Origin of the sequence: Roseibium sp. FZY0029, assembly GCF_036350355.1 — a bacterium.
Classification (GTDB): Bacteria; Pseudomonadota; Alphaproteobacteria; order Rhizobiales; family Stappiaceae; genus Roseibium.
Genome location: NZ_JAZDVZ010000001.1, coordinates 686173 through 743843 on the forward strand (window position 1 = coordinate 686173; position 57671 = coordinate 743843).

The 57671-nt window shown below is 60.2% G+C and carries 49 protein-coding genes and 1 tRNA gene (2 of these 50 only partly in view); 19 read left to right on the forward strand and 31 right to left on the reverse strand.

Annotated elements, in window-relative coordinates; translation table 11 throughout:
* Nucleotides 1-108, reverse strand: partial view of a caspase family protein gene (locus tag V1T76_RS03150; RefSeq protein WP_330559151.1) — the beginning only. 1515 nt of this gene lie to the left of the window's left edge; 108 of the gene's 1623 nt are visible here — the first part of the coding sequence; the start codon lies at nt 106-108; its stop codon lies off the left edge, out of view.
* A 113-nt stretch (nt 109-221) separates the two neighbouring features.
* Nucleotides 222-575, reverse strand: coding sequence for a hydroxyisourate hydrolase (gene uraH / locus V1T76_RS03155; protein WP_330559152.1), 354 nt, complete (start codon nt 573-575; stop codon nt 222-224).
* A 226-nt stretch (nt 576-801) separates the two neighbouring features.
* Between uraH and puuE the strand changes: the two genes are divergently transcribed.
* The 3 genes from puuE to V1T76_RS03170 all read left to right on the forward strand — a co-directional run bounded on the left by puuE (nt 802) and on the right by V1T76_RS03170 (nt 4199).
* Nucleotides 802-2196, forward strand: a complete 1395-nt coding sequence (puuE, locus tag V1T76_RS03160) for an allantoinase PuuE (RefSeq protein ID WP_330559416.1) — start codon at nt 802-804, stop codon at nt 2194-2196.
* The gene (locus V1T76_RS03165) at nt 2193-2690 is read left to right on the forward strand and encodes an ureidoglycolate lyase (protein ID WP_330559153.1); all 498 of its coding nucleotides are present in this window, start codon (nt 2193-2195) and stop codon (nt 2688-2690) included. The genes puuE and V1T76_RS03165 overlap by 4 nt, the downstream gene beginning before the upstream one ends.
* 72 nt (nt 2691-2762) lie before the next feature.
* The gene (locus tag V1T76_RS03170; protein WP_330559154.1) at nt 2763-4199 is read left to right on the forward strand and encodes a uracil-xanthine permease family protein; all 1437 of its coding nucleotides are present in this window, start codon (nt 2763-2765) and stop codon (nt 4197-4199) included.
* Nucleotides 4200-4603: 404 nt separating this feature from the next.
* Here the strand turns inward: V1T76_RS03170 and V1T76_RS03175 are convergent, their stop codons facing one another.
* The 5 genes from V1T76_RS03175 to bhcA all read right to left on the reverse strand — a co-directional run bounded on the left by V1T76_RS03175 (nt 4604) and on the right by bhcA (nt 10335).
* Entirely contained in the window at nt 4604-5587 is a 984-nt protein-coding gene (locus V1T76_RS03175) for a type I glyceraldehyde-3-phosphate dehydrogenase (protein WP_330559155.1), read from the reverse strand.
* 14 nt (nt 5588-5601) lie between these two features.
* The gene (gene bhcD / locus V1T76_RS03180; RefSeq protein ID WP_330559156.1) at nt 5602-6567 is read right to left on the reverse strand and encodes an iminosuccinate reductase BhcD; all 966 of its coding nucleotides are present in this window, start codon (nt 6565-6567) and stop codon (nt 5602-5604) included.
* A 326-nt stretch (nt 6568-6893) separates the two neighbouring features.
* The gene (gene bhcC, locus V1T76_RS03185) at nt 6894-8057 is read right to left on the reverse strand and encodes a 3-hydroxy-D-aspartate aldolase BhcC (protein WP_330559157.1); all 1164 of its coding nucleotides are present in this window, start codon (nt 8055-8057) and stop codon (nt 6894-6896) included.
* A gap of 80 nt (nt 8058-8137) precedes the next feature.
* Complete coding sequence (gene bhcB / locus V1T76_RS03190; RefSeq protein ID WP_330559159.1) at nt 8138-9148, reverse strand: beta-hydroxyaspartate dehydratase BhcB; 1011 nt, start codon at nt 9146-9148, stop codon at nt 8138-8140.
* Entirely contained in the window at nt 9145-10335 is a 1191-nt protein-coding gene (gene bhcA / locus V1T76_RS03195) for an L-aspartate--glyoxylate aminotransferase BhcA (RefSeq protein ID WP_330559160.1), read from the reverse strand. The genes bhcB and bhcA overlap by 4 nt, the downstream gene beginning before the upstream one ends.
* A gap of 170 nt (nt 10336-10505) precedes the next feature.
* On the opposite strand from bhcA, the gene bhcR reads away from it, so the two are divergent.
* The gene (bhcR, locus tag V1T76_RS03200; protein ID WP_330559161.1) at nt 10506-11366 is read left to right on the forward strand and encodes an HTH-type transcriptional regulator BhcR; all 861 of its coding nucleotides are present in this window, start codon (nt 10506-10508) and stop codon (nt 11364-11366) included.
* Between the two features lie 224 nt (nt 11367-11590).
* Here the strand turns inward: bhcR and V1T76_RS03205 are convergent, their stop codons facing one another.
* The 3 genes from V1T76_RS03205 to V1T76_RS03215 all read right to left on the reverse strand — a co-directional run bounded on the left by V1T76_RS03205 (nt 11591) and on the right by V1T76_RS03215 (nt 15138).
* A complete protein-coding gene (locus V1T76_RS03205; protein WP_442970077.1) occupies nt 11591-12439 on the reverse strand; it encodes a bifunctional allantoicase/(S)-ureidoglycine aminohydrolase in 849 nt (282 codons plus the stop codon).
* A gap of 270 nt (nt 12440-12709) precedes the next feature.
* Entirely contained in the window at nt 12710-14374 is a 1665-nt protein-coding gene (locus tag V1T76_RS03210; RefSeq protein WP_330559163.1) for a thiamine pyrophosphate-binding protein, read from the reverse strand.
* Nucleotides 14375-14757: 383 nt separating this feature from the next.
* Entirely contained in the window at nt 14758-15138 is a 381-nt protein-coding gene (locus V1T76_RS03215) for a hypothetical protein (protein WP_330559164.1), read from the reverse strand.
* 128 nt (nt 15139-15266) lie between these two features.
* Here V1T76_RS03215 and V1T76_RS03220 point away from each other — a divergent pair, with 128 nt between their 5' ends.
* A complete protein-coding gene (locus V1T76_RS03220) occupies nt 15267-16814 on the forward strand; it encodes a bifunctional aminoglycoside phosphotransferase/ATP-binding protein (RefSeq protein ID WP_330559165.1) in 1548 nt (515 codons plus the stop codon).
* A 5-nt stretch (nt 16815-16819) separates the two neighbouring features.
* Here V1T76_RS03220 and V1T76_RS03225 read toward each other — a convergent pair whose 3' ends face one another.
* The 3 genes from V1T76_RS03225 to V1T76_RS03235 all read right to left on the reverse strand — a co-directional run bounded on the left by V1T76_RS03225 (nt 16820) and on the right by V1T76_RS03235 (nt 18769).
* Nucleotides 16820-17140 (reverse strand): AzlD family protein, encoded by a 321-nt coding sequence (locus V1T76_RS03225; protein WP_330559166.1) that lies wholly within the window; start codon nt 17138-17140, stop codon nt 16820-16822.
* Nucleotides 17133-17834 carry an AzlC family ABC transporter permease gene (locus V1T76_RS03230; protein WP_330559167.1) on the reverse strand — a complete coding sequence of 234 codons (702 nt, stop codon included), beginning with the start codon at nt 17832-17834 and terminating at the stop codon, nt 17133-17135. The genes V1T76_RS03225 and V1T76_RS03230 overlap by 8 nt, the downstream gene beginning before the upstream one ends.
* Nucleotides 17835-17941: 107 nt before the next feature.
* The gene (locus tag V1T76_RS03235; protein ID WP_330559168.1) at nt 17942-18769 is read right to left on the reverse strand and encodes a sulfite exporter TauE/SafE family protein; all 828 of its coding nucleotides are present in this window, start codon (nt 18767-18769) and stop codon (nt 17942-17944) included.
* Nucleotides 18770-19000: 231 nt separating this feature from the next.
* On the opposite strand from V1T76_RS03235, the gene V1T76_RS03240 reads away from it, so the two are divergent.
* The 3 genes from V1T76_RS03240 to V1T76_RS03250 all read left to right on the forward strand — a co-directional run bounded on the left by V1T76_RS03240 (nt 19001) and on the right by V1T76_RS03250 (nt 20875).
* The gene (locus V1T76_RS03240; RefSeq protein WP_330559169.1) at nt 19001-19567 is read left to right on the forward strand and encodes a DUF3291 domain-containing protein; all 567 of its coding nucleotides are present in this window, start codon (nt 19001-19003) and stop codon (nt 19565-19567) included.
* 128 nt (nt 19568-19695) lie between these two features.
* Entirely contained in the window at nt 19696-20400 is a 705-nt protein-coding gene (locus tag V1T76_RS03245; RefSeq protein WP_330559170.1) for a pirin family protein, read from the forward strand.
* A 169-nt stretch (nt 20401-20569) separates the two neighbouring features.
* Nucleotides 20570-20875, forward strand: a complete 306-nt coding sequence (locus V1T76_RS03250) for a GNAT family N-acetyltransferase (protein WP_330559171.1) — start codon at nt 20570-20572, stop codon at nt 20873-20875.
* A 118-nt stretch (nt 20876-20993) separates the two neighbouring features.
* On the opposite strand, the gene V1T76_RS03255 is transcribed toward V1T76_RS03250, so the two are convergent.
* The 4 genes from V1T76_RS03255 to V1T76_RS03270 all read right to left on the reverse strand — a co-directional run bounded on the left by V1T76_RS03255 (nt 20994) and on the right by V1T76_RS03270 (nt 25497).
* A complete protein-coding gene (locus V1T76_RS03255; RefSeq protein WP_330559172.1) occupies nt 20994-22523 on the reverse strand; it encodes a tripartite tricarboxylate transporter permease in 1530 nt (509 codons plus the stop codon).
* 129 nt (nt 22524-22652) lie between these two features.
* Complete coding sequence (locus V1T76_RS03260; protein WP_330559173.1) at nt 22653-23159, reverse strand: tripartite tricarboxylate transporter TctB family protein; 507 nt, start codon at nt 23157-23159, stop codon at nt 22653-22655.
* Between the two features lie 72 nt (nt 23160-23231).
* Complete coding sequence (locus V1T76_RS03265; RefSeq protein ID WP_330559174.1) at nt 23232-24197, reverse strand: Bug family tripartite tricarboxylate transporter substrate binding protein; 966 nt, start codon at nt 24195-24197, stop codon at nt 23232-23234.
* 103 nt (nt 24198-24300) lie between these two features.
* On the reverse strand, nt 24301-25497 hold the full coding sequence (locus V1T76_RS03270) for a pyridoxal-phosphate-dependent aminotransferase family protein (protein ID WP_330559175.1): 1197 nt from the start codon (nt 25495-25497) through the stop codon (nt 24301-24303).
* An 81-nt stretch (nt 25498-25578) separates the two neighbouring features.
* Between V1T76_RS03270 and V1T76_RS03275 the strand changes: the two genes are divergently transcribed.
* Entirely contained in the window at nt 25579-28542 is a 2964-nt protein-coding gene (locus V1T76_RS03275; RefSeq protein WP_330559176.1) for an FAD-binding and (Fe-S)-binding domain-containing protein, read from the forward strand.
* Nucleotides 28539-29228 (forward strand): GntR family transcriptional regulator, encoded by a 690-nt coding sequence (locus V1T76_RS03280; RefSeq protein ID WP_330559177.1) that lies wholly within the window; start codon nt 28539-28541, stop codon nt 29226-29228. The genes V1T76_RS03275 and V1T76_RS03280 overlap by 4 nt, the downstream gene beginning before the upstream one ends.
* An 89-nt stretch (nt 29229-29317) precedes the next feature.
* Here V1T76_RS03280 and V1T76_RS03285 read toward each other — a convergent pair whose 3' ends face one another.
* The 4 genes from V1T76_RS03285 to V1T76_RS03300 all read right to left on the reverse strand — a co-directional run bounded on the left by V1T76_RS03285 (nt 29318) and on the right by V1T76_RS03300 (nt 31487).
* On the reverse strand, nt 29318-29806 hold the full coding sequence (locus V1T76_RS03285; RefSeq protein WP_330559178.1) for a hypothetical protein: 489 nt from the start codon (nt 29804-29806) through the stop codon (nt 29318-29320).
* 107 nt (nt 29807-29913) lie between these two features.
* Nucleotides 29914-29990, reverse strand: a tRNA-His gene (locus tag V1T76_RS03290).
* A 226-nt stretch (nt 29991-30216) separates the two neighbouring features.
* Nucleotides 30217-30735, reverse strand: coding sequence for a phasin (locus V1T76_RS03295; RefSeq protein ID WP_330559179.1), 519 nt, complete (start codon nt 30733-30735; stop codon nt 30217-30219).
* 365 nt (nt 30736-31100) lie between these two features.
* Nucleotides 31101-31487: a phasin gene (locus V1T76_RS03300; RefSeq protein WP_330559180.1), complete on the reverse strand. Its 387-nt coding sequence runs from the start codon at nt 31485-31487 to the stop codon at nt 31101-31103.
* A 261-nt stretch (nt 31488-31748) separates the two neighbouring features.
* Here V1T76_RS03300 and V1T76_RS03305 point away from each other — a divergent pair, with 261 nt between their 5' ends.
* The 5 genes from V1T76_RS03305 to ftsH all read left to right on the forward strand — a co-directional run bounded on the left by V1T76_RS03305 (nt 31749) and on the right by ftsH (nt 42360).
* On the forward strand, nt 31749-36464 hold the full coding sequence (locus V1T76_RS03305; protein WP_330559181.1) for an ATP-binding protein: 4716 nt from the start codon (nt 31749-31751) through the stop codon (nt 36462-36464).
* Nucleotides 36465-36489: 25 nt separating this feature from the next.
* Nucleotides 36490-37182 carry a DUF4336 domain-containing protein gene (locus V1T76_RS03310; protein WP_330559182.1) on the forward strand — a complete coding sequence of 231 codons (693 nt, stop codon included), beginning with the start codon at nt 36490-36492 and terminating at the stop codon, nt 37180-37182.
* A gap of 269 nt (nt 37183-37451) precedes the next feature.
* Nucleotides 37452-38495: a Fe(3+) ABC transporter substrate-binding protein gene (locus tag V1T76_RS03315; protein WP_330559183.1), complete on the forward strand. Its 1044-nt coding sequence runs from the start codon at nt 37452-37454 to the stop codon at nt 38493-38495.
* Nucleotides 38496-38750: 255 nt separating this feature from the next.
* Nucleotides 38751-40439, forward strand: a complete 1689-nt coding sequence (locus V1T76_RS03320) for an ABC transporter permease (protein ID WP_330559184.1) — start codon at nt 38751-38753, stop codon at nt 40437-40439.
* A 94-nt stretch (nt 40440-40533) separates the two neighbouring features.
* A complete protein-coding gene (ftsH, locus tag V1T76_RS03325) occupies nt 40534-42360 on the forward strand; it encodes an ATP-dependent zinc metalloprotease FtsH (RefSeq protein ID WP_330559185.1) in 1827 nt (608 codons plus the stop codon).
* A 26-nt stretch (nt 42361-42386) separates the two neighbouring features.
* On the opposite strand, the gene V1T76_RS03330 is transcribed toward ftsH, so the two are convergent.
* From V1T76_RS03330 to V1T76_RS03340, 3 genes are all read right to left on the reverse strand, one after another.
* Nucleotides 42387-44555, reverse strand: a complete 2169-nt coding sequence (locus V1T76_RS03330) for a putative bifunctional diguanylate cyclase/phosphodiesterase (RefSeq protein ID WP_330559186.1) — start codon at nt 44553-44555, stop codon at nt 42387-42389.
* 385 nt (nt 44556-44940) lie between these two features.
* Nucleotides 44941-45570: a CoA transferase subunit B gene (locus V1T76_RS03335; protein WP_330559187.1), complete on the reverse strand. Its 630-nt coding sequence runs from the start codon at nt 45568-45570 to the stop codon at nt 44941-44943.
* A gap of 13 nt (nt 45571-45583) precedes the next feature.
* A complete protein-coding gene (locus V1T76_RS03340) occupies nt 45584-46279 on the reverse strand; it encodes a CoA transferase subunit A (protein WP_330559188.1) in 696 nt (231 codons plus the stop codon).
* Nucleotides 46280-46577: 298 nt separating this feature from the next.
* On the opposite strand from V1T76_RS03340, the gene V1T76_RS03345 reads away from it, so the two are divergent.
* Complete coding sequence (locus V1T76_RS03345) at nt 46578-46823, forward strand: DUF6460 domain-containing protein (RefSeq protein WP_330559189.1); 246 nt, start codon at nt 46578-46580, stop codon at nt 46821-46823.
* Between the two features lie 9 nt (nt 46824-46832).
* Here V1T76_RS03345 and V1T76_RS03350 read toward each other — a convergent pair whose 3' ends face one another.
* From V1T76_RS03350 to V1T76_RS03380, 7 genes are all read right to left on the reverse strand, one after another.
* Nucleotides 46833-47987: a GNAT family N-acetyltransferase gene (locus V1T76_RS03350; protein ID WP_330559417.1), complete on the reverse strand. Its 1155-nt coding sequence runs from the start codon at nt 47985-47987 to the stop codon at nt 46833-46835.
* 5 nt (nt 47988-47992) lie between these two features.
* Nucleotides 47993-49147 (reverse strand): GNAT family N-acetyltransferase, encoded by a 1155-nt coding sequence (locus tag V1T76_RS03355; protein ID WP_330559190.1) that lies wholly within the window; start codon nt 49145-49147, stop codon nt 47993-47995.
* A 147-nt stretch (nt 49148-49294) separates the two neighbouring features.
* On the reverse strand, nt 49295-50119 hold the full coding sequence (locus V1T76_RS03360; RefSeq protein WP_330559191.1) for an ABC transporter permease: 825 nt from the start codon (nt 50117-50119) through the stop codon (nt 49295-49297).
* Nucleotides 50116-51045, reverse strand: coding sequence for an ABC transporter permease subunit (locus V1T76_RS03365; protein ID WP_330559192.1), 930 nt, complete (start codon nt 51043-51045; stop codon nt 50116-50118). The genes V1T76_RS03360 and V1T76_RS03365 overlap by 4 nt, the downstream gene beginning before the upstream one ends.
* 9 nt (nt 51046-51054) lie before the next feature.
* Entirely contained in the window at nt 51055-52212 is a 1158-nt protein-coding gene (locus V1T76_RS03370; RefSeq protein WP_330559193.1) for an ABC transporter ATP-binding protein, read from the reverse strand.
* A gap of 79 nt (nt 52213-52291) precedes the next feature.
* Complete coding sequence (locus tag V1T76_RS03375) at nt 52292-53386, reverse strand: polyamine ABC transporter substrate-binding protein (protein WP_330559194.1); 1095 nt, start codon at nt 53384-53386, stop codon at nt 52292-52294.
* Between the two features lie 149 nt (nt 53387-53535).
* Nucleotides 53536-54924: a glutamine synthetase family protein gene (locus V1T76_RS03380; RefSeq protein WP_330559195.1), complete on the reverse strand. Its 1389-nt coding sequence runs from the start codon at nt 54922-54924 to the stop codon at nt 53536-53538.
* Nucleotides 54925-55109: 185 nt separating this feature from the next.
* Here V1T76_RS03380 and V1T76_RS03385 point away from each other — a divergent pair, with 185 nt between their 5' ends.
* The 3 genes from V1T76_RS03385 to V1T76_RS03395 form a co-directional block, all read left to right on the forward strand.
* A complete protein-coding gene (locus V1T76_RS03385) occupies nt 55110-55802 on the forward strand; it encodes a GntR family transcriptional regulator (protein WP_330559196.1) in 693 nt (230 codons plus the stop codon).
* Nucleotides 55803-55887: 85 nt separating this feature from the next.
* Nucleotides 55888-57360, forward strand: coding sequence for a glutamine synthetase family protein (locus V1T76_RS03390; RefSeq protein ID WP_442970078.1), 1473 nt, complete (start codon nt 55888-55890; stop codon nt 57358-57360).
* Nucleotides 57361-57391: 31 nt separating this feature from the next.
* On the forward strand, nt 57392-57671 hold the 5' portion of the coding sequence (locus V1T76_RS03395) for an aspartate aminotransferase family protein (RefSeq protein ID WP_330559198.1). Its footprint extends 1115 nt past the window's final position; 280 of the gene's 1395 nt are visible here — the first part of the coding sequence; its start codon is at nt 57392-57394; its stop codon lies off the right edge, out of view.

Below are 57671 nucleotides of genomic sequence, written 5' to 3' on the forward strand. Positions count from 1 at the left end.
GCGATAGGAGGAATTGCCGATCACCAGCGCGACGCGCTCGGCCGCGCCGGCGGGCGCGGCGAATAATGCCAGCGCAAGGACCAGCCAGACTGAAAAGCGATGAACCATACCGACCGAACTCAAAGATCTACCTGCAATGGAGACGATCTTAACAAGGAAACACCCAACGGCGCTACGGCACGTGACGCTGCATTTCCGAATCCGGTCAGGTGGCAGGCAGGTCAGCTCCCGCGATAGGTCGAATAGCTGAACGGCGAGACCAGAAGCGGTACGTGGTAGTGGGCTTCTTCCGACATGCCGAAACGCAGCGGCACCGTGTCGAGAAACTTCGGGTCCGGCAAAGCGATCCCTGCGGCGTCGAAATAGGCACCGACATGGAACACCAGCTCGTAGGTTCCGGTCTTGAATTCGTCTTTCGGCAGGATCGGGCTATCGGTGCGGCCGTCGTCGTTTGTTTCCAGGCTACGGATCAAGGTCCGGCTGCCACCCTCGATTGCATAAAGATCGATCTTGATGCCTTTTCCAGGGCAGCCCTGGGCCGTGTCGAGCACGTGGGTTGTCAGGTATCCGGCCATCTCGGCGTCCTCCAAATGTCAGTTTGCGCGCATGATGCTGTGGGCCTTAATTGAAGGGCACCCATGGTTCACAGGAAGCACTTTCTAAAAAGACGAGAAAGTCATGTCCATTATTCTGTTTTATAAGAAGACAACATGCCAGCCCTTGAATAAGGCATAGTCTTTGCTTGGTTCAAAACCCGTTGGTATCACGAGGAGGTCCGTCTTGAATCGCTATTCCCGGAACATGCGTGGCTATGGTCAGAACCCGCCGGATCCAAAGTGGCCGGGTGGGGCCAGGGTCGCCGTCCAGTTCGTGTTGAATTACGAGGAAGGCGGCGAGAATTGCGTGTTGCACGGCGATGCGGCGTCCGAGGCGTTCCTGTCCGATATTACAGGTGCGGCTCAGTGGCAGGGCATGCGTCACTGGAACATGGAATCCATCTATGAATATGGCGCGCGCGCCGGTTTCTGGCGCCTTCACCGGCTGTTCACACGGGCCGGCATTCCGCTGACCATCTATGGTGTCGCCTCCGCATTAGCCCGCAGCCCGGAACAGGTCCAGGCCATGAAGGACGCCGGCTGGGAAATCGCCAGCCACGGCCTCAAGTGGGTCGAGCACAAGGATATGCCCGAGGCTGAAGAGCGTGCGGCCATAGCCGAGGCCATCCGCCTGCATACGGAAGTGGTCGGCAGCCGCCCGCTCGGCTGGTACACGGGCCGCTGTTCGGACAACACCGTTCGCCTCGTCGCCGAGGAAGGCGGTTTTGCCTATATTTCAGACACCTATGACGACGATCTGCCCTATTGGCTGGATGTCGACGGCCGCGATCAGCTGATCATCCCCTATACGCTGGAAGCCAACGACATGCGCTTCGCGACGTCGCCGGGATGGACCGATGGTGAGGATTTCTTCCTCTATCTGAAGAACGCGTTCGACACGCTCTATGAGGAAGGCGCAACGGACACGCCAAAGATGATGTCCATCGGTCTGCATTGCCGTCTGGTCGGTCGTCCGGGCAAGATCATGGCGCTGAAGAAATTCATCGATCATATCCAGGCCCATGAAGGCGTCTGGTGTCCGCGCCGCATCGAGATCGCGGATCATTGGGCCAAGACCCACCCGCCGAAAAAGGGCCTTCGCCCCAGCCGGATGGACAAGGCCGAATTTGTCGAAACCTTCGGCGGCATCTTCGAGCATTCCCCCTGGATTGCCGAGCGCGCCTTCGAGCTGGAACTCGGACCGGCGCATGACTGTGCCGCCGGTGTTCACAACGCGCTGTGCCGCATGTTCCGGTCCGCCAGCGAGGAAGAGCGCCTCGGCGTTCTGACCGCCCACCCGGACCTTGCTGGCAAGCTGGCCCAGGCCGGCCGCCTGACGGCGGAAAGCACCAACGAGCAGGCCAGTGCCGGTCTTAACATGCTGACCGACGAGGAACGCGAGACCTTCACCCAGCTGAACAATGCCTATGTCGAAAAGCACGGCTTCCCGTTCATCATCGCGGTACGAGATCATGACAAGGCTTCGATCATGGCCGCTTTCCAGCGCCGGATCGACAACGACCGGGCAACGGAATTCAGCGAAGCCTGCCGCCAGGTAGAGCGGATTGCCCAGTTCCGGCTCAAGGATCTTTTCCAGTGAGCCGTGTTCTTGCCCCCTCGCCGCTGACCGCAGAGGCCTTTGCCCCCTACGGCGATCTCCTCGAAGTGGCGGGCGCGCCTGACAAGATTATCAATCAGGGCATGTGCGGCCGTCATCACGACCGGGCAAAGCTCGACTTCAGCACCGGCCGGGCAGGCATCAGCCTGTTCGATGCCAAGGCCCGGACGTTTCCCTATGTCGTCGACATGGTCGAGCGCCACCCGGAAGGCAGTCAGGCTTTCATTCCGCTGGATGGCGTGCCGATGCTGGTTATCGTCGCGGACGACGACAACGGCCAGCCGGTCAACCTGAAGGCATTCATCAGCCAGCCCGGACAGGCGATTAACCTGTATCGCGGCACCTGGCACGGAGTTCTGGCACCGCTCTGGCAAGCGGGCCGCTACGCGGTCGTGGACCGCATCGGGGAAGGAGCCAACCTGGAGGAACACTGGTTTCCCGACCCTTGGACAGTGGAGGCCGATAACAAGGAATAAGCCTCCCTTTTAGAACGATCCCCGCCCGCTCAACGAGACGGTGACGTTCGCACGACCTTCAGAGGAGCAGAAATGTCTAATTCGTCGATCGGATCTCCGGCGCAGCTTCGGGATCCCAATTACACGCCGCCGCTCTACAAGGCGATCCCGCTCGGCATCCAGCATGTCCTGGCCATGTTCGTCTCCAACGTCACACCCGCCATCATCGTGGCCGGCGCAGCCGGTTTCGGCTTCGGGTCGAATTCCCCCGACTTTCCGGAACTGCTTTATCTCATCCAGATGTCCATGGTCTTCGCCGGGGTCGCGACCCTGTTGCAGACGATCACCATTGGCCCGGTCGGCGCTGCGCTGCCCATCGTGCAGGGCACGTCCTTCGCCTTCCTGCCGATCATGATCCCGCTCGTGGCCGGAAAGGGAGTCGACGGTCTTGCGGCCCTGTTCGGCGGCGTGATCATCGGCGGTTTCTTCCATGCGTGCCTTGGGCTCGTCATCGGCAAGATCCGCTTTGCCCTGCCACCGCTGGTGACAGGCCTTGTGGTGACGATGATCGGTCTCGCGCTGGTCCAGGTGGGCATCCAGTATGCCGCGGGTGGTGTCCCCGCCATCGGCACGCCGGAATACGGTTCGCTGCTCAACTGGGCTGCCGCCCTGGTGGTGATCGTGGTGACACTCGGTCTGAAGTTCTTTGGCAAGGGCATGATGTCCGTCTCCGCGGTTCTGCTTGGCCTGATCGCCGGTTACATCTTCGCGCTGGCCACCGGCATGCTGACGTTCGAAGCCGTCTCGACCTCCTGGGACCGTGCTGCGGTCTTTGCCTTGCCGCAGCCCTTCAAATACGGCTTTGAATTCTCGTTTGCGGCCGTGCTCGGCTTCTGCCTGATGGCCTTCGTCTCGGCGGTGGAAACCGTTGGCGACGTTTCAGGCATCACCAAGGGCGGCGCCGGACGCGAAGCCACCGACAAGGAAATTGCCGGGGCGACCTTTGCCGATGGTCTCGGCACGGCCATTGCCGGGTTCTTCGGCGGCTTCCCGAACACCTCCTTCAGCCAGAACGTCGGCCTCATCGCCATGACCGGCGTCATGAGCCGTCATGTGGTGACCATAGGTGCGATCTTCCTGATCGTCTGCGGTCTGATCCCGAAGGTCGGCGCTGTCATCCGCACCGTTCCGATCGAGGTTCTCGGCGGCGGTGTCATCGTGATGTTCGGCATGGTTGTTGCCGCCGGTATCTCGATGCTGTCGGACGTCAACTGGAACCGGCGCAACATGGTGATCTTCGCCATCTCGCTGTCCATCGGCCTCGGCCTGCAACTGGAGCCAGGCGCCCTGCAGCACATGCCGGACACCGCACGCATCCTGCTGACCAGCGGCCTGCTGCCGGCAGCCCTGATCGCCATCGTCCTCAACCTGGTGCTGCCGGAAGAACTCTCCGACGAATCCACCGAGGAGGTTTCCGGCGGTCTGTCCGGTCACGGCAAGGGATCCCTGCCAAAGGAAGAAGGCGCGTAAGGGCAAGTGCCTCTGCAAACGTTAGAGGGCCGCGCAAGCGGCCCTTTTTTGTGACCTCTTGCACGTCATCCCGGACGCGGCGCAACTGAAAGCCGAGGTCTGTCGATGTGCAACGTAAAATACCCCAATCCTGTGGCTCCCCGATCCCGGCTCGCACTTCGTTTGGCCGGGATGACGATGGAGGGGTTTTGTCTGTCTGAGCGACTGGCAGTGAATTGATCAGAGACCCTGCACCTAATCTCTCAACGTTATTCCGGACAAGGAAGGCGCAGCCGGTCGCAAATCCGGAACCAGACGTATTTCGCGCTGAAAGCGCGTCCAATTCGTCTTCTGAGGTGTTCGCGGCGCTCAGGATGAGGCACTGATCCGGAACCACAGCGACGTGAGAGCTTGCGGCTTCTGTCCTATCGCTCCGCCATCAGCCGTGCCATGTCGATCATGCGGGCGGAGAAGCCCCATTCGTTGTCGTACCAGCCGAAGATACGCACCTGGTGGTCATTGGCCTCGAGCGTTTCGGGCAGGTGTATGACGAGGGATTCCGGCCGCGCACGCATGTCCGTGGACACCACATGGTCCTGCACGAAGCCGATTACCGGATTGCCTGAAAAGATCTCGAGCAGCTTGTCATTGAAGGGGGCCTTGACGGGCTGTGCCAGCGTCACCGTCAGATCGACGGCGGACACGCTGATCGCAGGCACCCGGACGGCGGCACCGCTGATCTTGCCCTCAAGCTGCGGCAACACCTTGCCGACCAGCTTGGTAGCGCTCGTGGTGGTCGGCACCATGGAGACGCCGCCTGCCCGGCTGCGCTCCAGCGGACCGCGCGGAGCGTCCACCATCGGCTGGCTGCCGGTGTAGCAATGGATGGTCGTCATATGGCCGCTCTTGATGCCGATGGCATCATCCAGGCCACGCAGCAGAGGAGCAAGCGCGTTGGTGGTGCAGGAGCCGTTCGAGACGATGCGGTGATCGCCTAGCTGGTCTTCGTTCGCGCCAAGCACCAGCGTGATGTCGGCGGCCCTGGAAGGACCGGACACCAGCACATTGGCCGCGCCAGCTTTCAGGCCCCGTTCGGCGATCTCGCGTGTGTCCGCCTTGCCGGTGCATTCCAGCACCACGTCGATGTCTGAAAGATCGAGGACAGACAGATCGTGTTCGGTGGAAAACACCATCTCGTGACCGTCCACCGTCAAGGTGCCCTCGCCCGCTGTGACCTCGCCCGGCCAGGGGCCGAAGACGCTGTCATACTTGAAGAGATAGGCGCAGGTTTCCAGCGGTGCGATATCGTTGATCCGCACCACCTCGATCCGTTCCGCTTCGGGGAGTTTCATCACTTGACGCAAGAGGGTCCGACCGATCCGGCCGAACCCGTTGATCACTATCCGCATTGTCTACGGTCCGTCTAGAAATCCACTTCGATCGCGACGCCCTTCCGGATTGCCAGATCGACCGCGGCAGACGCCACGGCAAGGTCCTGAAGGCCGACGCCGGTCCCGTCGAAGAGCGTAATATCGCTCTGCGAGGTCCTGCCCGGATGATTACCATTAATGACGGCGCCGATCTCAATTATATTGTCCTCAGAGACAATTCCGCTGGCGACCGCGTGCTGGCATTCGCCGATGGTCGCTGACTGAGCGACTTCATCCGTGAAGAGCCTGGCTTTGGCAACAAGAGCAACATCGACTTCCTGTTTGCCCTTGGTATCTGTGCCCATACAGGCGATATGGGTGCCCGGCGTGACGTGCTCTTCCATCAGGATCGGATCGAAGCTAGAGGTGATCGAAATGATCACGTCGGCTTCCGCACCCAGCCTCGCCAGATCGACGGATTCGTAAGGCAGACCGAGTTCGTTTGCGGTTTCCTCCAGGCGCACCAGCATGTCCGGATGCAAGTTCCAGCCGAGTATCTTTTCGAAGTTGCGTTGTTCGACCGCCGCCCGCATCTGGAACGCCGACTGGTGGCCAGCGCCGATCATGCCAAGCACCTTCGCGTCCTTGCGTGCCAGATGCTTTATGGACACCGCAGACGCTGCCGCCGTGCGCAGAGCGGTCAGCAGGTTGCCGCCTACAACGGCCTTTGCCTTGCCGGTGTCCGCATCGAACAGGAAGACGGTCGACTGGTGGTTGGTCAGTCCCTTTGCCATGTTGCCCGGCCAGTAGCCACCGGACTTCAGGCCAAGCGCCAGCGACGACCGGTCGAAGCCCGACTTGAAGCCGTAAAGCGCATCGGCATGGCCGATGGCTTCCCGGATAACCGGAAAATTATAGGCCGCCCCGCTCGCCATGGCGGCAAAGACGCTTTCGACAGCATCAAAGGACTCCTGGCGCCCGATGAGGCCTGCGATTTCCTTTTCAGGAACGATGATCATGTGTGTCTCCAGCAAAACATCGTCTTCACCCCGACCTCATCCTGAGGAGGCGCGAAGCGCCGTCTCGAAGGATGGGCGGCTCGCTCGGAGTGTTTGGCCCATCCTTCGAGACGGACCTGCGATCCCCCTCAGGATGAGGATGTGGTTGGTTCAGGGCGCTGCAAAACGCCTCCCCTCCATCGTCATCGCGGACGCAGCGGAGCGGAGATCCGGGACCGGGGAGCCGGGGTGTATCGGGTTAATCCCGAGGACAATGGGGCTCTCCGGTCCCGGCTCGCGCTGCGCTTGGCCGGGATGACGAAGGGGAGGCTGGGAGATCGTGGTTCTCAATAAGCCTTGCCGCGCGCCGAGACCGGCCAGACCGTCTCGACCTTGCCGCCCCGCACGCCGACATACCAGTCGTGAACGTTGGCAGTCGGGTCGCAGTGACCTGGCACCAGCTTCAGCTTCTCGCCGACCTTCAGGACGCCCTCTGGGTCGGCAATGACGCCATGCTCGTCAGAGCATTTGACATATTCGACGTCACTGCGGCCGTAGATGACTGGCAGGCCGCTGTCGACGGACTGTGCCTTCAGACCCGCATCGCAGATCGCCTTGTCGGCTTTCGCGTGGCTCATGACCTGGGTCAGGATGAAGAAGGCGTTTTCCCATTCGCCCTGGTCGATGCGCTTGCCGTCCTCATCGAGAATGCGGCCATAGTCAGCATCCATGAAGGCGTAGGACCCGCATTGCAGCTCGTTGTAGACGCCGGAATTGGATTCAAAATAATAGGAACCCGTGCCACCGCCGGAAACGAGTTCAGGTTCCAGGCCTACCATCTTAAGTGCTTCGACAGCGTCCTTGACCATGGCAATGGCAATGTCGAGCTTTTCCTTGCGGGCTTCAAAGCTGTCGATGTGCTGCATGGCGCCCTGATAGGCCTGGATACCGGTGAATTTCAGGTTCTTTGCCGTATCAACGGCCTTGGCGATTTCGACGACGGCGTCACTCGTGGTCACGCCGCAGCGGCCAGCACCGCAATCAATCTCGATGAAGACTTCCAGCGTGGTGCCGTGTTTGACGGCTGCTTCCGACAGCTCGGCAACGTTGGCGAGGTCGTCGACACAGACGATCGTGCGGCACCCGAATTTGGGCAGCCGGGCCAGTCGGTCGATCTTGGCCTTGTCGCGCACCTGGTTGGACACCAGGATGTCCTTGATGCCGCCACGGGCGAAGACTTCCGCTTCCGAAACCTTCTGGCAGCACACCCCGACGGCACCGCCAAGGCGTTCCTGCAACCTGGCGACATCCACCGACTTGTGCATCTTGCCGTGGACGCGGTGACGCATGCCGTGGGCCTTGGCATAATCGCCCATCTTCTTGATGTTGCGTTCCAGCGCATCGAGATCGAGCACCAGACAAGGTGTCTGGATATCGGCCTCATCCATGCCGGGCACGGCGGGAATGTCATAGCCGACTTCGAGTTTTTCAAATCCGGTTTGTGCGTTCATTTTGTGTTTCTCCAAGTGGCTCATACGGTCCGGATCAACCAGCTTTCGGATTTCATCCGAATGCTGAAAATTGATCGTATTTAAAGCGATCTAGCATCCTGGCTGCGTTCCTCGGAACGCAGGATGCTCCAGGGCAGCTTGCCGAGATCGACATTGCCGCCGGTGATGATGACGCCGACGCGTTTGCCGGCGAAGACGTCCCTGTTCTTCAGGATGGTTGCCAGCGGCACAGCGGAAGAAGGTTCCATGACGATCTTCATCCGCGCCCAGATCAGGCGCATGGCGTCGATGATTTCGTGTTCCGACGCCGTCAGGATGTCTGTGACGTGGTTGGAGACAAAGTGCCAGGTCAGCTCCTTGAGCGGCACCTTCAGCCCGTCGGCAACGGTGTTCGGTGCGTCGTCGGCAATGATGTGACCGGCCTTGAAACTGCGGGCGGCGTCATCCGCCTGTTCAGGTTCCGCAGCAAAGATCTCCACGCCTGGTGCCAGGTTCGACAGGGTGAGGCAGGTGCCGGAGACCATGCCACCGCCACCGATCGGGGCAATTACAGCGTCAAGGCCGTCGGTCTGCTCCAGCAATTCCTTGGAACAGGTGCCCTGCCCTGCAATGACACGCGGGTCATTGTAGGGGTGAACGAATTCCGCACCCGTGCGGGCTTCAACCTCGGCAAAGACCGCTTCGCGGCTGGAAGTGGACGGCTCGCACTCGGTGATGATGCCGCCATACCCACGAACCGCGTCCTTCTTGGCCTGCGGCGCCGTTCTCGGCATGACCACATGGCAGGGAATGCCCCGGCGGCCGGCCGCATAGGACAGGCTGAGCGCGTGGTTGCCGGAGGAATGGGTGGCGACACCGGCCTTGGCGGTTTCCTCGTCCAGACCAAAGACGGCGTTGGATGCACCGCGCACCTTGAACGCGCCCGCCTTCTGGAAGTTCTCGCATTTGAAGAACAGCTCCGTGCCGGTCAGTTCGTTGAGGAATGACGAGGTCATGACCGGCGTGCGGTGAATATGCGGCTTGATGCGCTCATGGGCGACGAGCATGTCCTCAAGCGTCGGGATGTACTGGGTCAGGGCGTCGGTTTTCATGCGGCTTCCTTCGAGGCAATGGCGCTGTCGCTGCGATAGACTTCCTGGGCTGCGGCAACGCCGGATCCCAGTTTGATGTTGAGGCCGAGATCAGCCATGACCATTTCGGCAGCCGCCAACCCCGACAGCATCATGACGTCGGTCAGACTGCCCAGGTGGCCGATGCGGAAGACCTTGCCCGCAACCTCTCCAAGGCCGACACCGAAGGCGACGCCGTATTTCGCTGCGGCGTGCGTCACGATGCCGGTGGCGTTGAAACCCTCGGGCGTACGGATCGCGCTGACAGAGTCCGAATAGACGTCCGGTGACCGGGCGCAAAGCCCCAGGCCCCAGGCCTGGACAGCGGCACGCACGCCTCCGGCAATGCGGTGATGGCGGGCGAAGACGTTCTCAAGCCCTTCGGCCAGCAACATGTCACAGCTCTGTTTCAGACCGTTCATCAGCCCGACGGCTGGCGTATAGGGATAGGCGTTCGACGCGTAGGCTTTCATCATGTCGCGTACATCGAAGAAAGTCCGCGGCAGCCGGGCGCTTTCAATCGCGGCCTGCGCCTTGGGCGACAGGGCGATGATGGCGAGGCCCGGCGGCAGCATGAAGCCTTTCTGGGAGCCGGTGACCGCAGCATCGACGCCCCATTCATCCATGCGGAAATCCATCGAGGCAATCGAGCTGACGCCGTCGACAAAGAGCAGCGCCGGATGCTTCGCGGCATTCAGCGCACGGCGCACAGCGGCAATGTCGGATTTGACGCCGGTCGCGGTTTCGTTGTGGGTTGCCAGAACCGCCCTGATCTCGTGGCTGGTGTCCGCCGTGAGGATTTCCTCGTAGCGGTCCGCAGGCAATCCCGTGCCCCAGGGTGCCTCGACCACCTCAACCTTCAGGCCGTGGCGCTGGCACATGTCGATCCAGCGGTGGCTGAACATGCCGTTGCGGGCAGCCAGGATCTTGTCGCCGGGGCTCAAGCAATTGGTAATCGCGGTTTCCCAGCCGCCAGTGCCGGTCGACGGAAACAGGAATACCTCGGCTGTTTCCGTCTTCAGCACCTTTTTGACGCCCGCAAGCGCAGGCTGGAGGATCTCACCGAACAGCGGCGAGCGGTGGTCCAAGGTCGGCATGTCGCAGGCTCTGCGGAGCGCCTCCGGCATGTTGGTGGGGCCGGGAATGAAAACAGGATTTTGGAAGCTCATGGCCGTTTCCTCTTATGAATTTTGAGAAACGGTATCGCGCGGAGGCAAACCTCCGCAATTTTTTTAAAATATTTTTTCAAAAATGTATTTTACGGAAAGTGTAAGTATTGTCAGTATGTTATATTTTTCATATGGTGAATTGATTTTTCAAATTATGAAAACATGAGCTGATGACAAACCAGAAATCCGACAGTTCCGCCACACGACGGGCCCGGGGGAGACCACGCGCCTGGGACGACAAGACCGAGCAGAACACCATCAAGTCGCTCGACCGGGCCATGGCCGTGTTCGAGCATCTGAGCACCCAGTCCGGTGTCTCGCTGTCGGCCCTGTCGGATCAACTTGGAGAGTCCACGGCAACGCTCTACCGCATCCTGTTTACGTTGGAGACGCGCGGCCTGGTGGAGTTCGATCAGGCCCAGCAGCTCTGGCACATCGGCCCGGGCGCTTTCATTATCGGCGCAAGATTTTTGAGGCGCACCAGTCTGGTCGAGCGCGCCCGTCCAATCCTGCGATCCCTGATGGAGCAGACGGGGGAAACGGCCAATCTGGGTGTGGCGCAGGCAGACCAGGTGCTGTTCGTCAGTCAGGTGGAAACCCACGAAAGCATTCGCGCGTTCTTCCCGCCCGGCACCTTGTCGCCGCTGCATGCCTCCGGCATCGGCAAGGCGCTGCTGGCCTTCATGGACGAGGATCAATGCAAGCGTATCCTGAAGCAGACCGACCGGGAGCGTTTCACCGAGCACACGCTCTGTGACGCGGATTTGCTGGCTGCTGACCTGGAAGCAATCCAGGCGCGCGGGTTTTCGATCGACGGGGAGGAAAAGAACCTCGGCATGCGCTGCATCGCCGCTCCCGTGTTCAATCATTATGGAGAAGCTGTCGCCGGGCTTTCCGTCTCCGGTCCGACCAGCCGGGTTCGCCCGGACAGGATCGCCCCCTTCGCCGAGGCAGTGAAGTCGGCAGCCGCCGCACTGACCGCGGCCCTCGGCGGCGAAGTCCCTTCTGCGCAAAGGAAGACAGTCGAATGAGGCCCCTCCGCTACCTTCGACGGTAAGAAAAGACGGCCACTACCACCCGCTCCCTCATCCTGAGGAGCTGCGATAGCAGCGTCTCGAAGGATGGGCCACTTGTTCCGGAATGTGCCGCTCATGCTTCGAGACGGACCTGCCGGTCCTCCTCAGGATGAGGGAGTGGCAAGGAGAGGCTTTTCTCTATGCTCCGCAGCGCCGCTGAATGTCAGCCGGGCGCCGGCCTAGAACCGGCCGGCGGGCTGCAGTTTCATGTGGCGGTTGACGTCCTTGTAGAGCAGATAGCGGAACGGGCCCGGACCGCCGGCATAGCAGGCCTGCGGGCAGAAGGCGCGCAGCCACATGTAATCGCCGGCCTCAACCTCGACCCAGTCCTGATTGAGCCGATAGACCGCCTTGCCTTCCAGAACATAAAGCCCGTGTTCCATCACATGGGTTTCGGCGAAGGGAATGACCGCACCCGGCTGAAAGGTGACGATATTGACATGCATGTCGTGGCGAACGTCTTCCGGGTCGACAAAACGGGTCGTAGCCCACTTGCCGTCGGTGCCCGGCATTGCGCGCGGTTCGATATCGTTTTCGTGAGTGACAAAGAGCGTCGGCCGCTCAAGGCCTTCAACAGGCTCGAACGCCTTGCGGACCCAGTGGAACCGCACCGGCTCGCTGCCTGTGTTCTTCAGGCTCCAGTCGGCTTGCGGCGGCAGGAAGGCGTAGCTTCCGGGCTTCAGGTCGTATTGCTGACCTTCGGCTGTCAGAACGGCCTCGCCTTCGACAACGAACAGAACGCCTTCAGCGGAAGGGTCGGTCTCCGGCCGGTCGGACCCGCCACCCGGCGACACCTCGACGATATATTGCGAGAAGGTTTCGGCAAAACCCGACAAGGGCCGCGACAGCACCCACAGACGGGTCTTTTCCCAGAAAGGCAGATAGCTGGTGACGATGTCACGCATGGTGCCTTTCGGGATGACTGCATAGGCATCGGTAAAGACGGCCCGGTCGGTCAGAAGCGTTTCCTGACCGGGATGACCGCCGGTCGGCGCATAGTAGGATCTCGGGGGCTTGGACTGGGGCACGGCCAACCTTCTTCTTCAACAAAACCAGTTGCCGTAAACTATGACCTGCCTTGAGGGGCCGGACCACGGGGCATGTCCGAAGAGCACCTATCGGAAAAACAAGATAATCCTCTCTTGATTTTCTTAGTCTTCCGATCAATCCACCGCCGCGCCGTCGGTAGAGCGGGATGATGCGTTGCCGCCCCGGTGAAGGCTCGGCTGGTCACGTCTGTTCCGGCCATGCCGCTGACACGGCAGGCCGCAACAAACAGTTTGCTCGCTGCCGGGCCTTTACTTGCCCTGAGCCGCCGCGCGGATCTGGCTGAGGCTTGCGGCCGGAGTGATGGCTTCCGGGTCGAGCTTCAGATGCAGGAGCGCGGGTGTACCGGCTTTGCGAGCGCGCTCGTATGCGGGACCAAAAGCCTCCGTGCTTTCGACGGTCTCGCCGAAGGCGCCGTAGCTTCGGGCAAGCGCCGCAAAATCCGGATTGACCAGCCTGGTCGCGGACGGACGGCCCGGATAAGTGCGTTCCTGATGCATGCGGATGGTGCCGTACATGCCGTTGTCGATCACCAGAACGATGATGTTGGCGCCGTCCTGACAGGCGGTGCCGAATTCCTGCATGGTCATCTGCAGGCAGCCGTCGCCGGCAAAACAGACGACTTCACGTTCCGGAAAGGCAAGCTTGGCGGCAACAGCCGCCGGCAGGCCGTAGCCCATGGACCCGCTCGTCGGCGCTGCCTGGGTGGCGTAGCGGCGGAAGCGGTGGAAACGGTGCAGCCAGGTGGCGTAATTGCCGGCGCCATTGGTGCAGACAGTATCTTCCGGCAGGTTGGCTTCCAGCCAGTCCATGACACCTGACATCTGGAGGTTGCCTGGGACCTGCGGCCGGGCGCCTGACCAATCGAGATAGTCCTGATGGGCTTTTGCCGCTTCGCCGGCGCCTTTCAGTTCAGCCGGGGGCTGAAGGCCTTCGGCGGCCTTGCAGAAGGCTGTCGGGGTGGCATGAATGGCCTGCGCCGGCCGGTAAACCCGGCCGAGTTCCTCTGCGTCCGGATGGATATGCACCAGTTGCTGCGCGGGAGAGGGAATATCGAGCAGCGAATAGGACTGGCTCGGCATTTCTGACAGGCGCCCGCCGACGAGCAGAATGAGATCCGAGGCTTTGACCCGCGCCAGTAGTTTCGGATTGATGCCGATGCCAACATCGCCGGCGTAATTCGGATGCAGATTGTCGAACAGCATCTGACGGCGGAACGAGCAGGCGACCGGCAGGTCGAACCGCTCGGCAAAGCGAGTGAACGCTGCGACTGCCTCTTCCGACCAGCGACTGCCGCCCAGAATGGCGATCGGACGCTCGGCTGCCCACAGGCGCTTCTGCAGGTCTGCCATCTGGGTGAGGCCGGGATGGGTCTCGATCTGGGTCCACGCAGGCGGCTGAACGGCAGCGGCCTTTTCGACCAGCATGTCCTCCGGCAGGGCCAGCACCACCGGGCCCGGACGGCCGGAGGTAGCGACATGATAGGCCCGCGAAATGAACTCCGGCACACGGTCCGCGTGATCGATTTCGGCCACCCATTTGGCGATGCCGCCGAACATCTGGCGATAGTCGATTTCCTGGAAGGCTTCGCGCTCGCGCATGCCACGCTCGATCTGACCGATGAACAGGATCATCGGTGTTGAATCCTGCGCCGCCACATGAACGCCTGCCGAGGCGTTGGTCGCGCCCGGACCGCGGGTCACCATGCAGATGCCAGGCTTGCCGGTGAGCTTGCCCCAGGCATCGGCCATCATGGCAGCCCCGCCTTCCTGCCGGCAGACCGTGACCGGGATGGAAGCGTCATAAAGGGCGTCGAGCACGGCAAGATAACTTTCGCCGGGCACACAGAACACGCGCTCCGCCCCGTGGCGTTCCAACGCCTCCACCAACAATTCGCCGCCGGTCTTCTGGTCCATGTTCTGGGTCCTTACGAGAAAGAAGATCTGTTCATTCTATAGCGTATGAAAATCCGCCCTGTTAGAGGCGAAAATCAGATTAATTGGCAATAGGGTCATTCCGATTTAGAATAATATATCTCCGACAACGGACTTACAGCCCATCCTTCGAAACGCGCGCAAACGCGCTCCTCAGGATGAGGCTGAATGTGTTGTAAGGTCGCCTGATTGTGCCACACACAGTCCTCATCCTGAGGAAGCGCGAAGCGCTGTCTCGAAGGATAGGCCTCATGTCATGGCCAGCCTTGCCGGTATGCGTCGGCGTTGCAAACAAAAAAGGGGCACCGGTTTCCCGGCACCCCTGCCCCCATTCTTTTTTGTCACTTGATTATGGGAAGCTGATTTCAGACCGGCTGAACCGTCACCACCTGGAAAGTGTGCATCTCACCATCCTCGTCCTTAATGGAGACATATTCGCCCGGGTTGAAGGCATGTGCGCCGAAACGGTAGCCCGCCTCGTCGTCATCCTCGCCGTCGATATCGTAATGGAAAGCCCAGGAACCGCCCGGGCGGTGAATGAGGTGGCCAATTTCCTCTTCCTCGGTGCCCCAGAATCGGCGGACACGGCAATGGTCGCGCTCCTTCTTCCAGAGGCCGGCGTCGATGTGGCCGGATTCGTCAAGCGGAGCGGTGAATTCGTAGCCGTGGTTCGCCGAACCTTGCGGATATTCCTTTGTTCTGGCCAGGTTCAACCTGATCCTTTTCAAAGCCGGATAGTCGTTCATGGGGCCCTCCTTTACTGACAATCCGGTTTATTTGTGCCACATCCGGGTCACCTCACATTGAGAAGGATCAAACCCGGCGGGTTGCATGTGAGGCATGTTTTGCAGTGTGTCAGCAAAAGGGACGGAAGATGGATCAGGCCGAAACCCAGAACCAGGCGCTTGACTACCTGAGCAGCCTGCCTTCCGACGATCCACAACGCCCCGAGGTCAAGCGGATCGACACTCACGCCAACATCGTCTTTCTGGTGGGAAGCAAGGCCTACAAGGTCAAGCGGTCGGTCAAGTTCCCGTTTCTCGACTATTCGACGCTGGCCCTTCGGGAAGAGGCCTGCAAGGCGGAAATCACCTATAACCAGCCAAATGCGCCGCAGATCTACCGGCAGGCACTGGCAATCACACGGGAGGCGGACGGCAGCCTGACCCTTGGCGGTTCGGGTGAGGCCATCGAATGGGCGATTGAAATGAACCGGTTCGAACACCAGCACGAACTGGACACCATCGCCGAAGAGGGCCCGCTTCCCGACAGCCTGTCCGACCGGCTTGCGGACATGATGGTCAGCGCCCATGAGACCGCGCCCCTGCGCCAGGGCAGCGGGTTCTACTCCGAGCTTGCAAGCTACGTGGAGCAGAACGACGATGCCTTTCGCGAGCATCCCGATCTGTTTGACGCAGAATCGGTCCGCCACCTGACCGAAACATCCCGCACCGTCCTGACGGCGCTGCACGAACTCATCCTGCAGCGCGGCGAGCAGGGTCTCGTCCGCCGTTGCCACGGTGACGCGCATCTTCGCAATATCGTTCTGGTCGATGGCGCGCCCGTGCTGTTCGATGCGGTCGAATTTTCAGATGCGATCGCCACCGGCGACGTTCTTTATGATCTTGCGTTTCTGCTGATGGATCTGTGGGACCGCGGGCAACAGCGGGCGGCCAACCGTGTGTTCAACCGCTATCTGGACAAGAGCCGCCTGGACACGCATTCGGAAGGTCTTGCGGCCCTGCCCTTCTATTTGATGATGCGCGCTGCAATCCGCTCCAAGATCGCGGCCAGTGCCGCTCTCAACCAGTCGGACCCGGACCAGAAACAACGTGAGCGCGATCAGGCTCAAGCCTATTTCCGCCATGCCCTGGCCTTTCTGGATCCCTCGCGGCCGCACCTGGTTGCCATCGGCGGACTGTCCGGCACCGGCAAGACCACGCTCGCCTATGAAATCGCGCCTGAGATCGGCCGGGCACCTGGAGCACGGGTGCTGCGCACGGACGTGATGCGCAAACGGCTGCTCGGCATCGCGGAAACGGAGAAGGCACCGGCCGAAGCGTATACGCCGGAAGCCTCGCAGAAGGTGTACCACGCACTGGACGAGACAATTCAGACCGTCCTTGCCGCCGGGCACTCGGCGATTTTCGATGCCGTTTTTGCTGCGGAGAGCGAGCGGGAACGCATCGAAAGCATCGCGGCCAAGGTCGAATGCGGCTTCTGTGGCCTATGGCTGTCGGCGCCTGAAAAAGTGTTGAAAGCCCGTGTCTCCGCGCGCGAGGACGACGCCTCCGACGCAACGCCCACAGTTGTCGAAACCCAGCTTGGCTATGATCTCGGCCGGATGACCTGGGCGGAGATCGACGCGGGACACAATGTTGACGAAACGGCGGCCCAGGCCCGGCGCGTCCTGAACCGCTAAAGGCTTTACAGCCCGGCGGCCCTGAGGGCGGCAGCGGCACCGGCGGCGCAAAACACGGCGACATATTCCTTGCGCAATATCACCTGTGCCACGGAGGCGACAACGAGGCACAGCGCCACCGCCAGCCCGCCCTTCAACACAATCGGCAGGATGGTGGAAACAATGATCGCTCCCGGCAAGGCTTCCAGGCCCCGGCGCACCCGTGGCGTGATCGGCAACCTGCCCATGATCCAGTAGCCACCTGCCCGAAGCGTGTAGGTGACAGCGGTCATGCCAAGCACCGCCAGAAGAAAAATCGGATCGGCGGTAAACGCACCCTCAGTCATCCAGGTAAGCCCCCGCGAAAGCACCGGCGATGGCACCGGTGAAAATGCTCCAGTACCCACCGACCAGATACCAGGTCAGCGCGGCAACGCCCCCTGCAACCAACCAGCTGACCGTCTGGCGCTTTCCTTTCCAGAGCGGAACCAACAGCGCGGCAAAGAAAGCCGGCAGAACCACATCCAGACCGAAGACTTTCGGGTCCGACACCAGGCTGCCGGCGAAATAGCCCGGAATGACGGACAGCGACCAGAGCGCCCAGGTGAGCAGGCCGCTGCCAAGATAGATCCCCCAGTCACGTGTGCCCTTGTTGTATTCCGACAAGGCCAGCAACCAGTTGAGGTCCGTCAACAGGAACAGGGCCGGATAGGTCTGCCAGGCCGGCACCTGGCCGAGCCAGGGCCGCAAGCTCGCACCGATCAGGACCATGCGCATGTTGACCGCCGCCGTTACCCCGATCATCGCCACCACGAGCCCTAGGGTAAGCGGGTCGCCGTACACCTCCATCGCGACGAACTGGCTGGCTCCGGCAAAAACCAGCGAGTTGAGCAATATGGTCTCCAGAAAGGTCAGGCCCTTTTGCGCGGCCACCGTTCCGAAAACCAGTCCAACCGCAATGATGCCCGGCATTACCGGAATGCAGATGGTGGCGCCCCGCACGCAGCCTTGCAGACTGAGGGTCACATTTTTGTTCAACATGTCTGTCCAAGAGTTTCAGGCGGCGGGAAGACCCCGCGAAGAAAGGTCAGTATTGCTGATAAATCACCTGAAAACCAATGAAACCTCTCGGTGGCACTGACCAATCTTCAAAACAAGACACCATAGATCATGCGCAGGCCGGTGAACCCAAGGAACAGCGCAAACACCAGCTTGAGCTTCGACGGGTCGATGGCATGGGCGATCTTGGCGCCCCATGGCGCGGCAAAGGTGCTGGCCGGAATGATCAGGAAGAAGCCGATGAGATTGACATAGCCCAGCGAGAACGGCGGGCGACCTTCCTCGCCCCAGCCGAAGAAGATCGACAGCAAGGTGCCCGGAACGGCAATGATGAGGCCGATGGCCGCCGCCGTGCCAACCGCCTTGCGGATGGGGTAATTGAAGAGGGTGAGGGTCGGAACGCCAAGCGTGCCACCACCAATGCCCATCATCACGGAGATCCCGCCAATCAGGAACCCCAATACTTCCTTGATCGGTGAACCGGGCAGTTTGTCGGCCAGATGCGAGCCATCCTTGCGGAACATCATGTTGGCTGACACCGCAAGCGCCACGATCCCGAAGACCAGTGTCAGCGCACCGCCGGAAATGTTACCTGCAAGCGTTCCGCCGGCAATGACACCGAGGGCGATCGCCCACCACCAGCGTTTCAGGAGATCCATGTCGACGCTGCCGCGATTGTAGTGGGCGCGTGCCGAGGATGTACCGGTTGCCAGAATGGTTGCGAGCGATGTTCCAACGGCCACGTGCATGAGGACGGACGGGTCGATCTTCAGCGCTGTGAACATGTAATAGAGCACCGGCACGATGACGATGCCACCGCCGACACCAAGCAGGCCGGCGATGATCCCGGCCACAAGCCCGGTTGCCAGCAGCGCAACAGCCAGTAAGCCAAGGGAGAAAAGGCTAAGATCTTCCACGCGATTATCCTCGTTGCCGACGGCCGCCAGTGCCGGCCGCCAAAGTCGTTCCCCTGCGCTTAGACCAGCTGCGCGAATTTTTCCAGCCGCATCCGTGGACTATCTGTCTTGCAGCCACAGGTGGTGCTTGCGGCAAGCGCCTTTTGCGGCCAGTCTCGGCCCTGGTTCATTCGGGCCATATTCATTCGGGCCAGGTCCAATTGGCCCAGCTTCATCGGGTAGCGAGGAAACATGAGCGGTCACTGGCTTGCGCTCTACACTTTCGGCCAATTCCGTACACGGGCAGACCACCCGGATGTGGACCCCTTCCATCAGGCCGAACCCTTTGTGTGGGCGGCAATGGAACGGGCCGAAGGGTTCGTTGCCCGATCCGGCTACGACGACGAGCCGGGGCCGGAGAGTTGGGGCGAGCAGGTGTTTCCAAAATACTGGCAGGACAATGGCGACGGCTGGGCCCCGTCCACCATATCGCTTTGGCAGAACCTGGAATCCGCACTGGCTGCCGTCTATCGAGGGCTGCACGCAGAAATCCTGAAGAAGGGCTCCGACTTCATGCAGGAGGACCACGCCTACCCTGCCTATGTGCTGTGGTGGGTGCCCCAAGGCCATAGGCCCGACTGGGTGGAAGCGGTCGAGATCTTCGAACGACTGGGCGACGCGGGCCCCTCTCCGGCAGCCTTCACATTCAAATGCGCGTTCGACCCTGCGGGAAAGCCGACAACCGTGAACGGCGGTGTGTCGAAACAGATCGCGGAACGCAACAACAGCCGAGCCGAAGCGCCCAAGGCGGTTCAATAGGTTATTGTTCAAAAATCGATGACTAATTGTCCAGTTTCGACCGAATTGTAAAACGACCAGTCAATGGCAATCTAAAGCTCAACAGCGCACGAGCTTCTTCGTGCCAGAGATTGGGAAAGGATTGAACCATGAACCAGATACTGCGTCCGTCGGATGCCAGAGGTGATGCCGATTTCGGCTGGCTGAAAAGCAAACACTCTTTTTCCTTCGGCTCCTACTTCGATCCGAACCACCTCGGCTTCGGTGCCTTGCGGGTGATCAATGAGGACCGTGTTGCCCCCGGCGCGGGCTTCCCGACCCACCCGCACCAGAACATGGAGATCATCTCCTACGTCGTTTCCGGTGGACTGGAACACAAGGATTCGCTCGGCACCGGCTCGGTGATCCGGCCGGGTGAACTGCAGCGCATGAGTGCCGGCACCGGCGTCCGCCACAGCGAGTACAATCATTCGGACACGGATCCGGTCCACTTCCTGCAGATCTGGATCATACCGGAAGCCGAAGGCCTTGCGCCGAGTTACGAGCAGAAGGCTTTCCCGGAGGATGGCCGCCTCAACGCCCTGCGCCTGATCGGCTCGCGCGACGGGCGGGACGGGTCTGTCACCATCCACCAGGACGTCGATCTCTATGCGTCGCTGCTGTCTGCCGACCAGAGCCTTTCCTTCGACATCCGGCCCGGCCGGAAGGTCTGGCTGCAACTTGTGAAGGGCAAGCTCAGCGTCAACGACCAGCCGCTTGCCGCCGGCGACGGTCTCGGCCTGCTTGAGGCTGGCGCGATCTCGCTGACGGCCAGTGAGAATGCCGAGTTCCTGCTGTTCGATCTGGCAGCCTAGACCATGTTGGGGCGGGATCATTCCCGCCCCTCCTGTTCCTGACAGTGCCAGGCCCTGCGTTGACGGGGAGGAATGAAGGACCGGAGCGGCATTGGCCTCTTCGCACAAGGACCAAGAAACGGAACAGATGAGCCGAGCAATCGTTCTCATCCCATTCAGGAGACCGACAATGCCCGAAACAACTTCCCCTTTGATCACGTTGGAACAGCACGGCAGCAAGGGCCGCTATGAGGCCAGGGTAGACGGGATCGCAGAGCCCGCCGAGCTCACCTTTTCCGTCGTCAACGAACACCTCATCATCGCCGACCATACCGGCGTGCCGGACAGCATGCGCGGCATGGGGGTCGGCAAGGCTCTGGTGGAACGGCTTGTCGACGACGCCCGCCGCAAGCAGGTGAAGATCGTACCGCTGTGTCCTTACGTGAACGCCCAGCGGCGCAAGCACCCCGAATGGGCGGACGTGTTTCAGGCTTAGGCGATGTCGACAGCCCGGAGGGGAGAACACCTCCCTTCCTGCCGCGCCCTGAATTTTGAGCAATCCGCTAGATGCCATGCCAGTTGGGACAATATGAGCCCGGTTGGCAAGAAACCGCCTAGGCCTTTGCTTCTTCGGACGTCTCCGGCCCCTCGTCACCGTTCAGCTTGCGGCGCGTGCGCAGGAACTGGCCTGCAAGGCCGTAGATCAGCGAAACCGCACTGAATAGCAGCAACGTCCCGGCAATCGGGCGGGTGACAAAAGCGGTGACATCGTAGTCGCTCAGCATCAGGCCCTGGCGCAGGCTGAGTTCGGCAATCGGGCCAAGCACAAGACCGATGATGAAACTGGCAACGGGAAAGCCGAACCGGCGCATGGCGAAACCGACGACGCCGAAGACCAGCATGACCGCGAGATCGACCACATTGTTCTGGAGCGCGTAGACACCTGTCATGCACAGAACCACTATGGCCGGGCCGACAAGGGCGTAAGGCGCCTTCAGCACGAGGGCGAAATAACGTGCCATGCGCACGCCGACGATCAGCATCAGCAGGTTGGCCAGCATCATGCCGATGAACACCGAATAAACCAGATCGGAATTTGTCTGCATAAGCTGCGGACCGGGGACGATGCCGTGGATCGTCAAACCGCCGATCATCACTGCCGTGGTGGCGCTACCGGGGATACCGAGGGCGAGCAGCGGGATCATCGACCCGCCGACGGCTGCATTGTTGGCAGATTCCGGCGCCGCGATGCCTTCCGGAACGCCGGTGCCGAATTTTTCCGGATGCTTGGACCAACGCGAGGCTTCCGAGTAAGAGATGAAGGCCGCCGTTGTTGCCCCCACACCCGGCAGCGCGCCGATGACCGTGCCGATGACGGAAGAGCGAAGCAAGGTGACCCGGGTCTGGATGAATTCGCTTATGGTCGGCAGTTCCGTCGAAACATCATCGATCACATAGCCTTTTTGCGGGCCTTCCCCAAACCGCTGCAGAACCTCGGCAAGTGCGAAGATGCCGATGATTGCCGGCACGAAGCCGACACCGGTCAGAAGCATCATGCTGCCAAAGGTGAAGCGGGGCATGCCCGTCAGGGGGTCGATACCGATGGTGGCAACGCCCAGCCCGAGCAGTCCGGCCATCAGCGCTTTCAGCACCGAACCGTGGCCGATGGACGCAATGGCCGTGATCCCGAGGACAGCGAGCGCAAAATATTCCGGCGGGCCGAATTGAAGCGCCAGTCTGGCAAGCGGCGGTGCCGCGACCATCAGCACCACTGTGCCGAAAATACCGCCGATGGCCGAGGCCGCCAGCGCGATGCCGAGCGCCTTGCCAGCCTGGCCCTTGCGGGCCATCGGATACCCATCCAGCGCAGTGCAGGCCGCTTCGGGTGAGCCTGGCGTGTTGAACAAGATGGCGGAAATGGATCCACCGAACGTCGAGCCAACATAGACCCCGCCCAGCAGCAGCAGTCCTTCGATCGGATCGAAGGCGAAAGTGAACGGGATGAGCAGCGCGACACCGACGATCCCGGTGAGACCGGGGATGGAACCGAACGCGATGCCCCACACAACACTGAAGATGATGAGCAGGAACGTGAAAGGGTTGCTGGCCATGTAGCCGAGCGCGGACAGGTAAGAGTCCAGCATTTTCGGAAAGCTCCGTTTATGGGTCTGCCCGGAGCAGGCTGCATTCGGCTGAATGCAGAAACGATGCTCCAACACGCTGAAATCGGAAGGCTTTTCAGCCTACGACCGATTTCTGGCGGGGACTGTTTCCTAGTAAAGCAGCAGGCTGAGGTCGTAGAAGATGCCCTGGCCGCGCGGCAGCGGCAGTGACAGCCCGCGCGTGAAGAACAGGCACAGGCCGAACGTGAACAAGGGTGAAAACAGCAGTTTCGCAGTCAGGTTGCTGTAGGGCGTGGCAAAGGATGCCGCCCACAGGAACAGCATGGTCGCGACGACGAAGCCCAGCCACTGCAGGGCAAAGAAATAGGCCAGGATGAGACCGCCGATCAGAACAAGACGCACCACATAAGCCGGGTCTACGGACGACCGGTATTCTCCGGAGGCTGACTGCAGGCTTGCTCGCAATCCAACGGCCTGTTGCAGCAACTGGAGGAACGACACTACCGCGAGAGCGCCGCACACCAGCTTCGGCCAGTAGTCGGAATCGATCTTCGCGTATTTCATCGAGTTCGGAAATTTGTCGGCAACGAACCACATCGCGACCGCCAAAACCAGAATGGCGAATACAACGACCATTTCCATTATTCTGGAACGCATTTCAGACCCCTCCCAAGGCTAGTTGCAAATAACCGGCCCCGGACATCTCCGGGACCGGTCATCGCGATCGGTCTACTCGACGTAACCGAGCTGCTTGAGCACGTCGGTGTAGATCTCCACCTCGTGCTCCATGAACTCCTTGAACTGGGTCGGGCCGAGCACCTTGGAACGGAACTGGAGACCGCTTTGCGTTTCGATGGTCTTGTAGCTTTCCGAGACCGCCGCCCTGTCGAGAATGCTGAACATGGTGTTGGCATTGGCTTCGTCATCGGACGCATGCATGGCGAAACCGCGCCACCGTCCAAGGCTGACATCAAAGCCCAGTTCAGTTGCGGTCGGAACGTCACCGAGCACCGGCAGGCGGAATTCGGAGAAGAGCACGAGCGGCCGAAGATCTCCGGATTCGATCAGGCCCCGCGCCGGACCATATTCCTCGTACATGAGGTCGACATGACCGCCGAGCGTGTTCGACACCATTTCCGATGCGGAGAACGGCACCGTGGTCAGTTCTGCGCCACTCTTGATGTTCCAGAGACCGACCAGCGTGTCGTCGAAGCCCGCCGTGCCGGTGACGGCAACCTTGAGCGAACCGGGGTTTTCACGCGCCGTCTTGATCAGGTCCTCGACAGACTTGATCGGGCTATCCTTGGAGACGAGAAACAGACCCTGGTCGTACTGGATACGTGCGATCGGCCGAAGCTCATCGATATTCATCCGGCCCAGGACATGATTGATCACCTGTTCCGGGCCAACCGCCATCATGCTGTAGCCGTCGCTCGGACGCTGCATGAAGGTGACTGCCGCCGGCACACCGCCACCGCCTTGCACCGAAATCGGCACCAGTGCCTGGCCGGTGATCTCCTGAAACGGATCACCGATCGCGCGGATGAAGCGGTCCGTCCCTCCGCCCGGACCAAACTGATGGATCGCCTCGACGGTGCGCGACGGGTAGTCGTCGGCCCGTGCAGGCATTGCCGCAAGCACGGATCCGACTGCGGCCATCATCATGGCCGCACGCATGGACTGAATTGGAAACATTTCAAACCTCCCTAAGTTTCGGCTGGAAACCCCAGCCTGGCTCCTCCTGTCCGGGCAGCGTCTTCCGCCCGGACGGCATGGCTGTCCTCAAGACAGCGTCATGTCATGCGACCTGCGAGGCCTCCTGTTCCTGTCCGGCGGCATCCAGAAACTGCATCGCTACCTCCACGCCTCCCGAGCGGTGGGGCACGCCTGCCTTGCGCAGGCCCAGTTCGACGCCGGACAAGGTGCCGATCAGCATCAGATCGTTGAAATCGCCCAGGTGACCGATGCGGAACACGCGATCTGCGACTTTCGACAAACCGTTCCCGAGCGAGATATCGAAGTTCGAAAGCGCGGTGGCGCGGAAGGCATCCGCGCTATGCCCGTTCGGCATCATCACTGCCGTCAGCACACCGCTTTCCTGGCCTTGCTGCTTGCAGAGAACTTCCAGACCCCAGGCACGCACCGCCGCGCGTGTGGCCGCCCCATGCCGCTGATGGCGGGCAAAGACGTTGTCGAGCCCTTCCTCATGCAACATACGGATGGCTTCGTTCAGCCCGTAAAGCAGGTTGGTGGCAGGGGTGTAGGGGAAATATCCGCTTGCGTTCAGGGCCTTCATGTCATGCCAGTCCCAGTAGGACCGGCGCATGCCCCCGGTTTTGGCAACCTCCATCGCTTTGGCGCTGGCGGCATTGAAGGAAAGCCCCGGCGGCAACATCAGGCCCTTTTGCGAACCCGACACGGCAACATCGACACCCCAGTCATCGAAACGGAAATCGATGGAGGCGAGGCCGGAAATGGTGTCGACCATCAGAAGGGCCGGATGACCGGCTGCATCAATGGCATGGCGAACAGCCGCGACCGGTGAGACCGAACCGGTCGATGTTTCGTTGTGAACGACGCAGACAGCCTTGATCTCGTGAGCGGTATCGGCCCGGAGCCGCTGCTCGATGCTGTCCGGATCGGCCCCGCCGCGCCAGTCGCCCTCGATAAATTCCGGATTCAAGCCGAGGCGCGTTGCCATCTTCATCCAGAGCGTTGCGAAGTGGCCGGTCTCATACATCAGAACCCGGTCGCCCTCCGACAGCGTGTTGACCAGGGCCGCCTCCCAGGCGCCGGTTCCGGACGCCGGAAAAATGAAGACGTCCTGGGTTGTCTTGAAGATCGTTTTCATGCCGCTGAGCGCGTCCAGCCCGACCTGAGCGAAATCCGGACCCCGGTGGTCGATCGTCTGTGCGGAGATGGCCCGAAGAATCCTGTCCGGCACGGCACTCGGCCCCGGAATCTGCAAAAAATGTCGGCCGGCTTTTCGAGACATTCAGTTCTCTCCCTTGGTGGTGCGCCCCCGATTTTGGCGGGCAAAATTGAATTATGTATTTTGCATTTTTAATTTTGCATTATGAATTACATTCGAGTATCGGTGTGTCAACAGGAATTCTTTCGGGAGGAAAACGTGCTAGAAAAAGCCCTGAAAAACGGCTTCTCGGGCGAGGTCTACTTCGACCGTTTCACGCGCGGGCGCTACGCGACGGATGCGTCGTTCTACCAGATCATGCCCAGGGCGGTGGCCATCCCCCGTGGCAAGGAAGACATCGAGCTTGCGCTTGATGCAGCCAAAGAATCAGGCATCGCGATCACCGGACGCGGCGGCGGTACCTCCCAGTGCGGACAGACCGTCAACACGGGTCTGATCCTGGACAATTCCCGTCATTTCAACCGCATTCTGGAACTGGATGTCGAGAACCGGCGCTGCATCGTGGAACCCGGCATCGTGCTGGACGACTTGAACCGCGCCCTCAAACAGCACGGCCTCTGGTTTCCCGTTGACGTCTCCACCGCCTCGCGCGCGACGATCGGCGGAATGACGGCGAACAATTCCTGCGGCGGACGGTCCCTGCGCTATGGCACGATGCGGGACAATGTGCTGTCGATCGAAGCTGTCCTGCATGACGGGTCAACTGCGCGCTTTGGACCGGTGTTTGAAGACTTTCCGGGCAACGACACGTTTTCGCGGATCGCAAGGGACGTGATCACGCTCGGCCAGAAACATGCCGAGCTGATCGATGAGCGCATCCCCAAGCTCACCCGGCGGGTCGGAGGCTACAACATCGATGCCCTGGTGCCGAACGGCAAACCGGCGAACCTTGCCCACCTTCTCGTCGGGTCAGAAGGCACCCTCGCCTATTTCACCAAGATCGAACTGAAACTGTGGCCGCTCGTCGGCAAGCGGGTGCTCGGCGTCTGCCACTTCCCCACCTTCTACCAGGCGATGGATGCGACCCAGCATCTGGTGGAACTTCGACCGCTGTCGGTCGAGCTGGTGGATTCGACCATGATCGCGCTGTCGCGCGAGATCCCCATGTTCCGCAGCACCATCGAGCAATTCGTGCAAGGCACGCCCGACGCCTTGCTTCTTGTCGAGTTCGATGAAGGCTCGCAGGACGCCAATCTTGAAAAGCTGCGCCTGCTGGAAGAACGGATGGGCGATCTCGGCTTTGCCTGGAGTAACGAAGGTAAGGGCTGGGGCGGCGTGCTGACCGTGACCGACCAGCAGCTTCAGGGCCAGATCGCCGAGGTGCGCAAGTCCGGTCTCAACATCATGATGTCGATGAAACAGGAGGGCAAACCCGTTTCCTTCGTCGAGGATTGCGCCGTTGAGCTGAAAGACCTTGCCGAATACACCCGTGAACTGACGGATGTGTTCGAAAAGCACGGCACCCGCGGCACCTGGTATGCCCATGCGTCTGTCGGCTGCCTGCACGTGCGGCCGGTCCTGAACCTGAAACTCGACAGCGATGTCCGCCGCATGCGGGCCATTGCCGAGGACGCCTTCGAGCTGGTTGCCAAATACAAGGGCTCGCATTCGGGTGAACATGGCGACGGCATCGTCAGGTCCGAGTTTCATGAACGCATGTTCGGTTCGGAGATCATGAGCGCGTTCAAGCAGGTCAAGCAGAGCTTCGACCCGGACCTGCGCTTCAACCCCGGCAAAATCGTCGATGCGCCAAAGATGGACGACCGCAGCCTGTTCCGCTTCAAGCCGGACTACAAGGTCAAGGAACTGGAGACCCATTTCGACTGGTCGGCCTATCCGGGGGCCGGCGGCGGTTTCCAGGGCGCGGTCGAGATGTGCAACAACAATGGCGCGTGCCGCAAGCTTGCCGGCGGCACCATGTGCCCGTCCTACCGCGCAACCCGTAACGAACGCGACCTGACACGTGGCCGCGCCAACTCGCTGCGGCTTGCCCTTTCCGGGCAGCTTGGCCCGGATGCGCTGACCTCCGACGAAATGATGGAAACCTTGAAGCTTTGCGTTTCGTGCAAGGGCTGCAAGCGGGAATGTCCGACAGGCGTCGACATGGCCAAGATGAAGATCGAGGTCCTGGCCGCCAGAGCCGAGGAGAAAGGCATTTCGCTACATGACCGTCTAGTGGGGTATCTGCCGCATTATGCCGGTCTCGCCTCACGGCTTCCCTGGCTTGCCAACATGCGCAACACCGTTCCCGGCCTGGCGAAGCTTCTGGAAAAGCCGACCGGCTTTTCCGCCAACCGCAAGCTGCCGCACTGGTCGTCCCGGCCGTTCCGCGACGCAGAAGTAAAACCTCAGCCGGGTGATGCCGATGTCGTGCTGTTTGCCGATACGTTCAACCGTTACTTCGAACCGGAAAACCTGCGTGCTGCGCTGAAGGTTCTGGAAGCGGGTGGCCGATCCGTCACCCTGGCACAGCCGCAGTCCGGCCGGCCGCTGTGCTGTGGCCGCACGTTCCTGTCCGCCGGCCTGGTTGACCGCGCAAGAACCGAGGCAAAGCGGCTGGTATCCGCGCTGCTTCCTCATGTGGAAGCCGGTCGCCGGATCGTCGGTCTGGAGCCGAGCTGCCTCCTGACCCTGCGCGACGAGATCCCCTCTCTGCTGCCCGGCGATGACACGGCACGCGTCGCAAGGGCAGCGCGCATGTTCGAGGAATACATCGCGGAGGAAATCGACACCGGCACGTTCAACCTGCCCCTGCGCTCGCCCGCACCGAAGGTGCTGCTCCACGGCCATTGTCACCAGAAGGCCTTCAACGTGGTGCCCGCAATCCGGAAAACCTTGGATCTTCTGCCGGAAACGAGTATTGAAATGGTTGAAACAAGTTGCTGTGGCATGGCCGGATCATTCGGCTATGGAGTTGAAACGGAAGAGGTATCACGGCGTATGGGCGAGATCAGTCTGTTCCCGGCTGTCCGGGCAGAAAGCGCTGAGGCAATCGTCGTCGCCGACGGAACTTCCTGCCGACACCAGATCCACGACGGCACCTCGCGGGATGCCATTCATGTGGCACGCCTGCTCGAGCTTGCGCTGGACGGGAGCTCCCCTGCATGAACCGTCCGATTGCGACCGTTACGTCCCTGCGCCGGAAATCGCTTCACGAGGAGTTGGCCGAGTCGCTGCGCGAGCTGATCGTCAGCGGCGAGCTGAAACCCGGTGAGAAGGTTCCCGAAAAGGACCTTTGCGAAATGTTCAGCGTTTCCCGCACCCCCTTGCGGGAGGCGCTGAAGGTGATGGCTGCCGACGGTCTGGTCTATCTGGAGCCCAACCGCGGCGCCTGGGTGACGCCGATCACCGTGGAAGACATCGAAGAGGTGTTTCCGGTGATGGGCGCGCTGGAGGCCCTGTCGGGCGAACTTGCCTGTCAGAACATCACTGACGCGGAAATCGCCCATGTCCGCAGCCTGCACGAGAAGATGGTCCGTGAATATGAGGCCGGCAACCTGGCCGACTATTTCCATATCAACCAGGAAATTCACGAAGCCATTCTGGCCGCGGCCCGCAACAAGACGCTGAGCACGCAATACATGTCGCTGGCAACACGGGTGCGCAGGGCGCGCTATGTCGCGAATATGACCGCCGAACGCTGGAAACAGGCAACGGAAGAGCACGAACTCATCCTGAATTGCCTGGAAGCACGCGATGGCGCCCGGCTTGCCGAAATCCTCAAGGACCACCTCAAGAACAAGCTCGAGACGGTCAAGGACTGGCTGATTTCGCAGGAGGAAGGCCGCGTCTGACGCGGGAGCACTCCCGCCGATCCGATCACTCCCTTGTCGTCGGCCAGAACGCGCCTTGCATCATTCCCTGTCTGACGAGCGTCAAAGGCTCAGCTCGACGGCCCTGCGTCTTCCACGACAGTCTCGCAGCCCCTGAGGGTGTAGAGGGCCCGGGTCAGCATGTCGCCCGCCTGCTTAAAGGCTGTGTCGGTGATTTCCGGACCCGCCGCGCTCAGTCCGGCGGCTGCCAGCTTGATGTCGGCAAGGTTCCGGTTGAGCTCCTTCAATTGCTGCGCCACTTCCCAGTGATCCTTCAGATCCGGGTCGGTCAGTTCTGCCATGAGAGCGGAGACTTTTTCATCGAGAGCCTCGATCCGGGCCTTGAAGTCGGCCGGAGAGACCTGCAACCGGGCGAGCGCGGCTTCGGTCACATTGCCGGCGATGCGTTCGCCCGCACTGTCGACCCTGTTCAGCACGACAAGCGACAGCACGCAGGCTGCAATGACCAGCAGCGCCGTCGCATTCACAAGCGCCAGCAGAAGCTGACCGGGCAAGCGGACCAGACGGCGGCCAAGACCGGGGGCATCTTGATAGGACATTCCGTGCTCCTTTGAGATCAACAAATCTCATTCAGACAGAGTCCCGCAGAACGCACAACTTCCGCGCGTCCGGAAACCGGAAGGAAGGCCTAATAACTTGGGAGAAGTGGTACAGACGAGTGGATTCGAACCACCGACCTTCGGAGCCACAATCCGACGCTCTAACCAACTGAGCTACGTCTGCTTAAAGGCGTGAGGTGACGCGGACCATACTGGGCCGTGCCGCCATTTGCAAGGGCGTCTTCTAAACTCGTTTTTTCCAACCCGCAAGCGGGAATTTGCGGAAATTTTCGAGCTGTTGAAAAGCAAATGCCCGGAGCGATGCTCCGGGCATATCAACTGCTTGCCGATGGTCTCGGCATGGCCTGGGCGAACGGCACTCATGTGACTGCAGCCGCCCGAAGAGCCGATTAGTTGAGCTTCATGTCCTTGAAGGACTTCTCGAACGCTTCCTTGACCGGAGCGGAAACATCGGTACCGAGCTTGGTAGCCAGGTCCTGCATTTCCTTGGACTGGGCGCTCAGAGCGTCAAACTGCTGGCGAGCAAACGTGGACTGCAGCTCGATAGCTTCAGCCAGGCTCTTCACAGACATGATGTCCTTGACGAAAGTGAAAGTCGCGTCGGCGTTGGCTTTGGCAGCATCAACAGCCTTGTGATTGAATTCGACAACACCCTGACGGGACGTTTCGAAAGTGTCTTCCATCAGGTCAGTCGCGTCTTCAGCAGCGTTTTTCACTTTAGCATAAGCTTCGCGGGCGTTCTCGATGCCTTTTTCCGTAGCTTCACGGAACATGGCAGGAACTTCCATTTTCGGCATGGCAAAAGCTTCAAAGTCCGGGAAAGCTACACCAGGAGCAGCGGTTTTCGCCTTGGTGGTGCGAGCTTTAGGGGCCGTTTTTGCCGGGCCAGTGGTTGTCGTGTCAGTCATGATCTCATCTCCTTGAGTCCGGATGCGATCATTGGTGTCATTTCTTTCCGCCGATACGTTTGCCGGCGGACCCTGTCGTCATCCGCATCCCCTACATAGTGCATGTCGTGCTGCATTGCAACATTTTTTTGCACTGCACAATGAAATTACCGTCGGGGATCTCTCGCGTTTCTGCTGTTCCGTTCTGCAAAAAGCCTGTTGGAACGCGCGCGCGTTTTGCCAAGTCATTGGCCTGAAAAGAGAAGATGAAATCAGGTGAATTGACCAGAGAAAAATTACAACCAAAACAGGAAGAATTCAACTGGACACTTTTAACACCTTGCGCGGGGCGGTGCCGCCCTGCGCAAGGAAAAAAGCCGGTAGACTTATTTTTTCTGGGTCGCCTTGGCGGCGTCCTGAACGGCCTTGGTCGCCGAGTTGGAAAACTCGCGCGCCTGTTCGCCGAGGGATTCCATCTGGCGGCGCAGATAGTCCTGCTGCAGCTTCATCATGTCTTCGACATTGTTTGCCTTGACCAGTTCCTGCGCGAACTTGAAGGCCGCGTCGACGTGCTCTTCAGCATAGGTCAGTGCCTTCTTGTTTACATCCGCGGCTCCGGCCTGAACTGCATTTGCGCTATCTTCCACATTGCTCACAGCCTTGTGGGTCGCGCCCATGAAGTCGTCGAAGGCCTTGCGGGCCTGGTCGACACTCTTTTCCGCGAAATCGCGCATCTGGTCGGGAATTTCAAAACCGGGTTTGTCTGTACTCATGTCGGCGCTCCTCAGGTCGACGAAAGATGTCAGGCGAGTATCCTGAAATCCTTCCATGCCAAAAATTCGTAACACGGCGATGGCATTCCGGCAAACTTGTCCGGTTGGATTAACCACGCCTTCATGTAACCCCTTTAGCAACCTTGCTTTACGTGGACTGAGTTGGAGATTGCTTGTATTAACGGAGTGTTTACCACTTTAGGCAAACCCGGCCGCCACGCATCCGTCAACCGGAAATGCGGACCAGTTTGGAGCAGAGCCATGGACGAACAGACCCTATCATTCCTGGAACTGACCGCCATGGATGATCTGGTTCAGCTTGTCGACGACAAAAGGGCAGCCTGGCTCTGGTCGGCGGACGGAGCGCGCATTCTATGGGCGAATGCTGCCGGCGCGGCTTTCTTTTCCGCGCAGACCGTTTCCGATCTGGCCAGCCTGACATCGCTTGAGCGCTCGCCGGCCCGTCCGCATATCGCGCGCATTGCCGAATCCGGCCTTACCGACAAATTCAGCATCGACAGGCTCCGCTTTTACCGCGGCCTGCGTGTCATGCTGCTGACTTGCCAGTGCATGCGCATCGAGCTGGAAAACGGTGATGCTGCCGCCCTGATTGTGTGCGGCGACAAGGGGCTTTCGATGACGAAAGACCCGCTGCCGGCGTTTGCGCATTTGCTTCGCGGCAGCGATGCCACCGTGTTCGTGACGAACGCCGGTTCGGTGGAGAGCCATGTCGGCGAACTCGGAGGAACGCCCGAAGACCTCGACATACCGGACGGCCAGACGGCCCTGTTCGGACCGCTGGAGCTGGAAGGTGCCTTTCACGAGGGCGTCGTGCTGAAGATGACTGACCGCCAGAAGCTGGTGGTGCTGGAAAACCAGCCGCTGGCAGACGGCGAAACGGACGCCGGGGACAGCGCTCCAGAAAAGACTGATGCGCCGGAGACAACCGCGACCGCCGCCGGCGCTGCCGCTGCGGCTCCTACCGCTTCGTCCGAGGACGAAGATGAGGACATGGCGACCGAAAGCGCCATGGAGGATGCCGGCTGGGTGCGGGCCGACGAAGACGAGCTTGAAGCCTCCGAGGATATGGCTGAAGCAGCGTCAGCCGATGAAGAGCCCTTTGAGGAAGACCTCGACAGCCAGAGCGATGACGAGCAATCGATTGCCGCCGGCCTTGTCACGTCTGACGCCATCTCCCCCATGGAGCCGGGGGAAGTTGACCTTGATGCCTCTCTTCTGGAGACGCCTGACGAGATTGCAGAGGGCAACGACGAGACGGCGGCAGAGATCGCCGCGGATGCTGACGGCGAGGACGCCGGCTCGGAAGCATCTGAGCCAGAAGCCGCGGCTGTTGAAGACGCAACAGCCGAACATACAGCCGATGATGACGAGACGGACTATAACGACGGCTTCGTCTTCCAGCCGCGGCGCAGGCCTGTGCGTTTTGCGTGGAAGATGGATATCGACCAGCGCTTCACCTTTCTGTCCGACGAGTTTGCCGAAGTTCTCGGCCCGTCGTCGACAGACATTGTCGGCCTGACCTGGCAAGAGGTGGCTGACGCGTTTGACCTCGACCCGCGCGGACACATTGCACGGGCGCTCGACCGACGTGACACCTGGAGTGGCAAGACCATAGACTGGCCTGTCTCCGGCGCAGCCCTGCGCGTGCCGGTCGACATGGCCGCCCTGCCCGCTTTTGACCGGAACAGGAAGTTCGAAGGCTATCGGGGCTTCGGTGTTTGCCGGACTGCAGATGCGGTGCCGGAGCGCGGCGACCAGCCCGCCGGACCAGTGCTCGCCGTTGTCGGAGCCCATGAGGATGTCTCACAGGAGACCGAGGCCGGAGCCGACCAGCTCTCGGAAGAAGACATCACGCACAGCGCCGACACCCAGACGGACGACGTAGCCAGCGCCACTCCCGGTGCCGAGACCGACGCCCCCGCCGCGGTGGCGGACATGGATGAAGACCTTGCTGCCGATAGCGATGACAACGAGGCCGCAGTCAGCCGGGACGACGAAGACGCCGCCTCTGAAACAGCCGACGAACGCACGGTGACGTCCAGCGGCGACGGTGAAGCACCGGACGCAGCACAGCAGCAGGCAACGGCTGACGCCGCGGCGAAGCTTGCAGAGTTGAAACCGGCAAAACCGGACTCTTTTGCCGGCAAGACATTTCTGGGCGCAAGCGCTGCCGCTCTGGTCGGGTCGCTGGCAAAGTTTACCGGCAAGACCCCGCAGCGCACCGCCGAACCGCCAGCAAAGGTTGACCAGACCGCCAAGGCAGACACCGCCTCTCTTCAGGGCGACAAAGCGGCTGATGATGCCCGCCTGGAAGCTGACGAGGATTTCGACGATCTGCCGGGGGCAGCCCTCGACAGCAAGTTCAAGGCTCTCGAATCCGGCATGCAAGATGCACCCGAAGGTGTGGCTGCAATGCAAGAAGACGGCGCGGCTGAAGAGACCGCAGACGCATCTGATGTGAGCGACGAGGCACCTGATGATGAGACAGGTACTGCATTCGACCTCGGTGCACTCACTGAAGACGTCGGAACTTTGAGCGCAGAAACTTTGGACGACGAGGCAGCAGAGACGCTGGAAGCGGCTGCCGAAGACATCGACCCTGACGCTGACGATCTGGAAGACGAAACCAATGAGACCGCGACAGAGGCTACCGCTTCTGACGAGGTCGATGCTGATCTGACAGACGAAAGCGAAGCGGATGCGGGTGACGAGAGTGATGAGGCAAGCGGAGAGCCGAACGCCCCAGCCGACGCCGGCACAGCCATCACGACGCCCAAACCTTCTGCCGCCGAGCCGACCGGCATTACCGGACCTTCGGCGCTGAAGCCGGCGGAAATCGAAAGCGCCGTCAAATCGCTGGCCAAGGCTTACCAGCAGGCCGCCAAAAAACCGCGTGACCTCTTCGAGGAAGATGACGTCGGCACCTCGCCGGAAGACGACGACATGCGGGCCGCAACGGTCGAAGCCGACGATACTGACGACCGGCTTACCGAGACGGACGAAGTCCTCGAAACGGGGAAAGAAGATACATTGCCCCGCAACGAGGATCAGTTCGAGCCAGAACCCGCTTTTGAGGACACGCATTTCGATCTCGTCGAGAAAGAAGACCGGGACATCGAAGCCGTGGCCGCATCGCTCGAAACGGATGACGCGGCCGACGAGCGCGAGTTCTTTGAGGAAACCGCCGCCTTCGAAAGCGAAGACAAGGCCGCCGAAGTGGCGGACGAACCGAAGAAGACCGGACAGGTCATCCCGCTTGCAACGGTCAAACCGCGTGTCGTCCCGGTGGATACCTCAGGCCTTTCCCGGCCCGAGCGCCAGGCTTTCCGCAAGATCGCCGAGGCACTTGGAGCACGGCTTGAGGGCGATCTTGAAGATTTCGACGCGCCCGATCCGGAAGAGCCGGTCGACGACCTGCCGCCGGACGTTCCTGAAGCCGGGCCCATCGACCCGAGCTTGCTGGACCGCTTGCCCATCGGCATCGCCATTGCCCACGATCGCGAGGTTCTCTACGCCAACAAGGCGCTGTTGAGGATGCTCGGCTACCGTTCGATTGCCGCCCTGTCCGAAGCAGGCGGTCTTGAAGCGCTGTTCATCGATGACGCGGAAGAGTTGCCGGATGAAGGCATGGACGGCGAGGTCGACGAGACCATGAAGATGCGCCTGTCCGACGGCGGTGTTCTGAATGTCGATGCGCATATGCATTCGGTGCCCTGGAACGGCGGCCGTGGGCTTATGATTTCGATCACCGAACGCAAGGTAAAACCGGCACCGGCGGCTGCAGCGCCATCCTCGCCGAACTTCTTTGCGGAAGTGCGCGCGGAACTTGACAGCGCGCGCAACCAGATCGCCGAGATGGACACCATCCTGGAAACGGCCACCGACGGCGTTCTGGTGCTCGATCAGAACGGCACCATCTTGAAGGTGAACGGTTCAGCGGAAGCCCTGTTCAGCGCCAACCGGTCCGACATGATCGGTGCGCCCTTGACCGAATTCCTGGCACCGGAAAGCCACCGCGCCGCCGCCGATTATCTGGATGGGCTGTCGCGTAACGGCGTTGCCTCCATCCTAAACGATGGCCGCGAAGTGCTGGGCAAGGTTCCGACCGGTGGGCTCATCCCGCTGTTCATGACCATCGGCCGGATCAGCGGCACCAAGGACGATGTCAAATACTGCGCTGTGCTGCGAGACATCACCCAGTGGAAGACGGCTGAAGAGGAACTGACCCAGGCCAAGCGCCAGGCGGAAAACGCAAGTTCGCAGAAGTCCGATTTCCTGGCCAAGATCAGCCATGAGATCCGCACGCCATTAAACGCCATCATCGGCTTTTCGGAAGTGATGATTGAAGAGCGCTTCGGCCCGATCGGCAACGACCGCTACAAGGACTACCTCAAGGACATTCGCACATCAGGCTCGCACATCATGAGCCTGATCAACGATCTCCTGGATCTGTCCAAGATCGAGGCAGGCAAGCTGGATCTGAAGTTCTCCGCTGTCTCGACGAACGACGTCATCAACGAATGTGTTGCCCTGATGCAGCCGCAGGCCAACCGGGAGCGGGTAATCATCCGCGCCAGCCTGCCGGAATCCGTGCCTGATGTGGTGGCCGATCCGCGCTCGCTGCGCCAGATCGTGTTGAACCTTTTGTCCAACGCCATCAAGTACAACAAGTCAGGTGGCCAGGTGATCCTGTCGACCGCTCTGGAGAGCAACGGCGAAGTGGCGCTGCGTGTCCGCGATACCGGCACGGGCATGACCGCAAAGCAACTGGCCGCTGCCCTTGAACCGTTCCGGCAGCTACATACATCCAGCCGCGGTGGCGGCACCGGGCTCGGCCTGCCGCTGACAAAGGCGCTGGTCGAGGCCAACCGGGCCAGCTTCCACATCGATTCCACGCCTGACCAGGGCACTCTGGTGGAAATCATTTTCCCGACGCAGCGGGTGCTTTCGGAATAATCCCGAGCCCCGTCAGGAGCGGTTCTTGATTGAAGTCGACAGCAATATCTGGATCCTGGAAGGAGGCAATGTCTCCTTCTACGGTCTCGCCTATCCGACCCGCTGCGTGATCGTGCGCTTGCCCTCCGGCAGACTGTGGATCTGGTCCCCCATCGCTTTGACGCCGGAGATCCGCCGAGAGATCGATGACCTGGGCACCCCGGCCCATCTCGTCAGCCCCAACAAGATTCATCACCTGTTTCTGCACGACTGGAAGGCTGCCTGGCCGCAGGCAAAGCTCTGGGGACCTCAAAGCACCATTTCCAAACGCTCCGATCTTCTCTTCGAGGCGGCGCTGGACGAAGCCGTGCCCGATGCCTTTGAAGGTGTCTTCGACATGGTCCGTTTTTCCGGCTCGCCCGTGATGGACGAAGTCGTATTCCTGCACCGGCCATCCAGAACGGTTATCATGGCCGACCTCAGCGAGCATTTTTCACAAGGCTTTCTGGAGCGGTTCTGGAAGCCCTGGCAGCGCTGGATCGCCCGCCTCTGGGGCATTGTCGAAGGCAAGGGGTATGCGCCCCTGGAATGGCGGCTGAGTTTTTTCGACCGCCGCAAGGCCCGCGCCTGCCGGGACAGGATCCTGGCATGGGCGCCTGAAAAGGTGGTCATGGCCCACGGCGTCTGGCAGCAAAGCAACGGCACAGCCTTCCTGCGTGGCGCATTTGCCTGGGTGTGACAGTTTTTCACGCCCGCTGATAACGTGTTCGTGATCAGCCACTGAGGCGGGCTTCGCCAGCTCTGCCCCCCTAAAGTAGAGTCTTAAACTCCTGTATTCTCACCGGTTTTCGGGAAAATAGTGGAATGCAATCCTCCAGTTAGTTTTGAATCATTCTAAAGTATTGATTTTGCTTGATTTATTGACTTCAAAGCTGTCTGGCGACATATTCCCGGCAAGCGTCGGATGCAAAATCCGGCCAACAAGAACCTTCTCACCGGGAGAGTTACATGAACTCCACTTTCCGTATCCTGGCAGGCGCCGCCCTGCTGTCTTCGGCAACCCTTTCTGCCGTACCCGCATTTGCCGACGGGGAAGTGAACATCTACTCCTACCGCCAGCCTTACCTGATCGAGCCGCTGCTGGATGCCTTTACCAAGGAAACCGGCATCAAGACCAATGTGGTCTTTGCCGCTGAAGGCCTGGGCGAGCGCATTGCGGCGGAAGGCGCTAACTCACCTGCGGACGTTCTTTTGACCGTCGACATCGGCCGCCTGGACGGCGCCAAACAGCTCGGCATTTCCCAGCCCGTAGAATCCGAAGTCGTCAACGCCAACGTACCGGCTGAATTTCGCGATCCGGAAGGCCACTGGATCGGCCTGACCAACCGCGCCCGCGTGATCTATGCTTCCAAGGAGCGTGTCGAGCAGGACAGCATCACCTATGAGGAACTGGCCGATCCGAAGTGGAAGGGCCGCCTGTGCACCCGTTCCGGACAGCATGTCTACACCGTCGGGCTGGTTGCCTCGATGGTCGCCCACGATGGTGCGGAAGAGACCGAAAAGTGGCTGGAAGGCGTTCGCGACAACCTTGCCCGCAAGCCGGCCGGTAACGACCGCGCCCAGGTGAAGGCCATCTACGCAGGCGAATGCGACATCGCGCTTGGCAACACCTATTACATGGGTCTGATGCAGACCAACGATAAGGAACCGGAACAGCAGACATGGGCCGAGAGCGTGCGCATCCTGTTTCCTAACACCAACGACCGCGGCAGCCACGTGAACATCGCAGGCGTCATCCTGGCGAAAAACGCTCCGCACAAGGACAATGCGGTCAAGCTGATTGAGTTCCTGTCCTCCGGGGAAGCCCAGAAAATCTACGCCGAGACCAACCATGAATACCCGGTCAAACCAGGTGTTGCGGTTTCCGAACGCGTTGCCAGCTGGGGCGAGTTCAAGAAGGACACCCTGCCGCTGGCCGACATTGCCAAGAACCGCAAGACGGCAAGTGAGCTGATCGACAAGGTCGGTTTCGACGACGGCCCGGCCTCCTGAGCTCTGACCGACGAGAAAGACTGGCGCCGCATTTTGCGGCGCTTTTCTGTTGAGGATGGGAAGGCTGGTTTTGGGCAGGTTGTGCGAGGACCCTTGCCAACCTCCACCTTATCGCTTCGAAACATTTGACGCACCGCTCGCTTCAAGCGCCTCAGTTTCTCCAAAAGTGCTGACATGACCAAAGGCTGGCTTTTGCATTTTCCGGTAATTGCCTATAGAGCTTCCTGCGAACCATTCTCAAAGAAATGACAGGCCTTGCTGCGCACGCCCTCCCTCACCCTTGCTGACCGTTTCTGGCAAATTGCATCGCTGGCGATTGCCGCGCTGGTGCTGTTGCCGATGGCAGCAATTGTCTGGATTGCGTTGGCACCCACGGGCGAGGTCTGGAGCCATCTTCTGACGACGGTTCTGCCGGGCTCCGTGCGCACCACCGTCCTGCTGATGCTGGGCGTCGGGCTGACCACTGGCATTACCGGTGTTGCCACCGCCTGGCTGGTGACGATGTGCAATTTCCCGGGAAGAAAGACCCTCGACTGGGCCCTTCTCGTGCCGCTTGCCGTGCCGACCTACATCGTTGCCTTCGCCTACGTCGAAGTGCTCGATTATACGGGACCGGTGCAGAGCCTGATCCGCACACTTTTCGGCTTCAAGACCTCCAGAGACTACTGGTTTCCCGAGATCCGCTCGCTCGGCGGCGCCATCTTCGTCATGGGCGCGGTGCTTTACCCTTACGTCTATCTGACGACCCGAGCGAGCTTCCTCATCCAGTCCGCCTCGACGCTGGATGTCTCGCGCACGCTTGGCGCGTCGCCTTATGGGCTCTTTTTCCGCGTTGCCCTGCCGCTGGCTCGGCCCGCCATCGTCATCGGCATCTCTCTCGCACTGATGGAGTGCCTTAACGATATCGGTGCGGTGACGTTCTTCGGCGTGAAGACGCTGACCTTTTCCGTCTATGACACCTGGCTGCACCGATCCAGCCTTGGCGGAGCTGCCCAGCTTGCCCTGGCGATGCTGGTGATGGTGTTCCTGCTGCTGTGGCTGGAACGGTTCGGACGGCGCAAACAGCGCTTCGACAGTGGCGGCGGCTCCAAACATCGTCCGCCAACGCGGTTCGAACTGGGCCGTTGGCAGGCTGCACTGGCGCTGATGTTGTGCCTGACACCGGTCTTTGTCGGCTTCGTTGTGCCGGGTCTGCTGCTTGCGGACCTTGCAAGCCGGCGGCTGGAGAGCTTCTGGGACGGCAGATTTCTGGATGCGGTCTGGAACAGCCTGAGCCTTGCTGCCATTGCAGCGTTGATCACCGTACTCATTTCCGTTGCGCTGGCCTATGCCCTGCGCCTCAACCCCAGAGGCCCGCTGAAAGTCGCCGTCCGGCTCGCTTCCATCGGCTATGCCATTCCAGGCACCGTTCTGGCGATCGGCATTCTTGTGCCGCTGGCAGGCTTCGACAATTTTCTCGACGCGCGGATGGAATCCTGGTTCGGCATCAGTACCGGTCTTCTGTTGCTGGGCAGCGGCACCGGCCTGGTGTTCGCCTATGTGGTCCGCTTCCTTGCCGTTTCTTATGGCCAGGTGGAAGGCGGCTTTGGCCGGATCACGCCGCATCTCGACATGGCCGCGCGCACGCTTGGCCGCAACAGCGGGCAGACCCTGACGCAGGTCCATCTGCCGATCCTGAAGCCGGTTCTTTTGTCCGCGGCCCTGCTCAGCTTCGTCGACTGCATGAAAGAGCTGCCGGCAACGGTGCTGCTGCGCCCCTTCAATTTCGAGACCTTGGCAACGACCGTGTTCGAGGCGGCCTCGCGCGAGGCGTTCGGCGAAGCGGCCCTGCCCTCGCTGGCGATCGTCCTGGTCGGTTTGATCCCGGTGATCTACCTCGCCCGCTCCAGCGCCTCATCCTTCCGGACGCAAACCTCCAGACGGCAGGTCGAGCCGGTCGTCTGAACCGGACCAGCCATGCCATGTCGCGCCTTGACAGGCTCCGGGCGAACCGCGTCAATGGCAACATAATTCAGATATTTACCGGGACGATTCCTCAATGGAAAAGAAACACCAGATAAACCTTTGGTACGCCTTCATCGCCATGATGCTGGTGCTGATGTTCCAAAGCTGGTGGACCACCTACAAGACTGTCGAGCAGATCCCCTACAGCCAGTTCGAACAGTATCTCAAGGATGGGAAGATCGAGGAGATCGCCATCAAGGAGAACTTTATCGAGGGCAAGTTCAAGTCGGAACTCAAGGACGGAAAGCAGTATTTCATCACCACCCGCGTCGAGGTGCCTCTCGCCGACGAGCTCAGCAAGTATGACGTGAAATACACCGGCGTCGTCCAGAACACCTTCATTCGCGATCTCCTGTCCTGGGTGCTGCCGGTGTTGCTTCTGTTCGGTCTGTGGATGTTCTTCATCCGCCGCTTTGCCGAGAAACAGGGCCTCGGCGGCATGATGACGGTGGGCAAGTCCAAGGCGAAGGTGTTCGTCGAAAAGGACGTGAAGGTCACTTTTCAAAATGTCGCCGGCGTCGACGAAGCCAAACGGGAACTGAAGGAAATCGTCGACTTTCTGAAGGAGCCGGCCTCCTACGGCCGCTTGGGGGCGCATGTGCCCAAGGGCATCCTTCTGGTCGGCCCTCCGGGCACGGGCAAGACGCTACTCGCCCGGGCGGTGGCCGGTGAGGCCGGTGTGCCGTTCTTTTCGATCTCCGGTTCCGAATTTGTGGAAATGTTCGTCGGTGTCGGCGCGGCGCGTGTGCGCGACCTCTTCGAGCAGGCCCGCAAGGCTGCCCCCGCCATCATCTTCATCGATGAGCTGGATGCCCTCGGCCGGGCGCGTGCGGCCGGTCCCATGGGCAGCAACGACGAGAAGGAACAGACCCTCAACCAGCTCCTGACCGAACTCGACGGCTTCGATCCGTCCAGCGGCATTATCCTTCTGGCAGCGACCAACCGGCCCGAGATCCTGGACCCTGCGCTCCTGCGCGCCGGGCGTTTCGACCGGCAGGTGCTGGTCGATCGGCCGGACAAGATCGGCCGGCGTGCAATCCTCGACGTGCATGTGAAGAAGATCAAGCTGGCCGCCGATATCGATCTCGACCAGGTGGCGCAGCTCACCGCAGGCTTCTCGGGAGCCGATCTTGCAACACTGGTCAACGAGGCCGCCCTCCTGGCAACACGGCGGCAGGCCGATGCCGTCACCCTTCTGGACTTCAACGAGGCCGTGGAGCGGGTGATTGCCGGGCTGGAGAAGCGCAGCCGGATCCTGTCCGAAAAGGAACGCAAAACCGTCGCCTTCCACGAAATGGGCCATGCCCTGGTAGCCGCCAATCTGGACGGCTGCGACCCGGTACACAAGATCTCGATCATCCCGCGCGGCATAGGTGCGCTCGGCTACACCATGCAGCGGCCGACCGAAGACCGTTTCCTCCTGTCCTCGAAGGATCTGGAAAACCGCATGGCTGTCCTGATGGGCGGTCGGGCGGCGGAGGAGATTGTTTTCAACGAAATCTCCACGGGTGCTTCGGACGACCTGCAGAAGGTGACCGAAGTTGCCCGCGACATGGTCATGCGCTACGGCATGGATATCGATCTCGGCAATCGTGCCTATGCCTCACAGCGTCAGAATTTTCTCGGGCAGCCAGCAGGAGACGTTGCCGAAGTTTCCCAAGAAACCCAGCGGGAAATCGATCTGGCCATCAAAGAGCGCGTGGAAGCTGCCTTCCAGCGTGCCAAGGACCTTTTGAACAGCCATCGCAGCGAGCTTGACGAAGGGGCCGCCATGCTGCTGGCAAAGGAAACGCTGACCGACAAGGACTTTCCCGCAATCCGCCCGATTGGCGAGCGCCGGAAAAACGAAGCCGCGGAATAAAACGCCGAGTTCTGCCGCTCAAGACGTCAGGCGGCGAAAGTGTTGCCGTCTTCCGGGTGCACCCCGGCGGCCGGGCTGCGTTGCGCTCCACCCTGCTGAAAAGCTTTCGACCAGGCTTCAAAATGCTCCGCCGTCATCGGCCGGGCAAACAGAAAGCCTTGCGCGGTCGTGCAGCCGTTCTCCGACAGGAATAGAAACTGCTCTTCCGTTTCGACGCCTTCGGCGACAACTTCATAGTGAAGGCTTTCGGCCATCGCCAGAATGGTCTGGACGATGGAGCGGCTGTGATGGTCCGCGGCGAGACCACTGATGAAGCTGCGGTCGATCTTGAACGTGTTGAACGGCAGACGCTGCAGATGCGCCAGGCTGGAATAGCCGGTGCCGAAATCATCGATGGCAAAGGTGATACCGGCTTCCAGAAGGGGTTTTGCCGCCTCCGAAACCCGGTCGGGATCTCTCATGGCAACGGTCTCCGTCACTTCCAGTTGCAGCAGGTTGGCCGGAAACCCCGTGACCTCCAGAACGTCAAGCACGCGCGTCGTAAACCCCGGTTTTTCAAGCTGGCGGATCGAGACGTTGACCGCCAACGGAAGACGCAGGCCATGATCGAGCCAGACCCGCCCCTGACGGCAGGCCTGCTCCAGAACCCTGTCACCCAGCCGGGTGATAAGGTCGCTTTCCTCGGCGACGTCAATGAAACAGCCCGGTGTCAGCATCCCGCGCTCGGGATGATCCCAGCGGGCAAGCACTTCGGCACCGGCCACCTTCAGCGTTGCGCAATCGATCTTGGGCTGGAAGGCAATGGTGATTTCATCCGCCAGAAGAGCCCGCTTCAGTTCCGCTTCCAGGCGGATGCGTTCGTGAGAGCGCGAGTCGCGTTCGATTTCGTTGAAGAAGCACGCCCGGTTGCCGCCGGTCCGCTTGGCCGCATACATTGCAATGTCCGCGTTCTTAAGGATGGCCGTATAATCCTCGCCGTCATCGGGATAGGTCGAAACACCGATGCTCGCGCCCACGGCCATGGTCAGGCCATTGATTTCCAGCGGTTGCTCGACACATTGCACCAGCGCGTCCGCAAGCGTGTAGACATTGGTCATCGGCTTTTGAGCAGGCATGACGATTGCAAATTCGTCGCCGCCAAGCCGGGCCACAAGCGGTGGGAAAGCGGGCTTTGCATCGCCAGCCTTGTCTGCATTGTTCAACAGGCGCCGCAGCCGCGCCGCCACTTCCTTCAACAATGCGTCGCCATGGTCGTGGCCGTAACTGTCATTCACCCGCTTGAACCGGTCGAGATCGACAAAAAGGACGGACATGCGGACGGGCGTGCCGTCGCCGGTCTGCATGTTTGAATTGAAGTGCAGGCGGAAGCTTTCCCGGTTGGGCAGGCGCGTTACAGGGTCCAGGTAAGCCAGTTCGTGAATGCGGGCCATATTGCTGCGGATGGTAGCGACCATGTCACGATAGGCACGGGCCAGAACGCCGATTTCGTCGGTGCGCTGCACAGGAAACGGCGCATCGAAATTACCTGCACTGACCGTGTGAGCTGTCTGGGTCAGGGCCTTGATCGGCCGGACGAAGTTCTCCGCAAAGTGAAACGTCACCGGAATGCAGAATATCAGGAGAACGAGAGTGATGAAGATGTTCCGGCTCCATATGGCGAACAGCATGCCGTTGACTTGAAGCCGCTTCAACGACACCAGTGCAGCCCCGAGAACCGGGCTGCCGGCCGTCTCACGGACGGGCAAGGCGATTTCGATCCGGTCACCGGTCTGGCGGATCTGTTCAAGACCGGTTTCCAGCGACAGTTCGATCAGCGGATGCAGTTCCTGTTCGTCGAAGTAACTCGTGTCCGGATCGCTGTCGATCGTGACCGCGCGAGCGGGATCGTGCACCAGCGCAAGTTCGACCACGCCGCTGCCCGCGATGCTTTCCAGTTCCTGTTCCAGGATCAGGTAGTGGTGATTGGTCAGATGGGGCACAGCCAGACGGCTGACGGTCGCCCCGATGGCCCGCGCATCGGAAACAACCCTTTGCTCCTCGTCGCGCAGGTCCAGGTAGCTTGCCACCATGATCATCACGACCGAAAGGGCCAGGAACAGCCCGGCGACCAGCAGCACGAAACGGGTGCGCAGGCTGGGAAGCCAGGTGGACAGGACTTTGATGAGCTTTGAGACAGCCCCATGCGTTCCAGGCACGCCTAACACCCCTTGCGATTACCTGAAGACCATACAGAACAAGTCTTGAAGGTGGATTGAAGAGGGTAAAGGCAGGTCTTCAAAACGTGTAAACACTGACCAGTTGCTTAGCCGGGAAATCGACTTTCCCGGCTTTTAAGGGATAATGGGCTGTCAATGCTTGGTTTACATGCATTAATCGCAAGTGCATCTGTTAACGAATTCGGATTTTTCATCCGCAATTCTACGAATTGGTTCCAATTCGGGACAATCTGCGCATGAGCAGGTTCAAGAAAATTACTCCTATTGAACAAGTCCATATGAAATGATCGACCGACCACAAAAAAGGTGCCTGCGAGACCGCAGGCACCTTTGCCTTTAACAACGCTTTTGGCTGTTTCCTGCCTTACGACAGAAGCGTTGCCTGTGTCTTTTCCTTGACCTCGTCCAGCGATACGTCCTGAGCGAGCTCAACCACCTTCAGGCCGCCTTCGACAACGTCGAAGACACCGAAATTGGTGATGATGCGGTCAACGCATTTCACGCCGGTGAGCGGCAGCGAGCATTCTTTCAGAAGCTTGGGATCGCCGGCTTTCGAGGTGTGATCCATGATCACGACCACGCGCTTGACGCCGGCAACGAGATCCATCGCGCCGCCCATGCCCTTGACCATCTTGCCCGGGATCATCCAGTTGGCGAGATCGCCCTCTTCGGACACTTCCATGGCGCCCAGGATCGACAGGTCGATATGACCGCCGCGGATCATGCCGAAGCTGTCGGCAGACGAGAAATAGCTGGTCTGCGGCAGTTCGGTGATGGTTTGCTTGCCGGCGTTGATAAGGTCTGCGTCAACCTCGTCATCGGTCGGAAACGGGCCCATGCCCAGCATGCCGTTTTCCGACTGGAGGGTCACGTGGACACCTTCCGGAATGTAATTGGATACAAGCGTCGGAATGCCGATGCCCAGGTTCACATAGAAGCCGTCTTCCAGTTCCTGCGCGGCACGCTTTGCCATGTCATCACGAGTCCATGCCATGATGTTATCTCCCTCAGGCTGCGCGCGTGGTGCGCTTTTCGATGCGTTTTTCGTGGCTGCCGACGATGATGCGGTCGACGAAGATGCCGGCGGTGTGGATGTTGTCCGGATCAAGCTCGCCGATCTCGACCAGTTCCTCGACTTCCACCACACAGGTCTTGCCGGCGGTTGCCATCATCGGATTGAAGTTGCGCGCGGTCTTGCGGTAGATCAGGTTGCCTTCCTTGTCGGCCTTCCAAGCCTTGACCAGCGACACATCGGCCACCAGGCCGGTTTCCATGATGTAGGTCTCGCCGTTGAAGTCCTTGTGCTCCTTGCCCTCGGCAATCAGCGTGCCGACACCGGTCTTGGTGTAGAAGCCCGGAATGCCTGCGCCGCCGGCACGAATGCGCTCGGCCAATGTGCCCTGCGGGTTGAACTCCAGCTCAAGCTCACCGTTCAGATACTGCTTTTCGAAAGTCGCGTTTTCACCGACGTAGGACGAAACCATCTTCTTGATCTGGCGTGTCTGCAGCAGAAGACCGAGGCCAAAGTCATCGACACCGGCATTGTTGGAAATGGCGGTGATGTCCTTGGCTCCGGAATCCCGGAGCGCCACAATCAGATTTTCCGGAATCCCGCAAAGGCCGAATCCACCGGCCATCACCGTCATGCCGTCAAAGGTCAGCCCTTCAAGGGCGGCCTTTGCGTCCGGATAAATTTTGTTCATGTTTCACTCCCGTTTAAGACCGCTACATGCGTGTGGCGCACATTCGCCGCTTGGTTCGACCGGGTCAAGAGCTCTTTGCCGCGTTGCAGCGAAAAACATGAATGGTCCGTCACTTAATCGATTTGCCCCGCAATAGCCAGCACCGAACTGCCGTTGCTGCTCGGTTTTACGCGGTTTCCGGCAAGTTGTTTATGGTTTGTAAATTCTTAATGGCAAGAATTGAGCACCGGCCGCGGGGTGTTATCACCACTCTCCCGGGCACCGGTTACCTTGAGCCTACTGAAAGACACCACGCACCGTGTTCCCGTTTCTGTCGACATTCTTCAAGATCGCAGCCATCTCGTTGCTCGTCGGGGCGGGTCTTTCCTTCGTGAACATCACCGCGCAGGACATTCTGGGGTCCGTCGGCATGAGCCCGCTGGAGCTGTGGATCTATCTGCTGGAGTTCCGGGACTGGGCCATTCCCAACATGATCCTCGGCGCATTTATCGTCGTACCGATCTGGCTGGTCATCTACCTGATCCGTCCCCCGCGGGCGGGGTGACGGTTCCCTTTAGGCGGTCTGACTGGTTTTCTGCTGTTTCCAGCGATCAACGGTTTCGCGGAGGCCCTTTTTGGCCTTGAGGGCCGTGATCGCTGCATGGCCCTTGACCGTAAGCGGCAGAAGCAAGCGCCGCGTTGACTGTTCCGTGGCACCGAACCTGCTTTTGTAGTCCTGCAGACCGGTGCCAAAACTGTAGTTGCGAATATTGTTGTCCCGCGCCCAGTAGATGGAATGAACGAGCGCCACCATGCCAGGTGAAAACCGATGCCATTGCTCGGGCCCGATCGAAATCAAAACAAGGGTCGCGAAGCCGTCTTCCACCATCATGGCAACCACGGCGACAATGTCATCACCGCACCGCAACGCCAGAACCTTGAAGGGATTTTCACGTCCCGGCTGGGCCGCCAGGGCCCGATAAAAATCCTCGCGGTTGTCCAGTTTCATGGAGTTCAAGCGACCGAGAGCCTTGAAACGCTCCGCCTTGCTGACAATCAGAGCTTCGAGATTTTTCACTCGCTCTTCAGGGGTCGTCGCCTCGACCAGCTGCACGCCTTCCCCTTGAAGCTTGCGAAAGTTGACCCTTACCTTCTTGTAAACCCCATGCCCGGAGCCGGTTCCGGCCGCAAGCAGGGCGTCGGCATCAAGGCTGAGGCTACAGCTTTCCAAGCTCGCCTTTGGATGCAGGAAGAAAGGATTAGAAGCGCTGCCTATCGAGGCGTGCAGTTTCTTGATGTCCACCACATCAGCATCAGGAATGGCTTCGATCATGGCGGCCAAAACCGCCTGCACCGTTTCTTCGCCTTCGCTTGTGAGCGCCTTGCTCAGGACCGGTCCATTCTGGTCCGCCACGCCAAGGTCGGGCGTGGATGCGATGCGGACCGGGCCTTTCCGGAAGCGGATCAGTGGCAGCAATGCAAGCGGGTCCGGCAAGCCGGCGCGATAGGCGGCAAGGACCCCGAAGGTGTCACAGGCCGCAGGGGCCATTTCCTGAAAAAAGCATTCGACGAATTGCGGCGCCTGAAATGCCGAACAGACCGCTCCGCCGGGAAGAGACGCCCAGAGCGAACGCAAAACGTCTGCACCGGGTTGCTCATGCCAGACAACATCAAGATCATGCCCAGCCAACTGCCCGCAGAACGGCCCGTTTTCTGCCATCACCAGCATTTCGGTCACGAGTCCACTCCGTTCCTGCGCAGCGCGATCTGAAGCACGTTCTGTGCGGCGCGATGCGCTTCCCGAGCACCGACAAACAGTCGCCCGCGTGTGCTGAGCGGCATGAGTAAACGGCGGGAGGGGTGTTCATCCCCTCCAAAGCGCTGCTTGTATTCCTGCTGACCCGTGCCAAAGCTGAACCAGCGTACGCCCGCCTCGTAAGCCCGCTCTATCGCCTTTGAAAACAGCACCATACCCGGCGAAAAGGCGTGCCATTTCGGATGCCCGATCGACACCAGGACAGCGGTTGCCTGTGCGCCCGTCATCATCAGCACCATGGCAGCCACGGTTTCTTCACCCTGCTTCAGCGCAAGGGTCTTGAAAGGCGTTGGGGAGGCTTCCATCGCCGCCAGGCGGAGATAGAAGGCTGAGCGGTCTTCCCGACCCAGGCTGTCGACCCGCCCGAGCTGTCGGAACCGTTCCCTGCGCTGTGCGGCCAGGGTCCTGAACAGGTCGACACGCTCTTCAGGCGTTACCGCCTCAACCAGCGTGACGCCTTCGCTCACGAGCTTGCGGAACTTGGAGCGGGTCTTCTTGTAGACGGACTTTCCACACCAGTTGCCAGTAGCATTCGCGCTCCGAAGATCAAGCACAAGCGAGCTGCTGTGAGAGATCGTTTCAGGCAGAAAACTCAGCGGATTTTCCAGGGTGTCGACCCGGTCGTGCAGCTTCTGAATGTCGACAACGTCTGCATCGGCGATACGCTGCAGAAACGCCTGGATCATTTCAGCCCGGCAATCGCCGGAGAGCCGGCATCCAGCCGCAATGACCGGCGCATTCTGATCTGCCAGTCCGAAGTCCGGCATGCCGACGACACGGATCGGGCCCCGCTGATAACGCGCCAGCGGCAACAGCATCAGGGGATGTTCGCTTTCGCCGGGCTCTGTGAAAACACCGACGGAAAATCCGCTTGCCCCTGTCTGCTGACCGCTCTCCTGAAAAGCTGCGAGAAATTCCGGTGTCTGAAATGGCGTCGACACCGCGCCGCCTTTCAGGGAGGCCCAAAGACTGTTCATTTCCGACAGCGACGGGGCCTTGATCTCACGAACCCTGATCCGGGATACAGCGCGGCTTTCCAGAGCCAGCAGATGCTCTGTTTCACGCAATGCCATCACTCGCAATACCCCGATACAAAACCACAGGCGCGAACACACCTAATAGGTGCAGCACCTGCCTGCAATATAGGCATGGTTTTGTTAAAATTCAGTATTGCAGGCAGACCCGTCTAGCCGATCAGCGCCTGCTCTGCTGTGGGTCTTTCAGCCTTCCGCACCGAAAGCGGCCCGTTCATCCCGCTCCTTTTGCGCCTGCTGGCGTTTGGTCGCGATGGAGGCCGCGATCACGCCCATGGTGACAAGAGCAACAAGGATGGTGCAGACCGCGTTTATTTCCGGTGTCACCCCGAGCCGCACCTGGGAATAGATCTTCATCGGCAGCGTGGTTGCCCCCGGGCCCGTGGTAAAGCTGGCGATCACCAGATCGTCCAGCGACAGTGTGAAGGCCAGCATCCAGCCGGCGATGACACCGGGCAGAATGATCGGCAAGGTGATCAGGAAGAAGGTTTTGACCGGCGGACAGCCGAGATCTTCCGCCGCTTCTTCGATCGATTTGTCGAATCCGACGAGACGCGACTGCACCACGACAGCCACATAGCAGCTTGCAAAGGTCGTGTGGGCCAGCATCACGGTCCAGAAACCGCGGGAATAATCCATGGCCACGAAGAGCAGAAGCAGCGACAGGCCAAGGATCACTTCGGGCATCACCAGCGGTGCGAAGATCATGCCGGAAAACAGCGAGCGGCCGACAAAGCGTCCGGAGCGGACCAGAACAAGCGCGGCGATGGTGCCGATGATCGTTGCAAGGGTGGCCGAGGCAAAGGCAACGCGCAAGGTCACCCAGGCTGCGTCGAGCAGTTGATCGTTCTGCAGCAGAGAGGCATACCATTTGGTGGAGAAGCCTCCCCAGACAGTCACCAGCCGGCTTTCGTTGAAGGAATAAATCACCAGCAGCAAGATGGGCAGATACAGGAACGAAAAGCCTGCCACGAGCGAGGTGATGTTGAACCAGGTCGGACCGCGCGTCATCCTTCTCTCTCCGACATTTTCTGCTGCTGGTTCTGGAAGAGCACGATGGGAACCACCAGGATCATCAGGAGGATCACGGCGACCGCCGACGACACGGGCCAGTCGCGGTTGTTGAAAAATTCCACCCAGAGCGTCTTGCCGATCATCAGCGTGTTGGAACCGCCGAGTAGATCCGGGATGACGAATTCACCGACGGCGGGAATGAACACCAGGAAACACCCCGCGATGACACCAGGCAGCGACAGGGGCACCGTGATTTTCCAGAAGGCCTTCCAGGGCGGGCACCCGAGATCCTCGGCCGCTTCCAGCAGGCTGCCGTCCAGCCGCTCCAGGCTGGCATAAAGAGGCAGGACCAGGAACGGCAGATACGAATAGACGATGCCGATAAAGACGGCGATGTTGGTATTCATGATCACCAGCGGTTCGTCGATGACGCCGAGCGTCAGGAGGAGCTGGTTGAGAAGACCTTCGTTTTTCAGGATACCGATCCAGGCATAGACGCGGATCAGAAAGCTGGTCCAGAACGGCAGGATCACCAGCATCAGCAGCGTCGGGCGCAACGATTGCGGACTGCGTGCCATGCCGTAGGCGATTGGGTAACCGATGATGAGCGTCAGCAGAGTGGAGATGGCCGCGATGACGACCGAGGACAGATAGGACTTCCAGTAGAGGTCATCTTCCGTCAGCCAGATGTAGTTTTCGAAGGAGAACTCCGAAATGCTGTCCCAGATGCCATTCCAGCCTTCAGCCAGATCGAAGGTTGGCACATAGGGCGGAATGGCCACCGCCACCTGTGACAGGGAAATCTTGAAGACGATCAGAAATGGCGCCAGAAAGAAAATCAGCAGCCAGACATAGGGCACCGCGATGAGCAGCCAGCCGCCAAGCGTTCGTTTGGGTTGGGCGGGAACGTGTACGTCGGACATCGTTTCCTCCTACCCTTTGAGTATTACGCCGGCATCCCGGTCGAAGGACATGACGACCTCGTCATCCCAGGTGATCGGGTTTTCGACCATACGCGAAACATTGGCGAAGGTGGCTCGCAGCGTGTCGCCGTCGTCGTCGCCAACTTTCGAATGGATGATGGACATGTCCCCCAGGTAAGCGATGTCCCAGACGACCCCATCGATCCTGTTGGGAACACCCTTTTCGCGACGACCTTGCGCAATGCGCACCTTCTCCGGACGAATGGCATACCAGACCCGGTCACCCACGGCGGCATCGGTCACCTGATCGCTATCGATGGAGAAATTATCCGCAACCGAGCGAAGCCTGGTGCCGTCACCCGATTTCTCGATGACGTTGGCTTCGATCAGGTTGATGTCGCCGATGAAGTCGGCCACGAACTTGGAATTGGGAGCTTCGTAGATTTCCGCCGGGGTGGCGACCTGCACCAGTTCGCCCTTGTCCATGACGGCGATGCGGTCGGCAACGGTCATGGCCTCTTCCTGGTCGTGGGTAACAATCAGGAAGGTCATCTTCAGTTCTTCCTGAATGTTCATCAGTTCGAACTGGGTTTCCTCGCGAAGCTTGCGGTCAAGCGCGCCGAGCGGCTCATCGAGCAGCAGTACCTTGGGACGCTTTGCAAGCGAACGGGCGAGCGCGACGCGCTGGCGCTGGCCGCCCGAGAGCTGGTGCGGTCGGCGTTTGGCAAATTGTTCCAGCTTCGTCAGCCGCAGCATTTCGGCAACGCGCGCATCCACCTCGGACGCCGGAAGCTTGTCCTGCTTCAGGCCGAAGGCGATGTTCTTTTCGACACTCATATGCGGAAACAGCGCATAGGACTGGAACATCATGTTCGAGGGCCGCTTGAAAGGCGGAATTCCTGCAAGGTCCTGACCATCCAGAAAGATCTGCCCGGATGTCGGCGTCTCGAAGCCCGCCAGCATGCGCATCAAGGTGGTCTTGCCACAGCCCGAGCCACCAAGCAGCGCGAAAAACTCGCGCTCGTAGATCTTCAGAGACAGGTTGTTGACCGCAGTGAAGTCACCGAATTTCTTTGTGACATTCCGGAATTCGATAAACGGTGCTTTTTCCGGATCGTCCCACGGGCTGTACGCCCGGCGAACCGGTCCAATCGATTTCTTCGCCAAAACAATCTCCCACCCCTAAGAGACCCGCCAAAACCAAAGCGCCGGACCCTTTTCAGGGGGCCCGGCGGTTCGCGTTCGCTTACTGACCGCTCTTGACCGCGGTCCAGGTGCGGGTCACGACCCGGTTCACCTTCGGCGGATAAGGGGTGACGGTGTAGAGGTTCTTCACCGCTTCCTCGGTCGGGTAGATCGCCGGATCGCCGATCACGTCTTCGTTGAGGAATTCCTGCGAGGCCTTGTTGCCGTTGGCGTAGTAGACCACGTTGGAGGCCTTCGCCATGACTTCAGGACGCATGATGTAGTTCAGGAACTCGTGGGCTTCTTCCTTGTGCGGAGCGTCCGCCGGGATCGCCATCTGGTCGAACCACATCAGCGCCCCCTCTTTCGGGATCGAATACTCGACGGTCACGCCATTGTTGGCTTCCGCCGCACGGTCGCGGGCCTGCAGAACATCGCCGGACCAGCCGACCGCCAGACAGATATCACCGTTGGCGAGCGCGTTGATGTATTCGGAAGAGTGGAACTTCTGGATGTATGGACGTACCGACATCAGCAGTTCGCCTGCCTTTTCGATTTCCGCCGGATCCTTGCTGTCCGGATCAAGACCCAAATAGTTGAGCGCGGCCGGGATCAGCTCGGTCGGGGCGTCCAGAATGAACACGCCGCAATCCTTCAGCTTCTCGATGTTCTCCTTCTTGAAAAGGAGATCCCAGCTATCCACCGGCGGGTTGTCGCCGAGGGCTTCTTTCACCTTGTCGACATTGTAGCCGAAGCCGGTCGTGCCCCACATGTAGTTGATGGAGTGCTTGTTGCCCGGATCGTATTTGTCGACGCGCGCCTCGATGTCCTTCCACATGTTGGACAGGTTCGGCAGCTTGGACTTGTCGAGTTCGGAGAAAACGCCTGCCTGAATCTGGCGAGCCAGGAAGGTTCCGGTCGGGACGACGACATCATAACCCGTGCCGCCAGCCAGCAGCTTGGTTTCCAGCACTTCGTTGCTGTCGAACACGTCGTAGACGACCTTGATACCGGTTTCCTTGGTGAAGTCTTCCAGAATGGTTTCGTCGATGTAATCGGACCAGTTGTAGACATTCACGACCTTGTCCTGGGCGAATGCGGCGCCGCTCATCAGGCTGAGAACGGCGACCCCGGTCAACATGGATTTCAACGTCATTTATGAACTCCCCTCAGAGTTTTGTTTGAGGCCTTGTGGTGGCCTAGTGCCTGAATGCAAATGGACATTTGCGCTTTTGCGTCTTGTCTGTCCCGCAGATTGGCTATGGTGCCGGTTTTTGTCCAGCGTCGATTTTGGGCAACAGCCGATCACAAATAGGTCTGTCGCTCAAGCGACGAGATCTCCCGCCCAAATTCGTTCAGTTCCTCCCGTTTGATCTCGGTAAGCACCTTGTGCATTTCCTTGCCGACTGCCTGTTTCATCAGCTTCGAGGCTTCAAAGGCATCAATGGCTTCGTCCATCCAGGGCGTCAGGCGCTTCTTGCGTTTCTCGTAGGCGTTGCCGGTCACAGGAGCGGGCGGATCCTTTTTCTGCCTGAGACCTTCCATCATACCGGCAAGAACGCCGGTGAGCACAAGATAGGGATTGGCATCGGCGCCGGCGATCCGGTGTTCGACGCGGGCCGCCTCCGGCGTCGAGGCTGGAACCCGCAAGGCCACGGACCGGTTGTCGTACCCCCAGCAGATGGAAGCCGGAGCATAGGACCCCGGCTGCATCCGGCGGAAGCCGTTGAAGGTCGAGATGAACAGAAGCAGGGCTTCCGGCATCGTCTTCAACAGGCCGTTGATGGCATAACCGAGCCTGTCGGCACCGGTTTCCGGGTCCGCGAACAAATTGCCGTTATCGTCTTCCATGGACACATGCACATGCATGCCGTTGCCGGGCCATTCCACAAAGGGCTTGGCCATGAAGGAGGCCTTGAGCTCGTGCTTGCGGGCGACCCCGGCCACGAGACGGCGCAGCATGACGACATCGTCGGCGGCCAGCAACGGGTTGCGGCGATGGTGCAGATTGAGTTCGAACTGGCCGGGCGCGGCTTCGGAAACCGCCGCATCGGCCGGAATGCCCTGAACCTCGCAGGCCCGGCGCAGATCATCGACCACCGGCAGCAGGGCTTCCAGGTCCGACAGGGCATACATGTTCTGCCGTGCGGGACCGAGATGCGTGGAGAACAGCGGCTTCGGCTGCTCGGTCCAGTCACCGTCGCTCTCCTCGAAAAGGTAGAACTCCAGCTCGAAGGCGCAGGTCGCCGTCACGCCGAATTCGTTCTTGAGGCGGTCGACCATGTTTTCCAGAACATGGCGCGGGTCGGCCAGGAACGGTTCGCCGTCCCGGTCGTACATGGACAAGAGCACCTGGGCGGTCTTGCGGTCGGCCCAGGGAACCAGTTTCAGCGTTTCGGGGATCGGCCAGCAGACCCCGTCCTTGTCACCGGTTTCCAGGTGCATGCCGGTGGACTCGACCTCCCGGCCCCACACATCCAGCCCGTAGAGCGAATAGGGAAAGGCAACGCCGCCCTCGAACACTTTTTCCAGCGCCTTGCCCGGCAACCACTTGCCGCGCAGCACGCCGTTGGTATCGGGCAGGATGACCTCGAGCGTATCAAGGTCTGGATGAGCGGCCATGAAGGCCTCGAAATCCGTCTTCCAGCCGGGCAGCGCCGGATGCTCGAGGATCTGGTGGGGAAGCTCGTTCATTTAGAGTTTTTACGCCCCTGCGTCTTGCTTGACTGGACTGTCCGCATTCCTGCGGTAGCCGGCAGCTTTTGTTTGCGTCCTTTCTAAAAATGTGATCACTTTCGGAAAACCCTGTCAAGCGGGAACGCATAAATTGACCGTTTGACTTTTTCGGGAGCATGTTTTTGGCCCTACGGCGATCCGCTTTGCAATCCGGCCCCGTGAAGGAGGTCACCGGTCCCTCGACGTCTCGCGGCGCGACCCGCGGACAGGTCGATGCCGCCGTGCGATCCGGCCTGCTTTCGGGCCGTTTCATTCCGGGAAAAGCCGTGACGATCCGGGGGCTTGCGGCGGAACTGGGTGTCAGCCCGATGCCGGTGCGCGAAGTGCTGCAAAGGCTTGCTGCGGAGAACGCTCTCGAGGTCAAACCCAACGGACGGGTGCAGGTGCCGGACATGACGCCGGCCCGCTTCGACGAGGTGTTGAAAGCACGGCGACTGCTGGAACCGGAATTGGCGGAATTGGCCCTTCCGCACCTGACATCCCGGGATGCAAAGGATCTTCGGTCGATCGACGACGACATCGACGAGCGCCTGACCAGCGGCGATGCCGAGGCCTATATGCGGCTGAACCACGCCTTTCACTTCCGCATCTACAGGGCGTCCGGATCCAAGGTTCTTCTGCCGCTGATCGACAGTCTCTGGCTGCAGTTCGCGCCGTTCATGCGCACGGTCTATGGACGGGTCGGCACCGCCAGCCTGGAAGACAGGCACAAGGAAGCCATCCGCGCCATCGAAGAGCAGAACGGCGCTGCGCTGCGGGCCGCGATCGAGGCCGACATAACCGACGGAATGGGGCTTTTGGGCAAGGAAATCCTGTCGGACGCATCAGGCGGTTGATCCTTTTCTCAAGCCGTGTCATTTTGTGATCACAAAATGATTTCTCCGACCCGGGGCAGCCCTTCGCAGACAGGCACTTGATCACATGCCTGTTTACCGTCCAAATGGCCTTCCCTGCCCCGGCCAGAGTGCCAAACCATTGGAGCTTCTTGTGACTGCTGAAACGCCTGCCAGCGAAAGCGAAAACCCGCTCGACAGCCTGCGTGGCGTCCCGGACGTCGACGCCGCCCGTGACTGGCTCAACGCGCGCAACATCCAGGATATCGAATGTATCGTGCCGGACCTTGCCGGCGTTGCCCGCGGCAAGATGATGCCGACGGGGAAATTCTTTTCCGGGCCAGTCATGACGATGCCCGCCTCGATCTTCGCCCAGACGATTTCGGGCGACTATCCGGACGATGACGACTGGTTTCAGCACAATCCGATTGACGGCGATCTCTATTTCAAGCCGGACTACAGCACTCTGACCACGGTGCCGTGGGAAAGCGATCCGACCGCTCAGCTCATCCACGATGCCGTTACTCGCCAGGGCGACCCGGTCGAAACCGCGCCGCGCAACGTGCTGAAACGCGTGCTCAAGCTCTACGAGGAAAAGGGCTGGGAGCCGGTTGTGGCCCCGGAAATCGAATTTTACCTCGTCCGTCCGAACACCGATCCCGACTACCCGCTGGAACCGCCCCGGGGCCGGTCCGGCCGTCCTGAAGTCGGCCGTCAGTCCTATTCGATTTCCGCGCTGAACGAATTCGATGACCTGATCGACGACATCTACGACCTGTCGGAACAGCAGGGCCTCGAGATCGACACCATGATCCACGAGGAAGGTGCTGCGCAGATGGAAATCAACCTGCGCCACGGCCATCCGCTGGCCCTGGCCGACCAGGTGTTCCTGTTCAAGCGCACCATTCGTGAAGCCGCGCTGCGTCACGAAATGTACGCCACCTTCATGTCGAAGCCGATGTCGAACCAGCCCGGTTCGGCCATGCACATCCACCAGTCGGTGGTCGACAAGGAAACCGGAAAGAACATCTTTGCCGATGAAAACGGCGAGGAAACCCCGGCATTCCTGTCGTTTATCGCTGGTCACCAGCGGTTCCTGCCGCGGGTCACCTGCATCATGGCACCCTTCGTCAATTCCTACCGCCGGTTCTCCAAGACCTCGACCGCGCCGGTGAACGTCTATTGGGGATATGACAACCGCACGGTTGGCCTGCGCGTGCCTTATTCCAACGCCCAGGCGCGGCGTCTGGAAAACCGTGTGCCGGGCTCCGACGTCAATCCCTATCTCGCCATCGCCGCAAGCCTTGCCTGCGGCTATCTGGGCATGGTCCACGGCCTGAAGCCGGATTCTCCGAAGTCCGACGACTGTTCGGAACGGTCCAAGTCCCTGCCGCGCGGCCTGCCCGAGGCTCTCGCCAAGTTCGAAAAATCCGAAGAGATGATCGAGGTGTTCGGCGAACAATTCGTCGCCACCTACCGAGCGATCAAATACGAGGAATTTGAAACCTTCATGTCCGTGATCAGCCCCTGGGAGCGGGAATACCTGCTGCTTAACGTCTGATCCCGTCTGTCACTATCCGGAGCGTTCGCCAATGACGGCCCATTCCAACATCTATCCGACCAAGGCCCTTCAGGAACTCGATGCCGCCCATCACTGGCATCCGTTTTCCGACATGAAGTCGCTGAACGAGGAAGGCAGCCGGGTGATCACCCATGCCGACGGGATCTGGCTGACCGATTCGGAAGGCAACCGTATCCTGGACGGCATGGCCGGTCTGTGGTGCGTTCAGGTGGGCCATGGCCGCAAGGAAATTGCGGACGCGGTCTACAAGCAGATGAACGAGCTGTCCTACTACAACACGTTCTTCAAGA

Excerpts from the sequence above, each read along its gene's own strand:
- uraH (WP_330559152.1), bottom strand. The coding sequence starts at position 575 with ATGGCCGGATACCTGACAACCCACGTGCTCGACACGGCCCAGGGCTGC.
- puuE (WP_330559416.1), top strand. The coding sequence starts at position 802 with ATGCGTGGCTATGGTCAGAACCCGCCGGATCCAAAGTGGCCGGGTGGG.
- V1T76_RS03170 (WP_330559154.1), top strand. The coding sequence starts at position 2,763 with ATGTCTAATTCGTCGATCGGATCTCCGGCGCAGCTTCGGGATCCCAAT.
- V1T76_RS03175 (WP_330559155.1), bottom strand. The coding sequence starts at position 5,587 with ATGCGGATAGTGATCAACGGGTTCGGCCGGATCGGTCGGACCCTCTTG.
- bhcD (WP_330559156.1), bottom strand. The coding sequence starts at position 6,567 with ATGATCATCGTTCCTGAAAAGGAAATCGCAGGCCTCATCGGGCGCCAG.
- bhcC (WP_330559157.1), bottom strand. The coding sequence starts at position 8,057 with ATGAACGCACAAACCGGATTTGAAAAACTCGAAGTCGGCTATGACATT.
- bhcB (WP_330559159.1), bottom strand. The coding sequence starts at position 9,148 with ATGAAAACCGACGCCCTGACCCAGTACATCCCGACGCTTGAGGACATG.
- bhcA (WP_330559160.1), bottom strand. The coding sequence starts at position 10,335 with ATGAGCTTCCAAAATCCTGTTTTCATTCCCGGCCCCACCAACATGCCG.
- bhcR (WP_330559161.1), top strand. The coding sequence starts at position 10,506 with ATGACAAACCAGAAATCCGACAGTTCCGCCACACGACGGGCCCGGGGG.
- V1T76_RS03210 (WP_330559163.1), bottom strand. The coding sequence starts at position 14,374 with ATGGACCAGAAGACCGGCGGCGAATTGTTGGTGGAGGCGTTGGAACGC.
- V1T76_RS03215 (WP_330559164.1), bottom strand. The coding sequence starts at position 15,138 with ATGAACGACTATCCGGCTTTGAAAAGGATCAGGTTGAACCTGGCCAGA.
- V1T76_RS03220 (WP_330559165.1), top strand. The coding sequence starts at position 15,267 with ATGGATCAGGCCGAAACCCAGAACCAGGCGCTTGACTACCTGAGCAGC.
- V1T76_RS03225 (WP_330559166.1), bottom strand. The coding sequence starts at position 17,140 with ATGACTGAGGGTGCGTTTACCGCCGATCCGATTTTTCTTCTGGCGGTG.
- V1T76_RS03230 (WP_330559167.1), bottom strand. The coding sequence starts at position 17,834 with ATGTTGAACAAAAATGTGACCCTCAGTCTGCAAGGCTGCGTGCGGGGC.
- V1T76_RS03240 (WP_330559169.1), top strand. The coding sequence starts at position 19,001 with ATGAGCGGTCACTGGCTTGCGCTCTACACTTTCGGCCAATTCCGTACA.
- V1T76_RS03245 (WP_330559170.1), top strand. The coding sequence starts at position 19,696 with ATGAACCAGATACTGCGTCCGTCGGATGCCAGAGGTGATGCCGATTTC.
- V1T76_RS03250 (WP_330559171.1), top strand. The coding sequence starts at position 20,570 with ATGCCCGAAACAACTTCCCCTTTGATCACGTTGGAACAGCACGGCAGC.
- V1T76_RS03255 (WP_330559172.1), bottom strand. The coding sequence starts at position 22,523 with ATGCTGGACTCTTACCTGTCCGCGCTCGGCTACATGGCCAGCAACCCT.
- V1T76_RS03260 (WP_330559173.1), bottom strand. The coding sequence starts at position 23,159 with ATGCGTTCCAGAATAATGGAAATGGTCGTTGTATTCGCCATTCTGGTT.
- V1T76_RS03265 (WP_330559174.1), bottom strand. The coding sequence starts at position 24,197 with ATGTTTCCAATTCAGTCCATGCGTGCGGCCATGATGATGGCCGCAGTC.
- V1T76_RS03270 (WP_330559175.1), bottom strand. The coding sequence starts at position 25,497 with ATGTCTCGAAAAGCCGGCCGACATTTTTTGCAGATTCCGGGGCCGAGT.
- V1T76_RS03275 (WP_330559176.1), top strand. The coding sequence starts at position 25,579 with ATGAATTACATTCGAGTATCGGTGTGTCAACAGGAATTCTTTCGGGAG.
- V1T76_RS03280 (WP_330559177.1), top strand. The coding sequence starts at position 28,539 with ATGAACCGTCCGATTGCGACCGTTACGTCCCTGCGCCGGAAATCGCTT.
- V1T76_RS03285 (WP_330559178.1), bottom strand. The coding sequence starts at position 29,806 with ATGTCCTATCAAGATGCCCCCGGTCTTGGCCGCCGTCTGGTCCGCTTG.
- V1T76_RS03295 (WP_330559179.1), bottom strand. The coding sequence starts at position 30,735 with ATGACTGACACGACAACCACTGGCCCGGCAAAAACGGCCCCTAAAGCT.
- V1T76_RS03300 (WP_330559180.1), bottom strand. The coding sequence starts at position 31,487 with ATGAGTACAGACAAACCCGGTTTTGAAATTCCCGACCAGATGCGCGAT.
- V1T76_RS03305 (WP_330559181.1), top strand. The coding sequence starts at position 31,749 with ATGGACGAACAGACCCTATCATTCCTGGAACTGACCGCCATGGATGAT.
- V1T76_RS03315 (WP_330559183.1), top strand. The coding sequence starts at position 37,452 with ATGAACTCCACTTTCCGTATCCTGGCAGGCGCCGCCCTGCTGTCTTCG.
- ftsH (WP_330559185.1), top strand. The coding sequence starts at position 40,534 with ATGGAAAAGAAACACCAGATAAACCTTTGGTACGCCTTCATCGCCATG.
- V1T76_RS03335 (WP_330559187.1), bottom strand. The coding sequence starts at position 45,570 with ATGGCATGGACTCGTGATGACATGGCAAAGCGTGCCGCGCAGGAACTG.
- V1T76_RS03340 (WP_330559188.1), bottom strand. The coding sequence starts at position 46,279 with ATGAACAAAATTTATCCGGACGCAAAGGCCGCCCTTGAAGGGCTGACC.
- V1T76_RS03350 (WP_330559417.1), bottom strand. The coding sequence starts at position 47,987 with ATGCTGGTGATGGCAGAAAACGGGCCGTTCTGCGGGCAGTTGGCTGGG.
- V1T76_RS03355 (WP_330559190.1), bottom strand. The coding sequence starts at position 49,147 with ATGGCATTGCGTGAAACAGAGCATCTGCTGGCTCTGGAAAGCCGCGCT.
- V1T76_RS03360 (WP_330559191.1), bottom strand. The coding sequence starts at position 50,119 with ATGACGCGCGGTCCGACCTGGTTCAACATCACCTCGCTCGTGGCAGGC.
- V1T76_RS03365 (WP_330559192.1), bottom strand. The coding sequence starts at position 51,045 with ATGTCCGACGTACACGTTCCCGCCCAACCCAAACGAACGCTTGGCGGC.
- V1T76_RS03375 (WP_330559194.1), bottom strand. The coding sequence starts at position 53,386 with ATGACGTTGAAATCCATGTTGACCGGGGTCGCCGTTCTCAGCCTGATG.
- V1T76_RS03380 (WP_330559195.1), bottom strand. The coding sequence starts at position 54,924 with ATGAACGAGCTTCCCCACCAGATCCTCGAGCATCCGGCGCTGCCCGGC.
- V1T76_RS03390 (WP_442970078.1), top strand. The coding sequence starts at position 55,888 with ATGCCTGTTTACCGTCCAAATGGCCTTCCCTGCCCCGGCCAGAGTGCC.